Annotated in this window: 31 protein-coding genes; 16 read left to right on the forward strand and 15 right to left on the reverse strand. The window is 62.0% G+C overall.

Annotated elements, in window-relative coordinates; all coding sequences use genetic code 11:
* Positions 1–199: 199 nt before the first annotated feature.
* Together ACW9IB_RS20845 and tadA are read left to right on the forward strand one after the other, a co-directional pair.
* A complete protein-coding gene (locus ACW9IB_RS20845; protein WP_457365112.1) occupies positions 200–1,582 on the forward strand; it encodes a multicopper oxidase family protein in 1,383 nt (460 codons plus the stop codon).
* Complete coding sequence (gene tadA, locus ACW9IB_RS20850; RefSeq protein ID WP_457415319.1) at positions 1,582–2,082, forward strand: tRNA adenosine(34) deaminase TadA; 501 nt, start codon at positions 1,582–1,584, stop codon at positions 2,080–2,082. The genes ACW9IB_RS20845 and tadA overlap by 1 nt, the downstream gene beginning before the upstream one ends.
* Positions 2,083–2,154: 72 nt before the next feature.
* Here tadA and cmoB read toward each other — a convergent pair whose 3' ends face one another.
* The 5 genes from cmoB to lon form a co-directional block, all read right to left on the reverse strand.
* Positions 2,155–3,111: a tRNA 5-methoxyuridine(34)/uridine 5-oxyacetic acid(34) synthase CmoB gene (gene cmoB / locus ACW9IB_RS20855; RefSeq protein WP_457415321.1), complete on the reverse strand. Its 957-nt coding sequence runs from the start codon at positions 3,109–3,111 to the stop codon at positions 2,155–2,157.
* Positions 3,108–3,851, reverse strand: coding sequence for a carboxy-S-adenosyl-L-methionine synthase CmoA (gene cmoA / locus ACW9IB_RS20860; protein WP_457365109.1), 744 nt, complete (start codon positions 3,849–3,851; stop codon positions 3,108–3,110). The genes cmoB and cmoA overlap by 4 nt, the downstream gene beginning before the upstream one ends.
* Before the next feature lie 36 nt (positions 3,852–3,887).
* Positions 3,888–4,544: a lysoplasmalogenase gene (locus tag ACW9IB_RS20865; protein WP_457415322.1), complete on the reverse strand. Its 657-nt coding sequence runs from the start codon at positions 4,542–4,544 to the stop codon at positions 3,888–3,890.
* A gap of 1 nt (position 4,545) precedes the next feature.
* On the reverse strand, positions 4,546–4,935 hold the full coding sequence (locus ACW9IB_RS20870) for a protease inhibitor I42 family protein (protein WP_457365107.1): 390 nt from the start codon (positions 4,933–4,935) through the stop codon (positions 4,546–4,548).
* Positions 4,936–5,135: 200 nt separating this feature from the next.
* Positions 5,136–7,556, reverse strand: a complete 2,421-nt coding sequence (gene lon / locus ACW9IB_RS20875) for an endopeptidase La (protein ID WP_457415325.1) — start codon at positions 7,554–7,556, stop codon at positions 5,136–5,138.
* Between the two features lie 375 nt (positions 7,557–7,931).
* Here lon and ACW9IB_RS20880 point away from each other — a divergent pair, with 375 nt between their 5' ends.
* The gene (locus ACW9IB_RS20880) at positions 7,932–10,268 is read left to right on the forward strand and encodes a putative bifunctional diguanylate cyclase/phosphodiesterase (protein WP_457415327.1); all 2,337 of its coding nucleotides are present in this window, start codon (positions 7,932–7,934) and stop codon (positions 10,266–10,268) included.
* A gap of 546 nt (positions 10,269–10,814) precedes the next feature.
* Positions 10,815–12,035, forward strand: coding sequence for a hypothetical protein (locus ACW9IB_RS20885; protein ID WP_457415329.1), 1,221 nt, complete (start codon positions 10,815–10,817; stop codon positions 12,033–12,035).
* 68 nt (positions 12,036–12,103) lie between these two features.
* On the opposite strand, the gene ACW9IB_RS20890 is transcribed toward ACW9IB_RS20885, so the two are convergent.
* Positions 12,104–14,518: a glucose/quinate/shikimate family membrane-bound PQQ-dependent dehydrogenase gene (locus tag ACW9IB_RS20890; RefSeq protein ID WP_457365103.1), complete on the reverse strand. Its 2,415-nt coding sequence runs from the start codon at positions 14,516–14,518 to the stop codon at positions 12,104–12,106.
* Positions 14,519–15,072: 554 nt separating this feature from the next.
* On the reverse strand, positions 15,073–17,091 hold the full coding sequence (locus ACW9IB_RS20895; RefSeq protein ID WP_457365102.1) for a TonB-dependent receptor: 2,019 nt from the start codon (positions 17,089–17,091) through the stop codon (positions 15,073–15,075).
* Positions 17,092–17,305: 214 nt separating this feature from the next.
* Between ACW9IB_RS20895 and ACW9IB_RS20900 the strand changes: the two genes are divergently transcribed.
* Positions 17,306–17,539: a VF530 family protein gene (locus ACW9IB_RS20900; RefSeq protein WP_457365101.1), complete on the forward strand. Its 234-nt coding sequence runs from the start codon at positions 17,306–17,308 to the stop codon at positions 17,537–17,539.
* A 4-nt stretch (positions 17,540–17,543) separates the two neighbouring features.
* Positions 17,544–18,170 (forward strand): Pr6Pr family membrane protein, encoded by a 627-nt coding sequence (locus ACW9IB_RS20905; protein ID WP_457415332.1) that lies wholly within the window; start codon positions 17,544–17,546, stop codon positions 18,168–18,170.
* 140 nt (positions 18,171–18,310) lie between these two features.
* Here ACW9IB_RS20905 and ACW9IB_RS20910 read toward each other — a convergent pair whose 3' ends face one another.
* Positions 18,311–19,078 carry a siderophore-interacting protein gene (locus tag ACW9IB_RS20910; RefSeq protein ID WP_457415335.1) on the reverse strand — a complete coding sequence of 256 codons (768 nt, stop codon included), beginning with the start codon at positions 19,076–19,078 and terminating at the stop codon, positions 18,311–18,313.
* Positions 19,075–19,596: a PadR family transcriptional regulator gene (locus ACW9IB_RS20915; protein ID WP_457415337.1), complete on the reverse strand. Its 522-nt coding sequence runs from the start codon at positions 19,594–19,596 to the stop codon at positions 19,075–19,077. Before ACW9IB_RS20915 ends, ACW9IB_RS20910 begins: the two co-directional genes overlap by 4 nt.
* 251 nt (positions 19,597–19,847) lie before the next feature.
* Between ACW9IB_RS20915 and ACW9IB_RS20920 the strand changes: the two genes are divergently transcribed.
* Positions 19,848–21,512: a dermonecrotic toxin domain-containing protein gene (locus ACW9IB_RS20920; RefSeq protein WP_457415340.1), complete on the forward strand. Its 1,665-nt coding sequence runs from the start codon at positions 19,848–19,850 to the stop codon at positions 21,510–21,512.
* Between the two features lie 2,420 nt (positions 21,513–23,932).
* Here ACW9IB_RS20920 and ACW9IB_RS20925 read toward each other — a convergent pair.
* A complete protein-coding gene (locus ACW9IB_RS20925) occupies positions 23,933–27,052 on the reverse strand; it encodes a transglycosylase domain-containing protein (RefSeq protein ID WP_457415342.1) in 3,120 nt (1,039 codons plus the stop codon).
* A 378-nt stretch (positions 27,053–27,430) separates the two neighbouring features.
* Between ACW9IB_RS20925 and ACW9IB_RS20930 the strand changes: the two genes are divergently transcribed.
* On the forward strand, positions 27,431–28,849 hold the full coding sequence (locus ACW9IB_RS20930) for an amino acid permease (RefSeq protein ID WP_457415343.1): 1,419 nt from the start codon (positions 27,431–27,433) through the stop codon (positions 28,847–28,849).
* Positions 28,850–28,852: 3 nt separating this feature from the next.
* On the opposite strand, the gene ACW9IB_RS20935 is transcribed toward ACW9IB_RS20930, so the two are convergent.
* The 4 genes from ACW9IB_RS20935 to ACW9IB_RS20950 form a co-directional block, all read right to left on the reverse strand.
* Positions 28,853–35,344 carry an NEL-type E3 ubiquitin ligase domain-containing protein gene (locus tag ACW9IB_RS20935; RefSeq protein ID WP_457415346.1) on the reverse strand — a complete coding sequence of 2,164 codons (6,492 nt, stop codon included), beginning with the start codon at positions 35,342–35,344 and terminating at the stop codon, positions 28,853–28,855.
* Positions 35,345–35,454: 110 nt separating this feature from the next.
* Positions 35,455–36,594, reverse strand: a complete 1,140-nt coding sequence (locus ACW9IB_RS20940) for an OpgC family protein (RefSeq protein WP_457415347.1) — start codon at positions 36,592–36,594, stop codon at positions 35,455–35,457.
* Positions 36,595–36,759: 165 nt separating this feature from the next.
* Positions 36,760–38,379, reverse strand: coding sequence for an FMN-binding glutamate synthase family protein (locus ACW9IB_RS20945; RefSeq protein WP_457365092.1), 1,620 nt, complete (start codon positions 38,377–38,379; stop codon positions 36,760–36,762).
* 29 nt (positions 38,380–38,408) lie between these two features.
* Positions 38,409–39,173: a response regulator transcription factor gene (locus ACW9IB_RS20950; protein ID WP_457415350.1), complete on the reverse strand. Its 765-nt coding sequence runs from the start codon at positions 39,171–39,173 to the stop codon at positions 38,409–38,411.
* Between the two features lie 93 nt (positions 39,174–39,266).
* Between ACW9IB_RS20950 and ACW9IB_RS20955 the strand changes: the two genes are divergently transcribed.
* From ACW9IB_RS20955 to ACW9IB_RS20980, 6 genes are all read left to right on the forward strand, one after another.
* Positions 39,267–40,088, forward strand: a complete 822-nt coding sequence (locus ACW9IB_RS20955) for a carbon-nitrogen hydrolase family protein (RefSeq protein WP_457415352.1) — start codon at positions 39,267–39,269, stop codon at positions 40,086–40,088.
* A gap of 130 nt (positions 40,089–40,218) precedes the next feature.
* Positions 40,219–41,544 (forward strand): APC family permease, encoded by a 1,326-nt coding sequence (locus ACW9IB_RS20960; protein WP_457415355.1) that lies wholly within the window; start codon positions 40,219–40,221, stop codon positions 41,542–41,544.
* Positions 41,545–41,644: 100 nt separating this feature from the next.
* Complete coding sequence (locus tag ACW9IB_RS20965; protein ID WP_071488679.1) at positions 41,645–41,917, forward strand: type B 50S ribosomal protein L31; 273 nt, start codon at positions 41,645–41,647, stop codon at positions 41,915–41,917.
* 168 nt (positions 41,918–42,085) lie between these two features.
* Positions 42,086–43,426 (forward strand): HD domain-containing phosphohydrolase, encoded by a 1,341-nt coding sequence (locus ACW9IB_RS20970; RefSeq protein WP_457415357.1) that lies wholly within the window; start codon positions 42,086–42,088, stop codon positions 43,424–43,426.
* Between the two features lie 166 nt (positions 43,427–43,592).
* Positions 43,593–44,000: an NUDIX hydrolase gene (locus ACW9IB_RS20975; protein WP_457365088.1), complete on the forward strand. Its 408-nt coding sequence runs from the start codon at positions 43,593–43,595 to the stop codon at positions 43,998–44,000.
* Positions 43,997–44,503: an N-acetyltransferase family protein gene (locus ACW9IB_RS20980; RefSeq protein WP_457415359.1), complete on the forward strand. Its 507-nt coding sequence runs from the start codon at positions 43,997–43,999 to the stop codon at positions 44,501–44,503. The genes ACW9IB_RS20975 and ACW9IB_RS20980 overlap by 4 nt, the downstream gene beginning before the upstream one ends.
* 139 nt (positions 44,504–44,642) lie before the next feature.
* Here the strand turns inward: ACW9IB_RS20980 and metR are convergent, their stop codons facing one another.
* Positions 44,643–45,560: a transcriptional regulator MetR gene (metR, locus tag ACW9IB_RS20985; RefSeq protein WP_457365086.1), complete on the reverse strand. Its 918-nt coding sequence runs from the start codon at positions 45,558–45,560 to the stop codon at positions 44,643–44,645.
* Between the two features lie 194 nt (positions 45,561–45,754).
* On the opposite strand from metR, the gene ACW9IB_RS20990 reads away from it, so the two are divergent.
* Both ACW9IB_RS20990 and ACW9IB_RS20995 read left to right on the forward strand, forming a co-directional pair.
* Positions 45,755–46,774: an alpha/beta fold hydrolase gene (locus tag ACW9IB_RS20990; RefSeq protein ID WP_457415361.1), complete on the forward strand. Its 1,020-nt coding sequence runs from the start codon at positions 45,755–45,757 to the stop codon at positions 46,772–46,774.
* Between the two features lie 55 nt (positions 46,775–46,829).
* A complete protein-coding gene (locus tag ACW9IB_RS20995) occupies positions 46,830–47,483 on the forward strand; it encodes a DsbA family oxidoreductase (RefSeq protein WP_457415364.1) in 654 nt (217 codons plus the stop codon).
* The last annotated feature ends 58 nt before the right edge of the window (positions 47,484–47,541 follow it).

The raw sequence follows: 47,541 nt of genomic DNA on the forward strand, positions 1-47,541 counted from the left end.
CATCTATGACTGACCCACCGCATTCGCGGGCAAGCCCGCTCCCACAGTCGATCTTTGGTGTGTCCAGAGCTGTGGTCAGCCAGCGTAACCCTTTTGAATTCAACCTGTGGCAATGCGAACCCTTACTGTTTAGCCGATGCAGGTGTATCGTATCTGCCCTTTGCAGGCCCCGGGCCTGCGGCTGATACGTGAGGTTGTTGTGTCCCGATCCTTTTCCCGTCGACAAATCCTGGGTGGTCTTGCAGGCTTGGCCGTCGTAGGCGTTGGTGCTGGTGGCGCCTACCGCTACTGGCTGGGGAAAGTCGCCGAGGCCGAGGCAGGGCACGATTACGAACTGATCGCCGCGCCCCTGGACGTGGAACTGGTGCCAGGACACAAAACCGAGGCCTGGGCGTTCGGCCCTTCGGCGCCGGGCACCGAGTTGCGGGTGCGCCAGGGTGAATGGCTGCGGGTACGTTTTATCAACCACCTGCCGGTGGCCACCACCATTCATTGGCACGGCATCCGCCTGCCGCTGGAAATGGACGGCGTGCCCTACGTGTCCCAGTTGCCGGTGCTGCCTGGCGAATACTTCGACTACAAATTCCGCGTGCCCGATGCCGGCAGTTACTGGTACCACCCCCATGTGAACAGCAGCGAAGAGCTTGGCCGTGGTCTGGTCGGCCCGCTGATCATCGAGGAGCGCGAGCCCACTGGCTTCAAGCACGAACGCACCCTGAGCCTGAAAAGCTGGCACGTGGACGAGGAGGGTGCCTTCGTCGCCTTCAGTATTCCCCGCGAAGCGGCGCGTGGCGGCACGGCGGGCCGGCTGTCGACCATCAATGGCGTGTCCCAGGCCGTGATCGATCTGCCTGCCGGGCAGATTACCCGTGTGCGTCTGCTCAACCTCGACAACACGCTGACCTATCGCCTCAACATCCCGGATGCTGAAGCGCAGATCTACGCGCTGGACGGCAACCCGGTGGAGCCGCGCCCGTTGGGCGAGGAATACTGGCTGGGCCCGGGCATGCGCATTTGTCTGGCAATCAAAGCGCCGCCGGCGGGCGAGGAACTGTCCATCCGCAACGGCCCCGTGCGCCTGGGCACCTTCCGCTCGGTGGCCAATAGTGATGCGCCCACCGAATGGCCGCCGGCACTGCCGGCCAACCCGATTGCCGAGCCGGACCTGGCTAACGCCGAAAAACTCAACTTCAATTTCGAATGGGTCGGTTCGGTGTCGGTGAATGTCGACAACGGCAAGCCGCCGAGCCTTTGGCAGATCAACGGCAAGGCCTGGGACATCACCGACAAGACCTGTGCGGATCGCCCGATTGCCAGGCTGGAGAAGGGCAAGAGCTACATTTTCGAATTGAAGAACATGACCCAGTACCAACACCCGATCCACCTGCACGGCATGAGCTTCAAGGTGATCGCCTCGAACCGCCACAAGGTGATTCCGTACTTCACCGACACCTATCTGCTGGGCAAGAACGAACGTGCCCGCGTGGCGTTGGTGGCGGATAACCCCGGGGTGTGGATGTTCCACTGCCATGTGATCGACCACATGGAAACCGGCCTGATGGCCGCCATCGAGGTAGCCTGATGCGCCAGATTCGCCCCGCGGCCATCATCGACCGCAGCCGCGACCAGGACTTCATGCGCGAAGCCCTGGCCCTTGCCGCCCAAGGCGCCGCGCTCGGCGAAGTGCCGGTGGGCGCGGTGCTGGTGCAGGACGGTGAAATCATCGGTCGCGGCTTCAACTGCCCCATCAGCGGCAACGACCCCAGCGCCCATGCCGAAATGGTCGCCATCCGCGCCGCCGCGCAGGCGATCAGCAACTACCGTCTGGTGGGCAGCACCCTGTATGTGACGTTGGAGCCCTGCAGCATGTGCGCGGGCTTGATCGTGCATTCGCGTATCGCACGGGTGGTGTATGGCGCGCTGGAACCGAAGGCGGGGATCGTGCAGAGCCAGGGGCAGTTCTTTACCCAGGGTTTTCTCAACCATCGGGTGCTGTTTGAAGGTGGCGTGTTGGCCGAGGAGTGCGGGACCGTGCTGAGCGAGTTCTTCAAGGCCCGCCGCGTAAAACCACAAACCACCTGACACCTCATGCCCCTGTGGGAGCAGGCAAGCCAGCTCCCACAGTTGATCTCCATTTATTCAGATGGAGTGGGGTTATTTCTTGGCGATGATCACCGCCCGCATCGGCGCCGGCAGCCCTTCGATCGTCTTGCTGTGATCTTCCGGGTCCAGGAAGTCGCTCAGCGACTGATACTTCATCCACTCCGTGCCACGCTGTTCCTCGACGGTCGTGACGCTCACATCCACGCAGCGCACATCGCTGAAGCCGGCGCGGCGCAGCCATAGCATCAGTGCCGGCACCGACGGCAGGAACCACACGTTACGCATCTGCGCATAGCGGTCTTCCGGCACCAGCACCTGCTGCTGATCGCCTTCCACCACCAGGGTTTCCAGCACCAGCTCGCCGCCTTTGACCAGGGTGTCCTTCAGCGCCAGCAAGTGCTCGATGGGCGAGCGACGGTGGTAGAACACGCCCATGGAGAACACGGTGTCGAAGCCCTCCAGGTTGGCTGGCAAATCTTCGAATGGAAACGGCAGGTGCCAGGCCCTGGGTTCCGACAGGTAACGTTGCACCGCCTGGAACTGGCAGAAGAATAGCCAATTCGGGTCGACGCCAATCACGCTGTCGGCGCCGGCGCCGAGCATGCGCCACATGTAGTAACCGTTGCCGCAGCCCACATCGAGGATGCGCTTGCCCTTCAGGTTCAAGTGCGGGGCCACCCGCGACCACTTCCAGTCCGAACGCCATTCGGTGTCCACGTGCACGCCGAACAGGTGGAACGGCCCTTTGCGCCACGGGCTCAAGCCCATCAGTGCGGTGCGCATCTGCGCGCGGGTGGCGTCGTCGCAGTCGGTGTCCAGGGTCAGGCCGTTGAGCAGGTCGACTTCGCTGGGCATCACTTCGGGCAGTGCATCCAGCGCACTGCGCCAACGCTCCAGGTCGCCATGGCCTTTTTCCATCTTGCTATCGAGTTGCGCTTGCAGGCCCTGGGCCCACACGGCCAGGGGCGTGCCGACCAAGTGGCGGGCGAGGGGGGACAGATCAATCATGGCAAGGCAATCAACGAGGCAAAGTTAAGACACTGGAACCACGGCACCACTTTGGAGAACCCGGCGGCCAGCAGGCGTTCGCGGTGTTCTTCGAGGCTGTCGGGCTTCATGACGTTTTCGATGGCACTGCGCTTCTGGGCGATTTCCAGTTCGCTGTAGCCGTTGGCGCGTTTGAACGCGATATGCAGATCGGTGAGCAGTGCGTGTTCCTCGGCATCGTTGAAGCGCAGCTTCTCCGAGAGGATCAGTGCACCGCCCGGCAACAACGATTGGCGAATACGCGAAAGCAACGCCAGGCGCTCATCCGGGGCGATGAATTGCAGGGTAAAGTTCAGCGCCACCACCGAGGCCGGCTGGAACTGCAACGCGAGAATATCGCCTTCGATCACCTCCACCGGCAACAACTCCTGGAACATCGAGTCCTGACCGTTGAGGTATTCGCGGCAGCGCTCGACCATCGCCGCGGAGTTATCCACCGCAATCACCCGGCAACCGTCGGTGCGCACATGACGACGCAATGCCTGGGTGACGGCGCCCAGGGATGCGCCCAGGTCGTACAGCACGCTGTTGGGTTGGGCAAATTGCGCCGCGAGCACACCGAGGTTCTCGACGATGGTCGGGTAACCTGGCACCGAGCGCTTGATCATGTCCGGGAACACCCGCACCACGTCTTCGTTGAAGGCGAAGTCCGGCACCTGCGACAGGGGCTGGGCGAATAGACGATCGGGTTCTTTGCTCACGGTGGTTCCGGCGACGATAAAGGAAAGGCCGGCATTTTAGCCAAGTTGGCCTTCGTGCGCGCGGGTTGTCTGATGGAAAGCCGATGCAGTGATCCCCCACTGGCCCAGCCAATACGTGATGATCAGCAAATACGGCGCCGCCTCGAACGCCACGACGAAGCGATTGATACCAATCAGCGTGTCGGAAAACACAAACGATGCCGCGCCTGCCGCCGCCAGCAACGCGGAGCGTTTCGGCACCTCAGTGCCCAGCCGGGCCAGGGCACGCCAGAGCATCGCGCTGATCACCAGCGCATAAACCACCACGGGAATCAGCAGGTCGCCCAAGCCATGGGCAATCAGAATGCTCAACAGGATCGCACCCACGCCCAGCGCCAACACCAGCGGCAACAGCGCCAGGCGGCGACAGTCGCTGAAATAGGCCTTGAGGTACGCCAGGTGCGCGAACAGGAAGGCGCCGAGGCCGAAGATGAACAGGTCGCCCGGCCAGGCCAGCAGCACATCGCCGACCAGGGAAAAAATCAGCCCCAGGCTGATCCAGCGTCGATAGTCGGTAGGGGGCGCATCATGCAGCCAGCCCAGCAGGGCCAACACCGGCAGCGGTTTGACCAGCAGGCACAGTAACGTAGCGTGGGTGGTCAGGCCGTAGATGAAGGTGCCGGCACCCATCAACGCAAGAATCAGCCAAGGCATCTCAGTTCACCGTGATGGCGCAGTCGAAGGTGTCGACGGGTTCGGCTTCCGGTTCCCAGGGTTGCTGAGAGGTCAGGCGCAAACGGCCCTGGCCTGTGGTAAACGCCTGGAAGCGCCAGGTCGACTGGCCGCCGCCACCGATCACGCCGGATTCCGCGCTGCTGTAGACCTCAGGGCTCAGTGCGCGCAGTACGCCTCCGGCGGAATCCTGGATGGCCCAGCGATAGCCGGTGGTGGGATTGCTCGGCAGGGTGAGGATCAGGTTTTGGCCGCTTTTCAGCTGGAGCGGGCAGGCGCTCTGATTGTCCACCGTGACGTTGTGCTTCGGTGCACTGGCGCACGCGGCCAGCAGGGCAAGGCTCAAGGGGAGAAGCAGGCGGGCAGCGGTCATGGAGGCTCCGTTGTATGACGACGAAGACCGAGCATAACCGAAGATGAGACAAGGTGTGACAAGAGGGGGTTGTGTTGTGGCGACGAACGCAATCGCGGGCAAGCCCGCTCCCACATTTGACCGATTTGTCATCAACAACACCGATCCCTGTGGGAGCCGGGCTTGCCCGCGATGAGGCCAGGCCAGGCATTACATCACGATCAGAACAACACCTTCGCCACATCCGCAAAGCGCTTGGCAAAGTGCACGGTCATGCCTTCCTTCAGGTACTCCGGCAATTCCTCGAAGCTGCCGCGATTGGGTTCCGGCAGGATCAGCTCGTGAATCTTCTGACGCCGTGCCGCAATCACCTTCTCGCGCACACCGCCGATCGGCAGCACATGCCCGGTCAAGGTCAGCTCGCCGGTCATGGCCACGCCTTTTTTCGGCGGCTGGTTGCGCGCCAGTGACAGCAGCGCACTGGCCATGGTCACGCCGGCGCTCGGGCCATCCTTGGGCGTGGCGCCCTCCGGTACGTGCAAGTGCACGAAGGCTTCGTCGAAGAATTTCGGGTCGCCACCGAACGACTTCAGGTGCGAGGTGATGTAGCTGTAGGCGATCTCGGCGGACTCCTTCATCACTTCACCCAATTGCCCGGTGAGCTTGAAGCCACGGTTGAGCGTATGGATGCGCGTTGCTTCGATCGGCAAGGTGGCGCCACCCATGCTGGTCCAGGCCAGCCCAGTGATCACGCCGGTGCCGGACAGCACCTGCTCGTTGCGGAATACCGGCATGCCCAGGGAGCTTTCCAGGTCCTTGGGGCCGATCTTGATCACCGCGTCCGGTTCGTCCAGCAACCTGACCACCGCCTTGCGCACCAGCTTGCCCAGCTGTTTCTCCAGCTGGCGCACCCCGGCTTCACGCGCATAACCATCGATCAATGCGCGCAGGGCGCTGTCGCTGATGGTCAGGCTGTTTTTCGCCACGCCGGCTTTTTCCAGCTGTTTTGGCCACAGGTGGCGCTTGGCGATGGCGACCTTTTCTTCGGTGATATAGCCCGACAGACGAATCACTTCCATACGGTCCAGCAATGGGCCGGGAATGGAGTCCAGGGTGTTGGCGGTGCACACGAACAGCACTTTGGACAGGTCCAGGCGCAGGTCCAGGTAATGGTCGAGGAATTCGACGTTCTGTTCCGGGTCGAGGGTTTCGAGCAGGGCCGAGGCCGGATCGCCCTGGTAGCTCTGGCCCATCTTGTCGATCTCGTCGAGCATGATGACCGGGTTCATCACCTCCACATCCTTGAGCGCCTGCACCAGCTTGCCGGGCAAGGCACCGATGTAGGTGCGCCGATGGCCCTTGATCTCGGCCTCGTCGCGCATGCCTCCGACGCTGAAACGGTAGAACGGCCGACCCAGGGATTCGGCGATGGACTTGCCCACGCTCGTCTTGCCCACACCCGGCGGGCCCACCAGCAATACGATGGAGCCGGCGATTTCGCCTTTATAGGCGCCTACCGCAAGGAACTCGAGAATGCGGCTCTTGATGTCGTCCAGGCCCGCATGGTGTTTATCCAGCACCTTGCGCGCATGTTTCAGGTCGAGCTTGTCTTCACCGTACACGCCCCATGGCACCGAGGTCGCCCAGTCCAGGTAGTTGCGGGTCACCGCGTACTCGGGTGAGCCGGTTTCCAGGATCGACAGCTTGTTCAGTTCTTCATCGATGCGTTTCTGCGCCTGGGCTGGCAACACTTTGCCCTCCAGGCGCTGCTCGAACTGTTCGACATCCGCGCTGCGGTCATCCTTCGTCAGACCCAGCTCCTGCTGGATGACCTTGAGTTGTTCCTTGAGGAAGAACTCGCGCTGGTGCTCACCGATCTTGCGGTTCACTTCGGCGGAGATTTCCTTTTGCAGGCGTGCGACTTCCACTTCCTTGCGCAGCATCGGCAGCACTTTTTCCATGCGCTTGAGCATGGGCACGCAGTCGAGTACTTCCTGCAATTCATTACCGGTGGCCGAGGTGAGTGCGGCGGCGAAGTCAGTGAGCGGTGATGGATCGTTGGGGCTGAAGCGGTTGAGGTAGTTCTTCAGCTCCTCGCTGTACAGCGGGTTGAGCGGCAGCAATTCCTTGATCGCATTGATCAGCGCCATGCCGTAGGCCTTGACCTCGTCGGTCGGTTCGCTCGGTTGATGTGGGTACTCGACTTCCACCAGGTACGGCGGCCGATGGTGCTTGAGCCAGGTACGGATGCGCACGCGGGTCAGGCCCTGGGCCACGAACTGCAATTTGCCGTTCTCGCGGCTGGCGTGGTGCACCTTCACCAGGGTGCCGTACAGCGGCAGGCTGGAAGTGTCGAAATGGCGCGGGTCTTCCGGTGGCGTGTCCATGAAGAACAGGGCAAGGGAATGGTGGTCGGACTTGCTCACCAGCTCCAGGGTTTCGGCCCAGGGTTCCTCGTTGACGATCACCGGCAGCACTTGCGCCGGGAAGAAAGGCCGGTTGTGGATCGGGATGATGTAGACCTTGTCCGGCAGGTTTTGCCCGGGCAGCGCCAGGCCGGTGTTGGACGATGGAGCTTCAGCGTTTTCGGGGTCGGCGTAGTCGTTCAGGTCGTAATCGGGGAAGGCTTGCTGGTCGCTCATGGGGCACCTGCATCAGGAAGTATGGAGGTTAGATGGGGCGGTGCTGCGGTGGTTTCAATGGCTATGGACGCTTGGCAACAATTTGCATGAAATCAGAAGCTTCTTCCTACGCCGCGAATTGATTCGTCCTTCAAGGCCGGTGAGGCAGCGATGCGGGCTCCACACGCCACCGGTCAAGCGAGTGTCGCCAATAAAATGACAGCGGAATCCCTGATTTTATTGGGTGCACGAATCCAAGGTCCCAGCTAATCTGGTTTGAGCAGATACTCAATCTCAGTGGACGTTTTTTTGACGCCAAGTCAGCAGTTGCCAGGGAGGCCTATGACAAAGGGACGTAGTGGCAGGAACCGGCGAAGGCTGCCAGAGGGCACTGCAATGAGGTGGCGCCATACGTTCCAAACCCGCATTGCCGGGGTGCTGGCGCTATTGCTGCTGGTGGTCGTCGCCGCGACCTATTTTGCCGTCAAGACCGCCACCACCCGTGCCGTGGAAAACCAGGCGCAAGTCCAGCTCAAAACCGGCAGCCAGGTGTTCGAGCGCTTGTTGGACCTGCGCGGACGTCGCCTGCAATACGGTCTTGACTGGCTCACCGTCGACGGCCCGTTCAAGCAAGCGGTCGCCGAAGGCAAGACCGTGCCGATCCTTGCCGCCCTGCGCCGTCACGGTACCGGCATCCGCGCCAGTGAAGTGTTTGTACTGGGCCTCGATGGCAAGGTAATGGTCAGTACGTTGCCGTTGCTGACGCGCGGTCAATCGTTCCCCTATGAAGACGCGCTGCGTCACGCCCGGCGCAGCGGCCTGCAAATGCTGATTGTGGCCATGGACGGGCGCCCCTATCTGCTGGTGCAGGACGAAGTGCTCGACCCGTTGCCCATTGCTCGCGTGATCATGGGGTTCCCCATGGACAAGCTGTTCGCCGATGAGCTGCGATCCATGAGCAACCTGGAAGTGTCCTTCCTCAGTGTGCAGAACGGCCAGGTCGGCGAGTTGTTCAGTACCCAGCCCGACGCTTATCAGGCCGCGATCATCAGCACACTGCGTGACGCTCACCCCAACCCCGAGGCGCAGATCAACCTGTTTTACGGGCAGCGCGTGCTCAGCCAGGTGTTGCCGTTGGCCAATACCGGTGACGGTGATGAGGTCCGCGTGCTGCTGCAAAGCCCGCTGGACCATGCCCTGGAATCCTTTGCGCCGCTGGACCGGCAGTTTCTTGCGATTGCCATGGCGGTGCTGGTGGTGTCGCTGGGCGCTGCGTTGTTCCTGGCGCGACGGGTATCGCGTCCGCTCAATGCGCTGGTGGAAGCCGCCGAGCGCATCGGCGCCGGTGATTACCGCGCGCCGGTACGGGTGCGCAGCCACGATGAGTTCGGCCTGCTGGCCCGTGCGTTCAATGCCATGCAAAGCGGCATCGCCGTTCGCGAGCGACAACTGGCCCACAATGCCCTGCACGACCCGCTCACCGGCCTGCCCAATCGCGCCCTCGCCATGGAACGCCTGGGCAGTGCGATCAGCGCGGGGCGGCCGGTCGTGTTGTTGTACCTGGGCATCGAAAACTATCGGGTGATCAACGAAGGCTTCGGTCCCCAGGGCGTGGAGGAGATGCTGCGCGAGGCCAGCCGGTGTCTGTCCATGAGCCTGTTGGCCAGTGACACCGCTGCGCGGATCGCCGGCAGCGAGTTTCTGTTACTGCTGGAAAACACCGAGATCGACCGCGCCGTGGCCCGCGCCGACCGCTTGTATGCGCTGCTGACCGAGCCCCAGCGCATCGGCGATGACGAATTGCGTCATGAGGTGAGCATCGGTATCGCCGCCTACCCGGCCGATGGGCAGCAGGTGGAAGAACTGATCAGCCGTGCTGCGATTGCCCGGCACGATGCGGCCAGCCTGCCCGGGCACTTGCAGATCTATCAGCAGGACCGCGACCTCGCCCATCAACGCCAGATCACCTTGATCCGCGACCTGCGTCGGGCGGCGGTCGAGGGCGAGTTGTACCTGTGCTACCAGCCCAAACTCGACCTCACCCACGGCCATGTGCGCCAGGCCGAAGCGTTGCTGCGCTGGCAGCACGCGACCTTGGGCCTGGTGTCACCCGCCGAATTCATCCCCTTGGCCGAACGCACCGGCAGCATGAGCAGCCTGACCCTCTGGGTGATCGAAGAGGCCATCCGCCAGATCGCCGAATGGGCGCAGCGGGGTTTGCATATCCAGCTGTCGGTGAATATCTCGGTGGACGACCTGGCCGATGACGACCTGGCCATCCGCGTCACCACCTTATTGATGCAGCACGATGTAATGGCCCAGCAGCTGATTTTCGAGATCACCGAAAGCGCGATCATGCACAACCCTAAACAGGCCCTGAGCGTGCTGGAGCAACTGCGCGGCTGCGGGATCAGCCTCTCGGTGGATGACTTCGGCACCGGTTACTCCTCCCTGGCGCAATTGCAGCGTTTGCCGGTGCAGGAACTGAAGATCGACCAGTCCTTCGTGCGCAACCTCGACAGCACCAGCGGTGACGGCGTGATCGTGCGCTCGACCATCGAAATGAGCCACAACCTGGGCCTCAAGGTGGTGGCCGAGGGCGTGGAGTTCGAGCCCAGCCTGAAGCTGCTCAAGCAGTGGAAGTGCGACACCGCCCAGGGCTACCTCATCAGTCGGCCACTGAACGCCCAGGCGTTCGAACGGTGGATGCGGCGCGAGCGGGTGCCGATCTAGAGCGGCGACGGTAGAGGGATGCGATTCAAGACGCTCGATGTGCTCCATCGGGCGTTTTTTATGGGGGGCGATCCGTGGATGGGGGAGTAATTTTAAGTGTATGCACTAATATGTGTTACCGAGGGTGTCATTGCTCGTTGGCTCGTTGCCTAAAGGTGTTTTTATAATTGATTGATTTGTATGTGTTAATTATAAATTTATAAAATTCAATCTTCCATGGCTCACGATTTGCACGCGCCGATATGGCGTTAAAAAATCACAATAATAGTGTGTACGCCATATTAATTGCACCGGAAGAAGGCAGGACGCTCACAGGCGGTGCATCACCTTAAGCGGTTGAGTGGGGGTCAGCTATGCCATTGCGCACGTGCAAGTCGAGTCAGGTCCAGGATCACGCTATCAAGCAGGGCTTCAGGCCGGCCAGTCCCCCGGCTGGCTGAACGCCAGCGCTGACAAGGTCAGCGATTTACCCCTAACCCATCCCTATACAAGGTCTGCGCCTCGCAGCTGGACCTCACGGCACTCTATTGCTTGGAGAAAACCGCCATGTCCCGATTCAACCGGCCTTTGCGCCTGATGTTGTTGTGCTGCGCCTCTCTGCTGTGTACCCCCTTGCTGGCCGACGACAGCACGTCGCCCAAACCCTTCGGTCACCTGAGCTGGCGCAGTGACGATGGCGCCAGGTCGCTGGACTTTGGCGGTTCGGTACGCCTGAACCATCGGTACGAAGACTGGAAAACCAGCAGCAATGACCCGGCCCGTTTGCTGTTCGATATCGCTCGCTTCGAGGTCAAGGGCCAGTGGGACCGGTTTTACCTCGACGGCGGCTACACCTTCCAGGACCGTAACCGGCGTTCGATCGAGCATGCCCTGGTCGGCTATAAATTTCAGAGCGGCGATGACCTGCAACTGGGCATTGTCTACAAACCCTTCGGTATCTACCCCTATCCGGAAAATGGCTGGACCTTTCATATCCCGTATTTTCTGGGCTACGCCGATAGCGCCGCCCCAGGGCTCAAATACAGTCACCCGCTGGGGGATTGGAACCTGCAGGCCGCGTTCTTCCCGCGCATGATCCCCGCCGACCGGCGCTACACCCCGGAAGTCGGTACCTACAGTGACCTCAAGGACAATGCCCTGGCCAGCCTGCACGGTCAGGACAATGAGAAACGCAACCAACTCAGCCTGCGCCTGGCGCGTCCCTGGGGCAGTGATGGCTGGAATAATGAGGTGGGCCTGTCGCTCACCGGTTCCCAGGTGTACAACGGCACCACCGACCGCAACGGCAGCTATTGGGCGACCGCCGCACATGCCACGTTGAATAAAGGACCGTGGAGCACGCAACTGATGGGGATCCGCTATCAGTACAACCTGCGGAACCCCGACGGGGTCAGCGATGCCAGTGTGCTGATGGGCAGCAACGGCGTCAGCCCGGCGTATCTGGTGGCGGCCAAGGGTAACGTGGGCGTGTTCAACATCGGCTACACGCTGGATACGCCCCAACTGGGCAAGGTCAAAAGCGTCAAGTTCTACAACGACTACAGCGTGCTGCACAAAGACGAGAGCCATTGGAACAGCTCGCAGATGGACACCCTGGGCGTGAAGTTTCTGGCGGGGCCGATCGTGACCTGGGTGGACCTGACCTGGGGCAAGAATGCCAACCCTTACGGCGGCGTTGAAAATGGTACCGGCTGGACCTCGACCGGCTCATCGGGCAGCAACGACTGGTACTTCAGAACCAATGTGAATATCGGTTACTACTTCTAGCGCAGGCCCATGAAAAAAGGCGGCTACCCATCACTGGGCGGCCGCCTTTTCGTTGCCACCGGTAACGCTTAATCCGGCAGCTTGAACGCCATTACGTAGTCACCCTGTTTGGTACCCAGGGAACCGTGACCGCCGGCCACGACCAGCACGTATTGCTTGCCGTCCTTGCCGGTGTAGGTCATCGGCGTGGTTTGCGCGCCCGCCGGCAGGCGGCCTTCCCACAGTTGCTTGCCGTTTTTCACGTCATAGGCACGCAGGTACTGGTCCAGGGTGCCGCTGAGGAACGCCACGCCACCCGCAGTGGTGAACGTACCGCCCAGGCTTGGAACGCCCATGGTCAGCGGGATCGGCACCGGCGAGCTGTCACGCACGGTGCCGTTCTTGTGCATCCACAGGGTTTTGTGAGTGGTCAGGTCGACCGCTGCCACATAACCCCACGCCGGTGCCTGGCACGGCAGGCCCATCGGCGAGAGCAGGGCTTCGAGGATCACGCCGTACGGCGCGCCTTTGTTCGGCTGCACGCCTTCGGTTTCGCTGACGCGCGGGCCTTGCTTGGCGATATCGGCCGCCGGGATCAGCTTGGATTTGAACGCCATGTAGCTCGGGTTAACGAACGCGATCTGGCGAACCGGGTCGACGGAAATACCGCCCCAGTCGAACACACCGAAGTTGCCCGGGTACACGATCGAGCCCTGCAACGACGGCGGGGTGAACGGGCCGTCATAGCGCATCGACTTGAAGTCGATCCGGCAGATCAGTTGGTCGAACGGCGTCACGCCCCACATGTCACGTTCCTTGAGGGGCGGCGGCATGAAGTTCAGGTCGGACTTGGGTTGGGTTGGCGAGGTGTGATCACCGGCCACGGCGCCTTGCGGTACCGGGATCTCGTTGATCGGTACCACCGGCTGGCCATTGCTGCGGTCCAGCACGTAGATGCTGCCTTGCTTGGTCGACGCCATCACCGCTTGTTTCACGCCGTCGGCGGTCTTGATGTCGATCAGCGAAGGCTGGCCGCCCACGTCCATGTCCCACAGGTCATGGTGGGTGAACTGGAAGGTCCACTTCACATGGCCGGTGTCGATGTCCAGGGCGGTCAGGCCGGCGCTGTATTTTTCGGAGTCCGGGGTGCGGTCACCGCCGTACTGGTCGGGCATCTGGTTACCCATCGGCAGGTAGAGCATGCCGAGTTTTTCATCCACGGCGAACATGGACCACATGTTCGGCGAGTTGCGGGTATAGGTCTTGCCTTCGGCCAGCGGGGTGGTGTCGTCGGGGTTGCCGCTGTCCCAGTTCCACACCAGTTTGCCGGTGTGCACGTCGAACGCGCGGATCACGCCGCTGGGCTCGTCGGTGGACACGTTGTCGGTGACGTGACCGCCGATCACCACCAGGTTTTTGGTCACGGCCGGCGGCGAGGTGGAGTAGTAACCGCCCGGGGCGAAGCTGCCGATGTTGGCGCGCAGGTCGACCTGGCCTTTGTCACCGAAGTCTTCGCACATCTTGCCGGTGTCGGCGTTGAGGGCGATCAGACGGGTGTCGGCGGTGGGCACGAAGATGCGTTTCGGGCAGGCGTTCGGCGCCGCAGCCGGGCTGGCGCTGCCGGTGGGGCTCTGCTCGGAAGCGTAGGCGGCGTCATCGTGATACGACACGCCACGGCAGGTCATGTGCGCCCAGCCTTTGAAGTTTTCGGCGCCCTGGCTGCTGATCTTCGGATCGAAGCGCCAGATTTCCTTGCCGGTGTCCGGGTCAAGGGCGATGACCTGGCTGTGGGGTGTGCACACGTAGAGCATGCCGTTGACCTTCAGCGGTGTGTTTTCCGCCGTGGTCTCGCCCGGGTCGTTCGGGCCGGGGATGTCGCCGGTACGGTAGGTCCACGCCGGCACCAGCGTGTGGGCGTTGTCGGCGGTGATTTGTTTCAGCGGCGAGTAGCGATCACCAAAGGCCGAGCGGCCATAGGAGTTCCAGTCGCCATCGGCCTGGGTCGGCGCGGCGCTGGCCATGCCCGGCACGGCGTCGCGGTCCAGTTGGCCCTTGACCAGCTCACCGGGGTTGGTGAATTGGCTGGCCACGGCGGTAGCGCCCGCCAGTACCACGGCCACGCTCAACGCGGCAGTGCCCACTGGCGCGGCCTGGCCACGCAGCAACGGACGGCGAAACCACGGGAGCAGCATGACGATGCCGAGGGCGAACAGCAGCGCCAGGCGTGGCACCAGCTGCCACCAGTCCAGGCCGACTTCCCACAGCGCCCACACCGTACTGGCGAACAGCACCAGTGCGTACAGGCCCAGCGCCGCGCGGCGGGTGGCCAGCAACAGGATGCCGGTGAGGGCGATGCCGATACCGGCCAGCAGGTAATACAGCGACCCGCCGAGCATCGTCAGCTTGATACCCCCGGCCAGCAAGGCCAGGCCCATGATCAGCAGCAAGACGCCAAGCAACCTGGGCAGCAGGCGGCTGGGGCTCGAAGCACCATCAGTGCTCATAGTGTGTTTCTCCATGACGTTGGAATTGTGTTTCCCCGTGTGTCTTCACTGTAGATGACGATTTGGCACGGGCTTGGTTCAGCAGTATTTGGTTTTTGTGTGGATAACTTGGGTTATCCACAGGTGGGTGATGGATTTGCACGCACGTTCAAGGCAAAGACAGCGCTGTCTTTGTGGGGCGGATTTATCGGCAAAATAGGGGCGACCGCAAGATGAAACGTTTCAGTTTGTTGCCGGCAAGGATAAAGCGCCAGGGCGCCCAGAGAAAGCGCAAATCGCAAGATGCATCATTTCGGATTTGGTAACAGTGACCGAATGTCACTGCCAAAGAGCGGGGCAGGTGTAGGGAAGGCCCTTTCGGGTGAACAGGCCTGTTGTAGTGAGCGGGCTTGTCGAATCGTCGCACCGCCCGCGCCGGGCTGCGCAGCAGCCCCAACAAAGCCGCCGCGGATTGTGTGGGAGCTGGCTTGCCCGCGATTGCATCACCTCGGTGTCACTGAAGTGCCGAGGTGTCTGCATCGCGGGCAAGCCCGGCTCCTACAGGAATCGAGGCGTTAGAAAGTAGTACGCACCCCAAACTCCACACTCCGCCCCGGCGCCGGCGCAATGTCGCGCAGGATCGAGCTGGCATAGCGCACGGTCTGGTTGGTCAGGTTTTCGCCATTGACGAACGCCAGCCATTGGCTGCCACCGACATTGAAGCGATAACCCGCGCTCGCGCCCAGGGTGGTGTAGCCATCGGTGCCGCTTTCGTTTCTTGGCACACGTCCTTGGCCGGCGGCGTGTTCCACGTCGATGCGGGCTTGCCAGCGGTCCAGTTCCCACAGCAGGCCACTGTTCAGACGCAGGGGGGCAATACGCGGCAAGGCTTCACCGGTGTCAAGGTTGGTGGCGCGGGTGTAGTCGCCCGACAGTTCCAGCGCGAACTTGCCGTAGGCACCTTCGCCAAGCTTCCAGTGATCCTGGGCTTCGAAGCCGGCGAAACGGGCGCGTACGCCGGAATATTCGTACTCGGGAATCCCGGCGGCATCTTCTTCGCCTTCATCGTTCAATGTACGGCCCGTGCCCAGCAGCCCGATGTAGTTGGAGAAGTGGCTGTAGAACACGCCAAAACTGCCCTTGTGCGTGCCGTTGTCAAAGCGCAGTGCCAGGTCGCTGGACACGGCTTTTTCTTTCTTCAGGTTGGCGTTGCCCAGCTCATAGGTGCCGGTGGCGACGTGGGCGCCATTGGCATACAGCTCGTAGAAGGTCGGCGCGCGTTCGGTGTAGCCCAGGGTCGCGGCCAGGGACCAGATCGGTGTCAGGGTGTAGACCGCGCCTGAAGACAGGCTGCCCGCGGTGAAGTCATTGCTCTTGTCGGCACCGGCAAAGCGTGCATTGCCCTTGGCGTCCGGGTCGACGTTGGTGTGTTCCAGGCGTCCGCCGAGGCTGAGCTTCAGGCGCTCGGTGGCCTGCATTTCTTCGAGGATGAACAACGCGCCGGCGTTGGTATCGGTCTTCGGCACGAAGGCTTCTTCGCCGAGGGCCGAAAACTCGTTGCGCGTCACTTGCGCGCCCACCACACCATTGAATGGGCCGAGGGGTTGGTGACGGGCTTCGACGCGGGCCTCATAGCCTTTGTTTTTGAAGATGGTGCCGGTTTCGCCGCCTTCGATTTCGCGGTGCTCGTAGTCGGTGTAGCCGGCGTCGAGTTTCACCGAGGTGAACGGGCCTTGCAGGTTGCGGATCTCGGACGCGAAGGCGTAGTGATCCTGCTTCATGCGGATGCGCACGTCCTGCTCGGCGGGTGATCCGTAGTTGCTGTCGTAATTGCTGTAGGACAAGCCGGCGTAACCGTCGTCCCAGGTGTAGGAACCGCCCACCGCGCCGCCATCCTGGCGCCCATCGCTGTTGCCCAGGCGGCCGTTTTTGCCGGGGGCGTCTTCGGTGGCCGGGGCGTGGCGGCTGCGGGCCTGGCCAGGGATTTTCAGGTCGTTGAACTCCCGTGCATTGGCGTCCAGGTGCAAGGCGAAGGTGCCGTTGCCGGCTTCCAGTTTGCCCGCGCTGCTGCGGGTGGTGTCGGCGCCACCGTAGCGCAGTTCACCGGCACCGTGGATGCCTTCGATGGCTTCGGTGGGGATGCGGTTGTCGAAGGTGTTGACCACGCCGCCGATGGCGCTGCCGCCGTATAGCAAGGCCGCCGGGCCGCGTACGATTTCAATGCGGTCGACGTTGACCGGGTCCAGCGGCACGGCATGGTCATAGGACAGCGACGACGCATCCAGCGCGCCCACGCCGTTGCGCAACAGGCGAATGCGGTCGCCATCCTGGCCACGAATGATCGGGCGGCTGGCGCCCGGGCCGAAGTACGAAGACGACACGCCAGGCTGCTTGTTCAGGGTCTCACCCAGGCTGCCTTTTTGTTGCAGTGTCAGGTCGTCGCCCTCCAGCACCGTGGTGGGCGAAGCCAGTTGTTCACTGCCCAGCGGGTTGGCGGTGATGACTTGGGGTTGCAGTTCCAGGGCCTGGGCTTCGGAACAGATCAGCAGGGCGGCGGCGAGCGGGGTCAAGCGCCACAGAGAAGAGAGGGACATCGGACATTCCTTGGCAAAGCGGCAGAAAAGAGAAGGCTTAAAACGGTATCGAGCGGGTTGATTTTGATAACTATGGTTACAATATAACATCTCTTTTTTGGCTGAGAAGGGGAACTTTTCTTCAAGGGCTATATTCAATGGGATGCTTCCACCGGTACGCCCCGTCGGCTAAGGTGCGCGGCTGTGTTTCCTCTTTTTTGCAAAAAGGCCCGGCATGACCGCGACAAGCAACGACCCTCTCCACGGCGTGACCCTGCAGCACGTCCTCACCACCCTGGTGGAACACTACGAATGGGAAGGGCTGGCCGCGCGCATTGATATCCGTTGCTTCAAGAGTGACCCGAGCATCAAGTCGAGCCTCACGTTTCTGCGCAAGACGCCTTGGGCCCGGGAAAAAGTCGAAGGGTTGTACGTGAAGCTGATGCGCACCAAACGCCCCAGGGACTGAGCCCATGAAGCGGTTTGTGGCAGCGGCGGCGCTGGCCGGTTGGGTGGGGCTGGCGATCCAGCAATACCTGATCTTCTATTCGCGCTGGTCCAGCGGCGCGAGCCTGCTGGGCGGGCTGATCAACTTTTTCAGTTTCTTCACCGTGCTCACCAACACCCTGGTGGCCGTGGTGCTCAGCTATGCCTTGATGAATAGAGACTCAGCCGCGCGACGGTTCTTCCTGGCGCCTGCGATCAGCGGTGGCATCGCTGTGAGCATCGTGGTGGTGGGCCTGGCTTACAACCTGCTGTTGCGGCATTTGTGGCAGCCAGAGGGTTTTCAATTTATCGCCGATGAGTTGCTGCACGATGTGATGCCGGTGCTGTTTTGCATCTACTGGTGGCAGTGTGTGCCCAAAGGCAGCTTGCGCCTGAGGCATATCGGCGCGTGGGTGATCTACCCGCTGGTGTACTTCGCCTATGTGCTGCTGCGCGGGCATTTGCTCGGGCAGTATCAGTACCCGTTCATCGATGTCGACAGCCTGGGTTATCCACAAGTATTCGTGAATGCCGGGGGGATTCTGGCGGGGTTTGTGGTGATTGCAGTGGCGGTGGTGGGGTTGGACAGGTTGTTGAAAACACCTTCGAGCTGATGTGGGAGCTGGCTTGTCGGGTCGCCGCATCGCAGCGAAGGCGGTGGCATGGCCGACACAGGTGCCACCTGACCCACCGCTTTCGCAGCCTCGCCGGGGCTCGACAGCTCCCACATTGGGGTTCTAGCGTGTCGGCGATATCACTCTTCTTCACTGCCTTCGGCGCGCCAGTAACCCACGGCCTTGAGATAGTCCTCATTGACCTTGTGGGTGTCGAGCAGTACACGCCGCACCTGGCGCGACAGCCTGGTCTCGGTTGCCACGAAGCTGTACAGCGAGCCGCTCGGCAGGGTCAGCTTCTGCACGGTCTCCAGCAAATCATCCTGGCCGCGGATTACCCAGATCACCTCGACATCGGCAGCGCTGTTCAGCACCTGCCGTTCTGCAGCGTTGGCGATCTCGATCACCGTTAGCACCGTGCGGCCTGCCGGCAGTTCCTCCAGGCGTCGCGCGATGGCCGGCAGGGCGGTTTCATCGCCGATCAGCAGGTAGCTGTCGAAGATATCCGGCACGATCATCGAGCCCCGTGGCCCGCCGATGTACAGGTGCTGGCCGACCTGCACCTGTTCGGCCCAGGTGGAGGCGGGGCCATCGCCGTGCAGCACGAAGTCGATGTCCAGCTCGCCGATGCTCAGGTCGAAGCGCCGAGGCGTGTAGTCGCGCATGGCAGGTTGCGGGCCGTCGCCCTTGATGGTGAAGGTCGGGCTTTCCAGGGCCGCCTGTTCCTCGGCGTTCTGCGGGAACAGCAGCTTGATGTGATCGTCGCTGCCCAGGCTGACAAAGCCCGCCAGTTCAGGCCCGCCCAGGGTGATGCGACGCATGCGCGGGGTGATGTCGACAACGCGCAGCACGTCGAGGCGGCGCCGTTTGATTTCGTGGGTCACGCGGTGGATGACTTGCGTATTCATGAGTCTTTCCCGTCTGCGATGGATTGAGCGGTGCGATTGAGCAGCGCCGCGACACGAACGATTTCTTCCGGGCTCCAGCGCCCGTGGTGTGAGTGCAAGGCATGGCGCAGGTTGTGCACCGCCTCGTGAATTTCCGGCGGACGATCCTGGCCGCGCAATGAACGCTTACTCACATCGATGCGCATGCGCACGCCATCCAGGGCAACCGCTTGCTCACTCAAGAAGAGACGACCGGCGTCGGTGATTGTGTAGCGTTTTTTTCCGCCGTCGGCATCGCCGACGATCAAGTCGCTTTCTTCCAGAAAGGTCAGCGTGGGGTAGATCACGCCGGGGCTGGGGGTGTAGGCGCCGTCGAACAGGCCTTCGATCCGGCGAATCAGGTCGTAGCCATGGCAGGGCTGTTCGGCGATCAGTGCCGGCAGCAGCAGCTTCAGGTCGCCGGGTGCGAACACTCGGGGGCCGCGTCCGCGACCGGCGCGCGGGTCGAAACCGTCGCGGGCGTGAGAATGGTCTCTCATGGTCATAGGCTCCAGGTCATATTTAGATATAACTTAAGATATATCTTTGTTCGCCGGCAAGCACCTCTGACGAACGGTCAGCAGCTTGGACTTTCCCGGCAACGGGAATAAATAAAGGACATTTGTCATCCCGGGCAGGGGCGAGATATCGGCAGCCTCGACTACCGCGTGTGGGATCCGCACGTCTAATTGTTTAACGCAGCAGGGTGAGCCGCGCAGGGTAGCGTTGGGGTTTTCGAAAGAGCATCCCCATGACGATTGACGAGTCCTCCCGGGCTTCATTGCAGCCCTTGCACACCCAGCGCCTCGAAGCCCTGTTTCGTGGGTTGCCCACCCTGCGTGGTGTGGCTCAGATCAGCGCCCAGGCGTACCTGGACCGGCACTTTGCCGAGCGCCGATTGGCGGCCAGGTTGATCAGCATCCGCACACCGGATGAAGCATCGCGTCAACATCTGGCTGACTGGCTGCTGAAACGGCTGACGACGGCGGCGCCGGTGCAATTGGTGGACGGCTACCACAGCGCTGCGCAATGGGCGCGGGAGGTGTATCTGCCCGTCGCACTGAGCCTGGCGGAGCTGGAAGCGCTGATCAACCAGTGCGGTGCCCGCTTGCTGAAGGACTTCGCTGAGCACTTGCAAGCCTACTGGCGCGAAGTGGGCGTGGATAACGTCAGCCGCTGGGGCCATGTGTCCCGTGAGCTGCGGGCGCTGTTGCCCGCCGATCAGCCCAGCCAATGGTTGGCGGCACCCGTGCCTGGCGATCCGTTCGACGCCCTGTCCGCCAGCTTTCTGGCCGATCAATTGCGTGCCATTGCCGAGATCGATTGTCGGGTGCCTCGTACGGCCTCGGACTACCAGGCGATGCTGGATTACATCCTCGACCCCCGGCGCTGGTTTTCCAGCCCGCTATCGCCCGTGCAGGCGACCTTGCAGGCCGAGTTGCCCGTGTGGCTGGCCCATGCTGGCGTCGAGGACAGCCTTGCCTATGCACGCCTGCTTCAGGCCCTTGCCCGACAGGCGACGAACACTGGGCATTTCCTCGACGGCATCGGCTCGATCCGCGAGTTTGCCGAGGCGCGTTTAACGGCCTGCCTGAAGGATTACCCGTTCAAACCCAGTGAGGTCCAGTTGCATTTCGAACGGGTTATCGCCGCCGCTGTCCCGGTGCCGGGTGGTTTTATCGCGGGGCAGGTCGAGCCGATCACCGTCAACCTGATCGACCTGGCGCTGGAGAACCTCAGCGGGCTTCCGTTCGAGCCCAAGGCCATCTTGGTCAATGGACAACTGGCACCTGCCGGTGTCACCTACGCGCAGCTCAAGACCTGCGTCACCAACGCGGATGTAGGTCAGGCTTACCCGGCGCTGTTGAAAAGCAAGTTGCTGGACGATCCCGCCGAGGCCGCGCGGCGCGGGCGGTTGTTCAGCGAGCAACTGCGCATCCAGCTGCCGATGCTGGCGCTGGAAATGAAAATAAAAGGGCTCAACGGACTGACCGAGGTCGGTGTTCAACGGGTTCAGGCGATGACGCTGTGGCCCCTGGCATTCCAGGCAGCGCCAGCGGCCAAGGCCGATACCGTGGCGGCGATGTTTGTCCTCGGGCCTGTGGACAGCGATGCCGGCCCCCATCTGCTGTACCGCCCGTTGTTCAGCCCGACGCTGCAAGAGTTTCCCTCCCTCGACGCTTTGTTCGACGCCATCAAGACGCCGGGTGAGCTGCACGACAGGTGCTCGCCTGGCTCGCGCCGGCACGCCAGGCGGTCTATGCCAATGGCGGCTTCCAGAGCCCGCACATCCGGCGTTTTCTGCAGGGTGATGAGTTCACCCGCTATGAAGCGCCGGCGCCGGCGCGGCTCAGCAAGCAGCTCGCGACCGAGCCGCCGGAACATCAGGTGTTCATCGCTACCGCCAACGCGTTGATCACGCTGGCCGACCGGCAATCGGTGAGCAATGCCGAGCAGCGTTGGGCCACCTTGAAGCAGGGTGGCTGGCTGTTGCTGGGCATGCTCCTGCCTTATCTGCGCGGACCATTGCTGCTGGGTGGCTGGCTGGTGCAAGTGATGAGCAGCGCACAAACCGCCGTAGGTCAGGATGAGCCCGCTGCGTTCATGGATCTGCTGGTCAACCTGGCGACGGTGCTGGCACATCAGGCCAGCCCCCTGGAGCCAGCTCGCTTGGCGCGTGAGCCTGCGCTGCGGGACTTCACTCCCATTCGTTGGGCCAATGCCCGTGACCAACTGACCCCGGACCTGTTTGCGCGTATTCAGCGCCTGGTGCTGCCCACGCCCGTTGGCCCACTGCCGGTTGCCGAAAGCAGCGGTCGCTGGCAGGGCTTGTTCCATGCCGGCGACCGTTGGCTGGCGCAAGTGCGTGGCGAGTGGTTCCGTGTGCGCATCGAACATGACCGGGCCCGTGTGATCAGCGCCGATGGCGCCACCCCCGGGCCCTGGCTCAAACGCCAGGGGCAGGGTCGTTGGGACTTCGATCTGCAACTGCGCCTGGCAGGCGGCGGTGATACCGCGCCGGATCCCGCTCTACAAGTCGCACGTCGGCAAGCCCTTGAACAAGCCTATCGACAGGCCGGCCTCGACCGCGCCCGAGCGAGCGTGGCCATGGAAGTGGCGCGCAACCTGGCTCATCAACCGGCTGAGCGCATCAATGAACAGCAGCGCGCCCAGGTTCAGGCCCGGTATATAAAACAAGCGCAGGAAACGCTGGATTTTTCACTGCTGGAGTTGCAGGCGCTCAAGCAACTGCGTGAGCTGGGCCCGCGTCCGCGCTATGAGGAGGATCTGTGCCGGGCGCTGGAAAGTGTGATCCTGACCACGCGCCTGCTGGACAGCCATGCCCGCACGCAGACGCTGGCGATCAATCAACGCATCCGGCCCTTGTTCGACACATTGAGTGGCACGGAAGGTGGAGGTCCTCTTGACCTGCAGGCCCATGCCACGCTGGGGCAGGGCATGCGTGAACTGGCGGCCATCCATGAGCAGGCGATCCACTGGCGCATTCTGGAGCAACGCCACCTGAAGGCCTTGGAGCAGGTGCCCAAATACGGGCGCGACAAAGCGCGGGCACTGAATGCCGACCTGCCGGCCCGCCCCTCTATTTTCGACCTGCAAAGCCTGCAACTGAGCACCCTGTGGGGCATCGCCATCGATGTTCCAGGGCCGCCCCTGGACGATGATTTTTTCGCCAGCATGAACCTCACGGTCAATCGTGCACGTTGGGCCAGCCGCTCCCAGGCAGAACTGGAAAACCTGCCCGTCGAAGCGTCCGAACGCATGGAAGTGCTGGACAGTATTGACCATGTGTACGCGCAGACCGACGACCAGATCGAGTTCTGGCGCGCCATGGCGCCGGAAAAATTCGATCTGGCTTACCTCGACAAGCTGCAACATCTGCTGGCCGGTCTGCACCGGCAGGTGGAAAAGCAACTGACCGTCCTGTTGCAGCCGGAACACGAAGGGGCTGTAGAGGTGGCCGCACAGCCTTCGCGTCGTAAAAAAATCATTCGTACACGCCAGCGCGATTTATGGGTGGTTCAGTCGGCGCCGAGTGGTGAGCAAGGCGCTGAGCGAGCCAGTGTGCATGACGCCGACGGCCAATTGATAGGCACCTTTACGCAAGACGAAGACGGGGTGTGGGACCTGGAACACAGCTCGCCGTCGCCCGTGGCCGATGCCGAACTGGGCCGCTTGTTGAAAAAGGGCAAAGCGTTGCTGACCGGGGTCGATAAGGCCATCGCCAACGTCGAAGCCATGGTCGGCAAGGCCAACGACCCGGCCTCCTTGCAGGAATTGCTCGACGCTCAGGCTCGCAGTCGCCAGTGGGCCGCCGACAGCCTGGGCCGCAAGCTCGCCAGCATTGAGGTGGGTCGCCTGGCGAGCGTGCAACTGGCCAATGCCCGGGCCGTGCGCAGCCAATTGAATGCGGCCGTGGCCCGCTTGCAGGCAGCCGGTCTGGAGGCACGGGTGCGTGCGACGCTGGCGCGGGCGGTCAGTCAGGAGGATGTGGCTTTTCTGCACAGCCAGCACGCCGTCCGCATCATTCGCCAGGGAGCGCGGGTAGCCCTCAAAGGGCGACGCGATGACTTCCTGCAAGCGTATCGGGTGGAAGATGCACACACCGGCAAGGCTGTGTGTTTCGCGCATTTTCACTACGCGCGCAGCCAGGGTCCGGACGATCACTTCACCGCCGCCCACCTCAAGAGCCCCGAGCAAGAACGCCTGGGGCGCCAGGCTCAAGCGCAAGTGGAGGCCGCGGCGTTCGAGCGCATGCGCCAGGGCCAGACCGGACGGGTGCGGCAAACCCTGGAGATTCGCCGCTCGCAGATTCAGCTACCGCTGGCCCGACGCCTGTTTTTCAGCGCTGAGGAGTGACGGCGGCAGGCACTGGGTGTAGGCGCCGGGTTGCAGGTAGGGCATCAGGATCGGTGCCATGCCCTTGAGTACCTGCACCGGCAATGCCGAAGTAAAGGTGAAGTGCTCGGCGGACTGGCCGGGCACGAAGGCGGTCAGCGTGCCGAAGTGATGTTCACCCAGGTAAAACACAAAGGTCGCAGTGCGGTTGATCGACTTGGAACTGATGATCCGGCCGCCTGCGCCAATGGCCTCGATACGGTTGTCACCCGTGCCGGTCTTGCCGCCCATCGCCAGCGGTGTGCCGTCTTCCAGTTTGAAGCTGCCCGCCACGCGCTTGGCCGTCCCGGCGTCCACGACTTGGGACAGCGCGCCGCGCAAGGCCCTGGCCACTTCCACCGGAATCACCTGTTTACCGGGCGCCGGGTCGTTCACTACCTGGGTCTCATAGGGTGTGCCGGCGGCAAAGTGCAGGGTGTCGATGCGCAGCACTTTGGGGCGCACGCCATCGTTGAGGATGATTCCCATCAGTTCCGCGAGGGCGGCGGGGCGGTCGCCGGAACTGCCGATGGCGGTCGCCAGCGACGGCACCAGATGGTCGAAGGGATAGCCCACGGCTTTCCAGCGCTGGTGAATGTCCAGAAACGCCTCGATCTCCAGCATGGTGCGGATGCGACTGTCCCGCGCACGCTGATGTCGGCTCTTGAACAGCCAGCTGTAGACCTCCTGGCGTTCGAACTGGCTGGCCTTGACCACGTCGCTGAAGGTTGCGTCGGGATGGTTGAGCAGGTAACCCATCAGCCACAGGTCCAGGGGATGGACCTTGGCGATGTAGCCCTGGTCCGGCAGGTCGTAGGTACCGGGGCCGTAGTCCTTGTAGAGTTTGTCCAGGCGCTCGTCGGTGAGTTTGATCGGGCTTTTCACTCCGGTCATGTGGGAGCGCACGAACAGGTTGAAGCTCTCCTGGCTGGCGCTGGGCAGCAGGTAGCGGTGCACGGCCGCCAGGCGAATCGGCGTGGGCCGCAGGCTGTCGAGAAAGGTATCGAGCCTCGCCTGGGTGTCCTTCTTCTGGTATTTGCGCCAGAACTTGCGCAGGAACGTGGTGCCTTCGCGGTCGGCAAAACCGGCGAGGTATTCCTGGCGGCGCGGGTCGTTGTCATCCTTGAGCAACTCGGCGCTGTTGTTCTCGCCGGAGTAGGTCACGTAGCGCACCAGATCACGCATCAGGCGAATGAAGGGCAGGTTGATCGACTCGCGCAGGGCGTCCCGCAGGGTCGGGTTGCGCCCGTTGTCCTGGCTGCGGAAGTTGTGGAAGGTGTGCAGACCGCCGCCGGTGAAAAAGCGTTCGCCGGGGCTCGCCGAATAGGTGCGGTCGAGGGCGGCGTCGAGCATTTTTTCCAGGGATTTGTCCGGTGTCTGGATCAGATAATCGAGGGCCCAGCGGCTCAGGCGGTCCTGGTCATCCACACTGACTTTTTTCAGTTCAGCCGGGCTTTTTGCCGCGTATTTGTCGTGCAGCTCGCTGATGATTTGCAGGTAGGTAGTGAGTACCCGCAGTTTCGCGGTGGAGCCCAGTTCCAGCTTGCTGCCTTCGTTGATATCGAAGGGCTGGTCGGTGTTGTCGGTTTGCACACGTACCCGTGAGCCGTCGGGTGTCAGCTCGAACAGGGTGAAGCTGTAGCGCACTTGCGCGGTGCTGGCCGGGGTGAGCAGGCGTTCGCCGAGCAGGCCGATCTGGCGCGCGTACTCGGGGTCGGCAAGGTGCTTGAGGTAGGCACTGACCTGGCCCTGCAACTGGGCTTGCAACGTGCTGGTGGCGGACAGGTCGAGGCGATCCAGGTCGTAGAGGGGCCGGTCGAGCAGGGCAGCCAGGCGGCTGCGGGCCACGCTGATGCCTTTGTTGGTTTCGATCGGCTGAATCGTCGGCTGCTGCGCCCAGTCGCGGTAGGTGACGGTACTGGCCAGCGCAACCTTGAGCAGGGCCGGGTCGATCACGCCGTTCTGGGCCAGCAGGCGCAAGTGACTGTCGGTGAGTTGCGCCAGTTCTTCGCGGCCCTTGGCCAGGTAATGGGAAGGACGGCGCTGGGCGATGATCAGCGACAGCACCTGGCGCAACGCCAGGCCTTGTTCGGCATTCACCGGGCCGGCCAGCGCCTGGTTGACCTGGTTGAAATCGGCGCCGTACCACACGCGCAACCCCTCGGCCATGCCATGCACTTCGCCGTGCCCGGGCACCGCCGACAGCGGCACGCTGTTGAGGTAGTCACGCAGAATATTCTGCCGCGCCGCCAGGGTTTCGGGCCCGTCGTGGTAGGCGCGCACGGCGGCGGAAAACATCTGCCGCAGCTTTTCACTGCCGGAGAGCGTGAGGCCATCGGGCGAATGACGGTATTTTTCCAGCTGGGTCGCCAGGGTGCTCCCGCCGGCACTCTGGCCGGGCAGGTGCAGCAGCTTGGCGACTTGCGACCAGGCCGCCTTGGCGAAGCGCGGCCAGTCCACGGCGGGATTGGCCTGGGGTTGGGCGGGGTCGAGCAGGTCGCGGTTTTCGATGAACAGCAGACTGTTGACGACCAACGGCGGGATCGCGGCGAAGCTTGAGTACAACTGTTGCGGATAGTTGTACTGGTACAGCGGCACCGCCCGGCAATCGGTGATCGACAACCCGGCCTGGATCTTTTCCGCATAGGGCACGAACAGGCCTTTGGCGCTGTAGTCCATCAACGCGGGGGAAAAGCGCGACTGGGCTTCGATCACGTAGCCGCGCTTGAGCAGGCGTGGCAGGAACGTGTCGAGGTCGCTGTAGCCCAGGCGCCGGTCGAACGGGCCGGCGCCGGGATAAGCGATCGCGTCACTGGGGCCGGGTTCGACCCGGTAAGTGAGGTCGCGGGCCAGACGGCTCAGTTCCTGGGCTTGCAGGCGCGAGGTGCGCATCTCTTTGGCGGCGGCAAAACCCAGGGCAATCAGGGCCATCAGCACGATGAGCCAAAACAGCCGACGGCCATAACGGGGCCCGGGTTTATTTTGGGGTGACGGCGCTGGGTCCGAACTGCCTTGTACTTTCGCAGCCTTGGTCGAGTCGGTTTGCCACAGTGCGCCCATAGTCGATTGATCCCTACACGCAGATTGATCGGACTTGCTTGAAGCGTAGTCGCTGGGAACGCTCTGTGAGGGAAATGTATGGATGGCGTCAGAAACCCCGAACGGCAGGTAGTCCGTTGCCTGGCGTGACGTTTTGTCGCGCCAGGCAGGGCAAATGCTCCTGTAAGGTGCGATTTCTGCACGTTCTTTACCTGAATTGTCCTGTCTTTATAGTGAAAGAGCCTGCTCCGGGCTTTTTATACTGCTCGCCCGCTGATCTTGCCCGGCAAGAAGGCGCCGTCCATGAGGCGGCGCAGGTTTCGGCAAGGGCCCGGGCTTACCGGCCTGTTCCCTGGAAACTCGACGGACAATCCAATAACAAAATGAGGTTGTACCCCTATGCCAGTCGGCAACCCACTGCCCCATGGCGAGACCGCTCAAGGCGGCCCGCTCAAACGCGAACTCGGTGAACGGCACATTCGCCTCATGGCCCTCGGCGCCTGCATCGGTGTCGGCCTGTTCCTCGGCTCGGCCAAGGCCATTGAAATGGCCGGCCCGGCCATCATGCTCTCCTACATCATTGGCGGCCTGGCGATCCTGGTGATCATGCGCGCCCTCGGTGAGATGGCGGTGCACAACCCGGTGGCGGGGTCGTTCAGCCGTTACGCCCAGGATTACCTCGGCCCATTGGCGGGCTTTCTCACCGGTTGGAACTACTGGTTCCTGTGGCTGGTGACGTGCATCGCCGAGATCACCGCCGTGGCGGTTTACATGGGGGTGTGGTTCCCCGATACACCTCGCTGGATCTGGGCCCTGGCCGCGCTGGTCAGCATGGGCACCATCAACCTCATCGCGGTAAAAGCCTTTGGCGAATTCGAATTCTGGTTCGCCCTGATCAAGATCGTCACCATCATTGCGATGGTCATCGGCGGTGTCGGCATCATCGCGTTCGGCTTCGGCAATGACGGCGTGGCGCTGGGCATTTCCAACCTGTGGACCCACGGCGGCTTCATGCCCAATGGGGTGCAGGGGGTGTTGATGTCCCTGCAGATGGTGATGTTCGCGTACCTGGGTGTGGAAATGATCGGTCTGACTGCCGGTGAAGCGCGCAACCCGCACAAGACCATCCCGAGCGCAATCGGCTCGGTGTTCTGGCGCATCCTGCTGTTCTACGTCGGTGCGCTGTTCGTGATCCTGTCGATCTATCCGTGGAATGAAATCGGCACCCAGGGCAGCCCGTTCGTGATGACCTTCGAGCGACTGGGCATCAAGACCGCCGCCGGTATCATCAACTTCGTGGTGATCACGGCGGCGCTGTCGTCGTGCAACGGCGGCATCTTCAGCACCGGGCGCATGCTCTACAGCCTGGCGCAGAACGGCCAGGCACCGGCCACCTTCGGCACCACCTCGAACAACGGAGTGCCACGCAAGGCACTGTTGTTGTCGATCTTCGCCTTGCTGCTGGGCGTGTTGCTCAACTACCTGGTGCCGGACCAGGTGTTCGTCTGGGTAACGTCCATCGCCACCTTCGGTGCGATCTGGACCTGGCTGATGATCCTGCTGGCCCAGCTCAAATTCCGCAGAGGCTTGAGCCCGGCCGAACAGGCCGGTCTCAAGTACCGCATGTGGCTGTATCCGGTCAGCTCGTACCTGGCACTGGCATTCCTGGTGCTGGTGGTGGGGTTGATGGCGTACTTCCCGGACACCCGCGTAGCGCTCTACGTGGGGCCGGCATTTCTGGTGTTGCTGACGGTGCTCTTCTACGTCTTCAAGCTGCAACCCGCCAGCGCCGAGCGCGGCTCCCCGCAATCGGTCTGACCCTCAATTGGCCCGTTGCGCACCGCTGCGGGCCGCACGGGTCAGCTGATCGATCAGGCGGTTGCGTTCGGATTCCTGTTTTTCCTTGATCGACTGGCGCCGCTCCTGGTAATCCATGGAGCGGACGTCGGGAATCTCTTGCTTCAGTGCTTCAAGTTTGCTGCGGGTCACTTCCTCGATGGTGGTGAAGGGTTCCGGGATGCTGCGTGCCAGGTAGTTGATCCAGAAGCTTTCCATCAGGACAGCGTTCGCTGCGCCATTGGTCGATTTCACTGCTGCCATTGCAGTGGCAATGCGGGCCAGGTCCTGCTGAGTGAGGTCGTTGCCCGGTGCGTAAAGCCGCTCCTCATGCTGCAACGGCAGCCTGTAGTTCACTCGGAAATGCAGCCGCAGGTACAGTTTGACCTCGATATCATCGGGCTCTGGTCCTTCAGGTCCGCGCGCATTGCGCAAGGCCGTCAGATGGTCATCGGCCAAGTTGTCCAGTGTGCGTAGATAAAACAGACCTTCGGCCAATTCCAGCAGATCACGGTTGGCCTGGTTGGAACTGGGGCGTTCCATGGCCTGGTGCTGCCTGTGCAGGATTTCCATGTTGCTCAACGCCAGAATGGCGCCATCGCCGCACGTGCCGGCGAGGTACGTATTGAGAAAAATCTGTTCGCGCAACGCGTGGGATTCAGCCATGCCGTGCAGCACGCGCCAGACCCTGGACACCAGCGCCGGCCGTCGCGGCAGGCTTCTATAGTCGTGGGCCTGGGTCAGATCCCGCAGGACCCGGAAGACATCGTCCGGGCTCGCCCCCTCATGCCGTTGGAGTTGCTCCCAGACGACTCTGCGTTGCCCATGATCGGCAGGCGGCACACCGGCCAGCCACGGCGTGAAATCATCCACCGACGGCTGTACATGCAAGGTACCGGGCATCGCCCCGCCGAGCAGTATGCGGGTGCGCTGATGGTACTCGGTCAGTCGTTGCAGGGTCGGGGGATCCAGGGGGTTCTCATGCAGGATCGTGCCGCGATTCGTCCTTTGCATGGCCGCGTTGGTGAACAATACCTCCGGCACAGTGGTAATACGGTTTTCCTGCAACAGCAGGCTGTGCAGCTGGGTGAGATGTTCGGCACCGATGGGCCATTGGCTGATGCCCGTGTTTTGCAGATTCAGGTTGAGCAAGTAGTGCATGGCCGAAACGTCGGGCGTCAGTCCCAGCGGGTTGCCGTCAAGATTCAGAATTTCCAGGCGTGTCAGGCCGGCCAGGCGCTGGCGGGATTCATTTGTCAGCACAATCTGGTTGTCACTCAGATCCAGGTGTTCCAATTGCACCATGTCGGTGAGGCTGTTCGGCAGGTCGGTGAGCATGCAATCGAGCCGTAGCGACTTGAGACCGGCGAATTTGCTCAAGAAGGCGTTACCGGTAGGAGGAAAACCGTCGCTGGAAATCTTCAGGTAGTCGATGTGTTCGAAGCCCCTGGTGCCGAGGATGAAGTCGGGATCAGGCAGGGTATTGGCGTCCAGTTGCAATTCCAGCGTGTGAGCGTTGAACAGCCCCCCGGCGATCATTTGCTGCGTTTCCCTGCGCCAGGCACGAAGAATCTGCTGCCCTGCATACCTGCGTCGTGCGAGGTTCATGCCCAGTGGGTCATCGTCATCCAGGGGGGAATGGTCGGATGCCCATTTCTCCAGCCCGAATTCGAGGCTCGCGTACTCTGCCTTGCGTCGGTCCAGCTCCAGCACGACTTGCGCGTCGTTCATGCCCAACGAGTCGATAAAGTCATTGGCCGCGGCGCGGTTCATGCTTGGATAGAGTTCGCGCACCCTGGCTACGATGTCCGCCGGCTGGTTGCCGCCGAATGGCCATAGATTGCTCAGACTGAACGGGTAAGCGGTGAATGTGCTGTGTATCGGTACCGGTGGTTGCAGCCAATAAGGAATATGCGGCAAGCCCAGCAAGCCCTTGATGGCCACGCGCTGGTTGAAGGCCAGGTCGGCGATCGCGTTACGCAGCGGTGTGGTGTCGCCACTGTCGTCCAGGCCCAGGGCGTGGCGCTCGTTGTCGTCCAATCCATGCCAGAGGGCGGTGAGCAGATCGGTACTCTCGGCCACCGGCTTGCCCCCGGTGTCGTAGGCTTGGTAGCGCCCGTCTGTCTGCGCGAGGACCTTGCGCACAGTGCCGCTCAGGTGCCCGGCACTTTCCAGCAACGGGCCGCCGGCGTCGTCTCGATGAATATCGATGCGCAGCTGGTCGGGCCAGCCGGGGACATGCTTGAGCAGGTGCAGCATGATTTTTTCGCTGTCCGGGTTGTTCAGTGTGGTCAGATACAAACCTTCGAAGGCGCGGTTCAAGCGCAGGTCGTGGCTCGTCAGCCTGGCCTGTTCTTCAAGGCGCAACGGAATTGGCCCCCCCTCGTTCAGTTGCTTGAGTTCTTGGGTGGTCGCATGTTCGATCAGGGCCTTGATGGCGCTGCTGGGCATCTGTGGATAGTGATTGCGCAAGCGGCCTTCCACGCCATTCCCGTTGGGTTCGCTTTGGGCGTACAGCATTTCGAAGAGTTGTCCGCGTTCGCGGTGCGCATACTCGGCGATTTTCTTTGCCAGTTTGAACAAGCGCTGCTCCTGGCCTTCGGGCAATTCGCCGAGCAGGGCACGGGTCAGCATATCGTCGCTCACCAGGCGAAGCAGGGGTTCCAGGCTGCGGCTCTGCTCGCGTGACATGCGGATTTTCTGTGGTGCGTGGGCGTTGGCCGCAGGGTAATGGGTGATGGTTCGACCGGCCTCGTCATGCACTTCCAGAACATGGCTTTTTGGCCATTGGGGCAACGCGCACACCAGCAGTAATTGCAGCGATGGCCGTGCTCTGCCTGCTGCCGAGTAGTGGGTCATGGTTTTGATGAAGTGCAGGATCTCTCGCTCGATGGCAAAGCGTTTGCTGCTGTCCTTGAGCAACGGAGGCGGCGGCAGGCCGGCGCAGTGCACTTCGCGCAAGGCGCGGGCCGGTGTGTCAGTGACCTTGACAATGCGTTCGGCGGTCGATGGGTCAACATTGAAGTCGGAACCGCCCAAGCGTGAGAACAGGTGATGGTCGTCCCATGTCAACGGATTTTCGCTTTCCAGACGCCAGGCACCGTGGCGATTGTGTTCAAGAAGCGGTGTCTCGACGCCAACCTTGTTCGGATGCTTGAGCCGCCACTTGCGTACGTGCAGGTCATGGATCACGGGATAAAACGAACCGTAAAGCGGCATTAATTGGCCGCCTTGCCAGTCATACAAACCTTCGGAATTGGGCTGCAAATCAACGGGCAGTACCGGATTCTGCTGATATTGGCGCAACGAATTATCGAGCAGCTTGACCCGCCCGGCAGGGGTGCGGCGTTCACTCATCAGGTCCGCCAGGGTCTGGCGCAAGCCCCGGGTGTCGCGGGGCGAGGTCATGCCCAGCAACCTGCGCTCATGGGGTTGCAGCACCGAGTCGATGGCCAGGTAAAAACTGTCAGCGTCGGGCGATACCGGAATAGGCCCGCCATTGCGCATGTCGTAGGCTTCGTAGCGCCCGTTACCGTAATGCAACAGTTCGACGGTGGTGTCCTCGGGTCCGGTGTTGCGGTAGCGATTTTGCGCGTTGCCATCGACGAATTCGGTCACGACGAAGTGACGATCCAGGCGCTCCAGCAGCAGGCCGGTGGCGAGTTCCCGAGCCCACCGGTCGGCGGCGTGATTGAATGCGCGTGGGTAGTACAGCTCGTCGAGTATGGCGTCGATATGCAAGGCGGTGCGGTAGTGCTCCAAATGTTCACGTACGTCGACCTGCAACGGTTCTCCCTTGAGATAGGCGATTTGCTGTGCCGGGCTCAATGGTTTTTTTTCCAGCAACTGCTCAAGGCTGGCCAGGCTCAATGGCGGGAATTGCGCGTGCAGCTTGTTCAGCAACGGTGTCACACCCTCGGACGCCGCCTTGACGGGCACGAATACCCGTGCCGGATCGTCGGCGGGCACTTGGGCCCGGGCCTGGCCGGCGTAGCGGGTCAGAGCCTGGAACAACGCAATCCGCTCCTTGTTTGCCAGCCCGCTGATTTGCAGGCGCAGGCGTGCGATACGCTGGGCTTCGGTGAGACCGGGGCTGCCTTCCTTGCCCAGGGTCGACGTCGCGGGCTGCTGACGGAGGATCAGCTCGAACAGTGCGTCCTGGGTGGCCACCGTGGTGTCCGGCGCGTCGAGTGCGATGTAGGTGCCATCGTCCTTGCGTTTGAGGTTGATCGCTCGCGCGGCGTCGATGTTGGCCGCATGGCTTTCGATCAAATGACCTCTCTGGTCATGTACATGGATGATCGACTCGGCGGGCCAGCCGGGCAGTTGCGTGAGCAAGCTGAGCACAGCGCTGTCGGCATGGGCCGGCATCGTGCCGCTGCGGTGAAAACGGCTGCTCAGTTGCTCGATGACCCGGTCGACCTGCACGCGCCGGCTGGCTTCGATCAGGTTGACCGGTGGTGCCTCTCCCGCCCAGATACGATCCAGCGTTGTGCGGGACACGCCGGTGCTGCGCAGCAGGTTTCGCATGTGTTCTTCGGACACGGGCGCATCATCGTGGGGAAACATTTGAGCGAGCAGTTGGGCATCGGAAAGCTGGCCGGCGCTGTGCAGGTCCAGTCTCCAGGCTTGCAGCGCGGGATTGAACGCCACCGGCGCAGCAAAGCCGTTGCCATTTTTGCGTTTGAGCACGAAACCGGCGGAGGTTGGATTTGCCGTGACTTCGGCCACTACCTGTATGGCGTCTTGCTGCACACGCACGTACTGCCTGCCGTCGATCTGATACAAACCCTGGGCGTCAGGCTCCTTGCCCGCGAGCAGGTTCCGGTTGGCGATCGCATAATGGGCGAGCTGCGGCTTCCAGAGTTCGAACGTTCCGTCGCTGCGCGGCACCTTGCGGGGATCGCCGAGGCGTTGCAGCAGGTTTTCCATGCGCTGGCGGTGCACGCGCCCTGCGGTAGAAATCAACAGACCATTGATTGCCAGGTCCGCCACGTCAGACATGGCGGCTGCGAAATCACCGGCCCGGCCTTTGGTCGCCTCATTGACGCCGGTGATCAGGCTGTAGGCCAGATTGCCGAACACCACCCCCTGCATCAGCCGGTTCAAGCCGGTGACGCCACCGGGCATGGGGGTCATCAACAGCTCCATGACCTCACTGGCAATGGCCGCCGCACCGTCGATGAGCCCCTGCAAGTCACGCTCCGAGCGTTGGGTGGCGAGCATGCCCAGGTTGGCCTGATAGTGCTGGATATGACGAAGGCTGACCGCTTGCACCAGCGTCATTGCACGCGCCGGTTTGGGGTCATTGACGAAGCGGACATGTTCCAGGGTTTGCGCGGGGAACAAGGTATGAAACGAGTCGTAGAGAAAACCCGCAAAGCCGGTCAGGCCCGATGGTCGCGGCTCTTCGTGCAGCAAGTCTTTGAATTGATTGATCTCGGTGATGGGTAGCTGTCGCGAGAACCACTCCAGATCACCTTGTTGATGGCTGCTCTTGAGGTCGGCATGGAATTGCGCGCCGGCGCTTCGGGCGTCGGGGTGATAGCGCAAGGCTCCCCCCGGGCGAAACGGGAAATAGGCAATCACGCCAAGGCTGCCCACACGAATCAACAGCAAGGGCACCGGGATGCGGGTACCGGAGGGGGTAAACGGCACGGCCGGCAGCAGCGTGAGATCCAGATTCATGCTCAGCATGTCGAAAGGCAGCGGCGCCCCCGTGTCTTCGATCGTGGTCACCAGCGCTTCATACAGGGCTTGCGTGACGCCACTGCTATTACGGTTGCGGTAGGCCTCCAGTGCTTCATACCGCAGGTGAGCACGGGTGCTGGTCTCGATCAAACCGTGCAGCTTGCCGCCAGCGCCCAAGGTTGCGGCCAAATCGACCTGCAGTTTTCCACCCAGGTCCAGTTCGCGACAGATGCTGATGAATTGGCTGACACTCAGTTGCTTTTCGTCCACACCAGTGAGGTAGGAGGCGTCGACGTAGCTGTGGCCGGAGCGTTGGGGATTACCGGTGCCGAAATCGAAGTTCAGGCAAGCGGCCTCCCACAGCGAAAACCTGGAAATATGACTGCGGTATTGGGACTCGTCCAGGGCACGCTCGGGGCGCGGCGACTGCGGTGTCTCGTCGACGGCTCTGTTGCGCCGCTCCCAGGGCAGTGGTACGTCGATTTTTTCCAGGTAGCGGGTGTTGATAAAGATGGCTTCCGGGTCGAGGCCGCCCAGTTTGCTGCGCAACAGTGCCAGGCCGTTGTGCTTGAACGCCTGGATCAGGCGTGCATTTTCCGTTTCGAGTGCCTTGAGTGCGGCAGTCGCTTCCCGTTGCAGGCGCACGTAGTCGCGCTGCTGGACGAGGGTCAGACTATTCAGTGACTGCGCCAGCGTTTGACGCAGCAGTTCCAGGGCCTGTTGCCGGCCCCAGGGTTCGCTGGACTGCAATTGGCCGGACGGGCTATTGAGAGGGTGATCGGGCATGAGCCATTTCCTTACACAGTGAGACGTGGAAGGAAATGGAAGCATCCGCCCGCCTGTGGCAAGGGCTACCTATATAACGTGCGTCGATTCGTGGCGCCGTTCGAATGCGCTCAGACGGCGCTGACCCGTTTGGGTGCCGGCTTGAGCGACTGGTCCAGCTGCTTGTTGAATTCCAGCCACAGCGCCAGTGCGGCCATTAACAGGGCGCCTACCAGCGCGGTCAGAATCTGCATGGCGAACGCATCGTCGGCCAGGGCGTTGATCATGTCCGCCAGCGGCGCAAGCACCACGCCCAGGCAAAATACCTCCAGCGAATAGCGCCCCATGCGACAGAGATGCTGGGCCAATCGTCCCTCTGTCCAGATTCGGCCCGGCAGCAGTTTGGCCGTCACGTAGGCCAGGGCGAGGAAGTGCAGCAGGCGCACCGGCGATAGATCGGTCTTGCTGATGGGGTAGATCAGGTCGCTGAGCCACGCCGGCATTACCGCGTCATGAATTTCGGGCCAGCGCCACGACAGGGTGATCACCCCGGTGACCAGCACATAGGCCAATGCCCCGACGAATATCGGCTGATGCTTCAGTGGTCTGTTCTCGACAGACCGTGGCTGGCGGCTGTGGATCGCCGCCGCGCCACCGAGCACGAACAGCAGTTGCCAGGTGACCGGGTTGAAGTACCACACGCCATCGGCAATGGCCCGCAGATTCCAGCCCATCCACGGTGCCAACAGGTAGATGGTGGTGGACACCGCCACCACCGCCCAGGTCTTGCGCAGCATCAGCGGCAACACCAGCGGCAGGCCGGCCAGCAGCACGATGTACAGCGGCAGCGGGTCCATCAGGTTGGGCTTGAAGCGCAGCAGCAGTTCATCGGTAAGCGCTTGTTGCGGGTGGGTGACGAAGTGCGTCAGGCCCATCTCTTCGACGAGGTCGCGGGTTTCCACATGGCTGTTGGCGAAGAACACGATGCCCATCAGCATCGCCAGCAGGAAGATATGCACCACATACAACACCCAGGCACGGCGCAGGATTTTCAGCGAGGCAATCCAGTAGCCGTCGCGTTGCAGGATCTTGCCGTAGGCCAGCACGGCGGCATAACCGGCGAGGAACACGAAGACTTCCGCCGCATCGCTGAAGCCGACGTTGCGCAGGGTGATCTGGCCGAGGGGGTTGTGGGGGACGTGATCCCAGAAAATGAAGATCAACGCCAGGCCCCGAAAAAAATCGATGCGCGGGTCGCGTCCGTTCAGCATGGCAGCGGGCTCTTGAACAAAAGGTTTAGTAAAGACAGGCGAATGCGCGTGTTGTCGTACGCCGCACGTCGGGCCGGCGCAGGTTGGCGGTATTTGTAAGCAATTGCAAAGGCGGGATATTACTGAATGTAAAGCCTGCCCGGTGCCGGGCAGGCCAGGGGAACATCACGCGGCGCTGGCTTCGTGGGGTTCGAAGCTGTCCGCCCGCGCCATCTGCCACATGCGCGAATAGAACTCGCCATTCACTTCGCCGGTGAGCAATTCGCCGGGTTTGAGGAACACATGCAACTGCGAGAACAGCTTGATCTCGGTCGCCGACATGCGTCGCACCAGGTGTTTGGCCGACAGTTGCGACGGATGATCCAACCCTGCCGCCGCAAGCATTTCCGCCAGCGCCTTGAGGGTGTTGCGGTGGAAGTTGAACACGCGCTGGGCCTTGTCCGGCACCACCAGCGCGCGTTGGCGCAGCGGGTCCTGGGTGGCCACGCCGGTCGGGCATTTATTGGTGTGGCAGCTTTGCGATTGAATGCAGCCAATGGCGAACATGAAGCCGCGCGCCGAGTTGGCCCAGTCGGCGCCGATGGCCAGCACGCTGGCGATGTCGAACGCGCTGACGATCTTGCCGCTGGCGCCGAGCTTGATCTTGTCGCGCAGGTTCAGACCCACCAGGGTGTTGTGCACGAACAGCAAACCTTCACGCAGCGGCACACCAATGTGGTCAGTGAACTCCACCGGCGCGGCGCCGGTGCCGCCTTCCTTGCCGTCGACCACGATGAAGTCCGGCAGGATACCGGTTTCGAGCATGGCCTTGGCGATGCCCATGAACTCCCACGGATGGCCCAGGCAGAATTTGAAACCCACCGGTTTGCCGCCGGACAGTTCGCGCAGTTGGGCGATGAACTGCATCATTTCCAGCGGCGTGGAAAATGCGCTGTGGCGAGAGGGTGAAATGCAGTCCTCGCCCATCAGGATGCCGCGTGTGTCGGCGATTTCCTGGGTGACCTTGTGCTTGGGCAGGATGCCGCCGTGGCCGGGCTTGGCACCCTGGCTCATCTTGATTTCGATCATCCGCACTTGCGGGTTCTGCGCCTGCACGGCAAAGCGTTCCGGATCGAAGCGCCCGTCGCTGGTACGGCAACCGAAGTAGCCGCTGCCCAGCTCCCAAGTCAGGTCGCCGCCGTGTTCGCGGTGGTACGGGCTGATACTGCCTTCGCCGGTGTCATGGGCGAAGTTGCCCAGTTTGGCGCCCTGGTTGAGCGCGCGGATGGCGTTGGCGCTCAGCGAGCCGAAACTCATCGCCGAGATATTGAACACCGAGGCCGAGTACGGTTGCTTGCATTGCGGGCCGCCGACCATCACGCGAAACGCGCTGGGGTCGCTCAGTGGCGCCGGGCGCATGGAGTGGCCGATGAATTCGAAGCCCGACTGGTACACATCGATCAGGGTGCCGAAGGGCTTGTCGGCGCTTTCGTTCTTGGCGCGCGAATACACCAGCGACCGCTGGGCCCGGGAGAAGGGCAGGGCGTCGCTGTCGGACTCCAGCAGGTACTGGCGGATTTCCGGGCGGATGGCTTCCACCAGGTAACGGATATTGCCCAGGATCGGGTAGTTGCGGCGCACCGCGTGGGGACTTTGCAGCAGGTCGAACAGGCCGATCAGGCTCAGCACGCCGGTGACCACCGTGATGGGCCACAGCCATTCATGTTCGATAAAGGGGAGGCTGGCGAGGGTGAAAATGACGCACACGGCAAAGAAGGCGTAACGGCTTAGTAACGACAGGCTCATACGGTTTTCCTTGGGTTCGGACTCATCGGCTAGGCGTTTTGCGCCTGTAGAAAGATCGAAAACAGCTCCGACTGGGATTTGATCCCCAGCTTGCTGTAGATGTGTTTCTTATGGACTTTCACGGTTTCCACGGAGATTTCCAGCTTACGGGCGATTTCCTTGCTGGAGCAACCGCTGAGCATCAAGCGGCCCACGTCCAGCTCGCGGGCGGTGAGTTGCGCGCCCCAGTCGTCATTCTGGAGCGGTGGCTGCGGCACGCTGACTTGGCTGAGTTCATGGGGCAGGCGCTGGCGCAGCAGGCTCAGCACCCAGGGCTGGATCAGTGACAGCAGGGCGATTTGCTGCGGATCGAAGCGTTGGTTCGAGCCCAGGGACAGGCACAGGGTGCGACCGTCCGGCAGGTGGCAATTGAACTGGATTTCATCGGCCACCACGTTGAGGCGGAAGTAGCGCTGGTAGTACTCGGTGAGTTCGAAATGCTCCGGCGCGACGTCGGCCAGGCGAACAAGCCCGGTGTGGGCACGCTCGCGGCTGGCGATGTAGAAGGGGTCGAGCAGGTACAGGCCGTTGAGGTAGTCCTGGAACAATTGGTCCGGCGTGCCGTCGGCGCCTGGGCATTCGGCGAACACCAGGGGGCGGTGCGCGCTGCTGAACAGCAGCGCCACCCAGCTGTCGGAGGGCACGTATTGGTCCAGCAATCGGACAAGCTGGGTCCAGAAGTTGGGCTGGTCCAGCGCGTCTATCATTTGCCCCACCGCACGGTGCCAGGCGATGTCTTGCAGCGACATGGTCATTGATCTACCCCTATCGGGTTACCCCCGCCGCGTGATTCCCTGGTGGGTTGAGGCTGCGCATACTGCGGCACAGCTAAAGAACAAGGAATACCCATGAAGGTCGAATTTGCCCAGTTGGCCGGTCGTGATAACGATACAGCTTACAACCTTGAGCGCGCCTTGACGGCCATTGCTGCCTGCGCCGACGATACGCAACTGATCGTATTCCCGGAAACCCACCTGACCGGTTTCCCCTCGGCTGAAACCGTCGCCGCTGTTGCCGAGCCGCTGGACGGTCCCACCGTGCAAGCCATTATCCAGGCTGCCCGTGCACGCGATGTCGCCGTGGTGATCGGCATGATCGAGAACGACGGCGGCCAATTCTATAACACCACCCTGCTGATCACGCCCGAAGGCATCGCCTTGCGTTATCGCAAGACCCATCTGTGGCCTTTGGAGCGCGGCGTGGTCAGCCCCGGTGATCGTTATGCCACCTGCCTGTGGAAGGGGATACGCGTCGGCCTGTTGATCTGCTACGACATCGAATTTCCGGAATCCGCCCGCGCTTTGGGGCAGTTGGGTGCTCAATTGCTGCTGGTCACCAACGGCAACATGGACCCGTATGGCCCCACACACCGCACCGCGATCATGGCCCGTGCCCAGGAAAACCAGGCGTTTGCGCTGATGGTCAACCGTGTGGAAGACGGCGATGGCGAATTGGTGTTTGCCGGCGGCAGTGCGCTGGTGGACCCGTTCGGCACCTTGCTGTTTGAAGCCGGACGTGAAGAAGGGCAATTCACCGTCGAGCTGGACCTCGACCAACTGGCGGCGGCGCGCAAGGACTACCGCTACCTGGACGACCAGCGCTTGAAATTGCCAGGTGAGGTGATCGAGCGCAGCGACGGGACGCGCGAACTGCTGATCCCCAAAGCCTGACACCACCCCCCTTGTAGGAGTCCGGCAAGCCGGGCTCCTACAAGGGGGCGTTGCACCCATAAGAATCAATGCACTCGCTTCACCGACTTCAGTTCTGCCATAAATCTAATAATTGCGCGGAGAATCACCCATGGCTCGTTTGCAACGCACCCTGTCGTTAGGGGCGGTGGTGCTGTTTGGCATCGCCTATATGACACCGATCATTGTGCTCGGTACCTTCGGCATCCTGGCGCAATCCACCGCCGGCATGGTTCCCGCCGCTTACCTTGCGGCGCTGGTGGCGATGTTTTTCACCGCCATGAGTTACGGGCGCATGGCTTCGGCGTTTCCGGTGGCCGGTTCCGCCTACAGCTATGTGCGCAAGGCCATCAGCCCCAAACTGGGCTTTATCGCGGGTTGGGCGGTGTTGCTCGACTACCTGTTCCTGCCCATGGCCATCTGGCTGATCGGCGCGGCGTACCTGAATTCGGCGTTCCCTGCGGTGCCGCAGTGGGTCTGGGTACTGGCGTTCATCGGCATCACCAGCGTTATCAATATCGTCGGCCTCAAACTGGCCAACGGCATCAATGTCTTGCTGATGCTGGTGCAGTTTTTGGTGCTGATCGCATTTGTCGCGCTGTGCATTCACTACATCGGCGGCGACGCAAGCAAGCCGTTGTGGAGCATCGCGCCGTTCTTCAATGGCCAGATGCACATGCCATTGATCATGAGTGGTGCGGCCATCGCCTGCTATTCGTTCCTGGGCTTTGATGCGGTCAGCACCCTCACCGAAGAAACCCGCGACCCACGCCGCACCATCCCACGGGCGATCATGCTGATCACCCTGATTGGCGGGCTGATCTTTGTGGCGGTGTCCTACTTCGTGCAGATTGCCCATCCGTCCTTCGAGTTCGCCAACGTGGATTCGGCGGCGTATGAAATTGCACGCAACATCGGCGGCGATCTGTTTGTGTCGATCTTCCTGATCGGCTTGATCGTCGGCCAGTTCGCCTCGGGGCTGTCGGCCCAGGCCAGTGGTTCGCGGTTGCTGTTCGCCATGGGGCGTGACGGCGTGCTGCCCAAATCGTTCTTCGGCACTTTGCATGCGCGCTTCGGCACGCCGGTCAACAGCATCCTCCTGTGCGCAGTGGTGGCGTTGCTGGCGTTGAAGCTGGACGTGACCACTTCCACGTCGTTCATCAACTTCGGTGCATTCCTGGCGTTCAGCCTGGTGAACCTGTCGGTGATCTTCCACTACTGGATCGGCGCCAAGGCGCGTGGCCTGCGTGAACTCGTGCTGTTCCTGGTGTTCCCGGCCATCGGCCTGGCGGCGGACGTATGGCTGATGGTGAGCCTCGATCACCTGGCGATTTACCTGGGGCTGGTGTGGTTGGCGATCGGTCTGGTTTACCTGGGGGTACTCACCCGTGGTTTCTCGCAACAGCCACCGGAAATGGACTTTCAGGAAACCGCTTAGAAGCACCGGGCCTATTCTTATTGCAATAGGTTCTCGTTTGGGTGCATGATTTGTGTTACTGTATAACACATATTTTGTACCCCGACGCCCCGGAGGCCTTATGAAAGCTGGTATCCATCCCGACTACCGCACCGTGCTGTTCCATGACACCGCCGCCGATGTGTTCTTCCTGATCGGCTCCACTGCCGACAGTGATCGCACCCATAAACACAGCGACGGCAACACTTACCCTTACATCCCGCTGGACGTGTCCAGCGCTTCGCACCCGATCTATACCGGTCAACAGCGCAAGACCCAGGCCGAAGGCCGGATTGCCGGGTTCAACAAGCGTTTCGCCTCGTTCGGTTCGAGCCCGAAAAAAGCCGAGGCGTGAGGGTTTCACGTTTCACCTCGAAGGCCGCTCCGGTATCTGGAGCGGCTTTTTTTATGCGCTGATATCGTAAGGCCATCATTCTGCCAGAAACCGACTAGACTACTCAGTATCCGCCAGGGAGGCAGGCCCATACCGTAAGGAGCGCACACCGACGATCCGAGGTGTTTCATGGGAGAGTCCGTAGCCTTCACCGATGCCGACCGCGCCGTGGTGCTGTTGATCGATGCCCAACCGGACGTGCTGCACAGCCTCACGCAACTGTTGCGGCTGGAACCTTTCGACCTGCACAGCGCAACTTGCGCGGCTGACGCCCTGGCGATCCTCGCCGGCCAACCCGTCGACCTGGTGATGAGCGCCGCACGCCTGCCGGACATGGACGGCGCCTCGCTGCTGGCCCATATCCACCAGCATTACCCCCATACCGTGCGCATCCTGCTCACTGGCGAGACCGACCTGACCCTGATCATCAAGGCGATCAACGAGGGCGAAATCTACCGCTACCTGAGCAAACCCTGGAACGATGAAGAATTGCTCATGGCCCTGCGCCAATCCCTGGCCCATCAGCATTCCGAGCGCGAACGCCTGCGCCTCGAACAACTGATCCTGCAACAGAACGAAGCCCTCAAGCAGCTCAATGCCACCCTGGAAAAACGCGTGGCCTCGCGCACCAGCGAACTGCAGCAAACCGCCGACATGCTCGACCTGGCCTATGAAGAGCTCAAGCACAGCTATGCCACCGGCACCGAAGTGTTCTCGTTGCTGGCCAACCTGCGCCTGCCGCGTGCCAAGCAGACCAACCGGCAGATTATCGAGTTGGTGCGTACCTGGTGCGTCACCCAGGGCGTCGACGAAGCCAGCACCCGCGACCTGACCATGGCCGCCGCGCTCTACAACATCGGCAAGCTGAGCTGGAGCGACAGCATGATGGCCTCGCCCTCGGACCTGCTGCACGGCAGCGACCGTGAGCGCTATCGCGCCTACGCCGCCCAGAGTGAATCCCTGCTGATGACCCTGGAACCGATGAAGGATGCCGCGCGGCTGATCCGCCACCATCAGGAGCGCTGGGACGGCAGTGGCGCGCCGGATCACCTCAAGGGCGAAGCAATTCCGCCAGGTTCGCGGCTGTTGAAGCTGGCGGTGGATTTCATCGAGCTGCAAAAAGGCCTGATCCTCGAGCGCCAGATGAACAGCGACGAAGCGCTGCTGTACATCCGCAAATACGCTGGCCGGTTTTACGACCCGCAGATGGTCGAGGTATTTGTGCGGGTCTGCGCCACCTACCTCAACGACGTAACCCTGGGCGATCCCACCATCAAGGTGCTCGGCACCCGCGAGTTGCTGGAGGGGATGGTGCTGGCGCGCAACCTCAATGCGGACAACGGCATGCTGCTGCTCAATGCCGGCAAGGTGCTGAACCTGCCGTTGGTGGATAAGTTGATCGCCTTCGAAACCATGGAGGGCGCGCGTTACAGCGTGTTTATCAAGGACACCGCTGTAACCACAGGCTGAACACACGCTGAAACTGCAGGAGCCGGCTTGCCGGCGATAGCGGTCCATCAGCAAACACTGTTTCTACTGACACACCGCCATCGCAGGCAAGCCAGCTCCCACATTGATTGCGGCACTCTCAACGATCATGTGATCCTTGCGCCTTTGTGTTCAAGGTAACCTTTTCATGACTTCTACCATCCGCATCGCCGCCGCGCTCCTGATCGGGCAAGACGGCCAGACTCTGCTGGTGCGCAAGCGCGGCACCCAGGCGTTCATGCAGCCGGGCGGCAAGATCGACGCCGGCGAACAGCCCGCTGAAGCGCTGGCCCGTGAGTTGTACGAAGAACTGAATCTGCGCATCGACCCGAATGCAGCGGTGTACCTGGGGCATTTCTCCGCCCCGGCTGCCAACGAGCCCGGCTTCACTGTGCAGGCGGAGTTGTTTCAGGTACAAATCGACGTACCGGTGACTCCAGCTGCGGAGATCGAGGAAATACGCTGGATCGACCCGGCCGGTGACGGCGGCCTGCACCTGGCGCCGCTGACGCGGGATTTGATCCTGCCGTTTTATCGCGCTTCGTTGCCAGCATGATCATTCGCACCCTGGAGGTCGATGATGCCGTCGCGTATCGGGCGTTGATGCTCGAGGCGTACGGTGCCTATCCCCAGGCATTCACCTCCAGCGTGGCGGAGCGTGCGGCGATGCCACTGACTTGGTGGGAAAAGCGCTTGAACAACCCGCTCGACCGTTTGCTCGGTGCGGTTGAAGGGGATGAACTGGTCGGCATCGTCGGCCTGGCGTTCGAGCCCCGGGAGAAGGCCCGGCACAAGGTGACGCTGTTCGGCCTGTATGTGAACGCCGCCCATCAGCACAGGGGCCTGGGCCGTCGGTTGGTCGAAGCGGCTCTGGAGGAGGCCTGCAAACAGCCGCGGCTGAAGGTGATCCAACTGACCGTTACCGCCGGCAATGACGCCGCCTTCGCCTTGTACCAACGCTGCGGCTTCATTCAGTACGGCCTGGAACCGCTGGCGGTGCGGGTGGGTGTCGATTACTTCGACAAGATCTACATGTGGCGCGAGCTCAAGCCCGACTGATATTCCAGGGTGAGAACCCATTCCAATGTGGGAGCGGGCTTGCCCGCGAATGCGGTGGGTCAGTGATGAGTCTATCGACTGACACTGCGTCTTCGCGAGCAAGCCCGCTCCCACAGTTTGATCCTCACTGTCTCTGACATCAGCGCACGGCGCTGACCCCATCCAGGGTGGAAAACGACGTGTCCTTGGCCGTCAGCAAGAAATCGCGCATATACGGCGCGTCGAGCATGTCGGCGCGGATCCCGGCATACAGCGTGGCAAACAAGCCTTTTTCGCCCAGGCGCTTGGCTTTCACGTAGCCTCGCGAGCTGTATTCATGCAGCGCCCAATGGGGCATGCCACACACGCCGCGACCGCTGGCCACCAGTTGCATCATCATCACCGTCAGCTCCGAGGTGCGCACCTGGGCCGGTTCCACGTCGGCGGGTTCCAGGAACCGGGTGAAGATATCCAGGCGGTCGCGTTCCACCGGGTAGGTGATCAGGGTTTCGGTCAGCAGGTCTTCCGGCACGATGTACGACTTGCTCGCCAGGGCATGCTGGTTGGCCACGGCCAGCATGGCTTCATAGGTGAACAGCGGCACATAAGTGATGCCCGGCAGGTCCAGCGGGTCGGAGGTCACCACCAGGTCCAGGTCGCCACGGGCCAGGGCGGGCAACGGGGCGAAGGCAAAGCCCGAGGCCAGGTCCAGCTCGACTTCCGGCCAGACATCGCGGAACTGGTCGATGGTCGGCATCAGCCACTGGAAGCAGCTGTGGCACTCGATCGCCATGTGCAGACGCCCGGCGGTGCCACCGGCCAACCGAGCGATATCCCGTTCGGCACCGCGCAGCAGCGGCAGGGTGGCGTCAGCCAGTTGCAGCAGACGCAGGCCCGCGCTGGTGAAGCGCAGCGGCTTGGTCTTGCGCACGAACAACGGCATGCCCAGGCGTTCTTCCAGCTCCTTGAATTGGTGGGACAACGCCGATTGCGTCAGGTGCAGGCGCTCGGCGGCTTCCACCAGGCTGTCGGCCTCGCGCAGGGCGTGCAGGGTCTTGAGGTGACGGATCTCGAGCACGGGATCTCCATGAAAGCAATTTGTGATGAATTCGAATTGCGTGAGTTTGTCTCATGTTGCCGAATCTGTCGACACGCAGCTTGAAGGTGACCGCTCGGCACTCTTCATCAAACTGTCACGCAACTGTGGCAGCGCGCTTTAACAAACATCATCAGACTCGCGCTCCACTGGGGTTCTGCGTTTTGGTGTTTTTCATGCGTGTGGTGTTTTTGCTGGCCGCTCTCTTGTTCGGCCTGCCGTCTTTTGCGGCTTCTCGATGTGACGTCAATGTCCCGACCCAAACGGTCGATCTGGCTCAGGTAAGCATTGCCTACCAGAGCATTGGTCGTGCGTCCGATCCGGCCTTGCTGCTGGTGATGGGCCTGGGCGGCCAGTTGATCCACTGGCCGGATGAAGTGGTGATTGCCCTGTGCCAGCAAGGTTTTCGGGTGATTCGCTACGACAATCGTGATGTCGGCCTGTCCAGTTGGCGCCAGGCGCCGGCCAGTGCCAACCTGACGTTTGAAGTGCTGCGCTACAAGCTTGGCCTGCCCGTGGCGGCGCCTTATACGCTGACCGATATGGCGGACGATGCCCTGGGCCTGATGGACGCGTTACAGGTCCGGCAATTCCATGTGCTGGGCGCGAGCATGGGCGGCATGATCGCCCAGCACTTGGCGGCCATGGCTCCGGATCGGGTGGAAAGCCTCACCCTGGTGATGACCACCTCCGGCGCCGAAGGCCTGCCGGCGCCCAGCGCGGCGCTGGTGCAACTGCTGTCACGGCGCAGCGCGCCCAACCGCGAAGTCGCACTGGAGCAACAGGCCGATTTGCTCGCCGCCCTGGGCAGCCCGGTGGTGAAGGATGATCGCGAAGCCCTGTTGCATCAGGCGGCGGTCGCTTATGACCGCGCGTTCAACCCCGACGGCGTTAAACGCCAGATCATGGCGATATTGGCCGAACCGAGCCGCGTGCCGTTGCTCAACCAACTCCGCGTACCGACCCTGGTGGTGCACGGTACCGCCGACCCGTTGTTGCCGGTGATGCATGGCGTACACCTGGCGGCGCATATCCAGGGCAGCCAGTTGAAGCTGATTCCGGGCATGGCCCATCGATTCCAGGAAGCGTTCAAGGCGCCCCTGCTGACGGCGGTGCTGCCGTACCTGCAAGCCCATCGCGAGGATGCGGCGCACTGGGCGCAGATTGACCTGGGCGAGCCTTCGAAGGTGCTGTGACATTGGTGTATGGTGCAACTTTTGCGGCGCAAGAATGCCAGCGAGGTTGCCCACCATGAGTACTGCCCTGAAAATCGATTTTGTCAGCGACGTGTCCTGCCCCTGGTGCATCATCGGCCTGCGCGGGCTGACCGATGCCCTCGACCAGCTTGGCAGCGAAGTCCAGGCCGAGATCCATTTCCAGCCGTTCGAACTGAACCCGAACATGCCTGCCGAGGGGCAGAACATCGTCGAGCACATCACCGAAAAGTATGGCTCGACGCCCGAGCAATCCCAGGCCAACCGCGAACGCATCCGCGACACCGGCGCCGCGCTGGGTTTTGCCTTTCGCACCGACGGCCAGAGTCGCATCTACAACACCTTCGATGCCCATCGCCTGTTGCACTGGGCCGGCCTTGAAGGGTTGCAGTACAACCTCAAGGAGGCGCTGTTCAAGGCGTACTTCACCGAGCAGAAGGACCCGTCCGACCACGCGACCCTGGCGATCATCGCCGAAAGCGTCGGCCTGGACCTCACCCGTGCCGCCGAGATTCTCGCGTCCGATGAATACGCCGCCGAGGTGCGCGAGCAGGAGCAACTGTGGATTTCCCGCGGCGTGACCTCGGTGCCGACCATCGTGTTCAACGACCAGTATGCCGTCAGCGGCGGCCAGCCGGCGGAGGCGTTTGTGGGCGCGATTCGGCAGATCATCAGCGACGCTAAAAACTAAAGCGGTTCAAAATGTGGGAGCGGGCTTGCTCGCGAATACAGTGTGTCAGCCAAGTATT

This window comes from Pseudomonas sp. SDO524_S393 (assembly GCF_054071875.1).

Coding starts and splice junctions, on each gene's coding strand:
- tadA (WP_457415319.1), top strand. CDS start 1,582: ATGCGCCAGATTCGCCCCGCGGCCATCATCGACCGCAGCCGCGACCAG.
- cmoB (WP_457415321.1), bottom strand. CDS start 3,111: ATGATTGATCTGTCCCCCCTCGCCCGCCACTTGGTCGGCACGCCCCTG.
- ACW9IB_RS20865 (WP_457415322.1), bottom strand. CDS start 4,544: ATGCCTTGGCTGATTCTTGCGTTGATGGGTGCCGGCACCTTCATCTAC.
- ACW9IB_RS20870 (WP_457365107.1), bottom strand. CDS start 4,935: ATGACCGCTGCCCGCCTGCTTCTCCCCTTGAGCCTTGCCCTGCTGGCC.
- lon (WP_457415325.1), bottom strand. CDS start 7,556: ATGAGCGACCAGCAAGCCTTCCCCGATTACGACCTGAACGACTACGCC.
- ACW9IB_RS20880 (WP_457415327.1), top strand. CDS start 7,932: ATGAGGTGGCGCCATACGTTCCAAACCCGCATTGCCGGGGTGCTGGCG.
- ACW9IB_RS20885 (WP_457415329.1), top strand. CDS start 10,815: ATGTCCCGATTCAACCGGCCTTTGCGCCTGATGTTGTTGTGCTGCGCC.
- ACW9IB_RS20890 (WP_457365103.1), bottom strand. CDS start 14,518: ATGAGCACTGATGGTGCTTCGAGCCCCAGCCGCCTGCTGCCCAGGTTG.
- ACW9IB_RS20895 (WP_457365102.1), bottom strand. CDS start 17,091: ATGTCCCTCTCTTCTCTGTGGCGCTTGACCCCGCTCGCCGCCGCCCTG.
- ACW9IB_RS20900 (WP_457365101.1), top strand. CDS start 17,306: ATGACCGCGACAAGCAACGACCCTCTCCACGGCGTGACCCTGCAGCAC.
- ACW9IB_RS20905 (WP_457415332.1), top strand. CDS start 17,544: ATGAAGCGGTTTGTGGCAGCGGCGGCGCTGGCCGGTTGGGTGGGGCTG.
- ACW9IB_RS20910 (WP_457415335.1), bottom strand. CDS start 19,078: ATGAATACGCAAGTCATCCACCGCGTGACCCACGAAATCAAACGGCGC.
- ACW9IB_RS20915 (WP_457415337.1), bottom strand. CDS start 19,596: ATGAGAGACCATTCTCACGCCCGCGACGGTTTCGACCCGCGCGCCGGT.
- ACW9IB_RS20920 (WP_457415340.1), top strand. CDS start 19,848: ATGACGATTGACGAGTCCTCCCGGGCTTCATTGCAGCCCTTGCACACC.
- ACW9IB_RS20925 (WP_457415342.1), bottom strand. CDS start 27,052: ATGGGCGCACTGTGGCAAACCGACTCGACCAAGGCTGCGAAAGTACAA.
- ACW9IB_RS20930 (WP_457415343.1), top strand. CDS start 27,431: ATGCCAGTCGGCAACCCACTGCCCCATGGCGAGACCGCTCAAGGCGGC.
- ACW9IB_RS20935 (WP_457415346.1), bottom strand. CDS start 35,344: ATGCCCGATCACCCTCTCAATAGCCCGTCCGGCCAATTGCAGTCCAGC.
- ACW9IB_RS20940 (WP_457415347.1), bottom strand. CDS start 36,594: ATGCTGAACGGACGCGACCCGCGCATCGATTTTTTTCGGGGCCTGGCG.
- ACW9IB_RS20945 (WP_457365092.1), bottom strand. CDS start 38,379: ATGAGCCTGTCGTTACTAAGCCGTTACGCCTTCTTTGCCGTGTGCGTC.
- ACW9IB_RS20950 (WP_457415350.1), bottom strand. CDS start 39,173: ATGACCATGTCGCTGCAAGACATCGCCTGGCACCGTGCGGTGGGGCAA.
- ACW9IB_RS20955 (WP_457415352.1), top strand. CDS start 39,267: ATGAAGGTCGAATTTGCCCAGTTGGCCGGTCGTGATAACGATACAGCT.
- ACW9IB_RS20960 (WP_457415355.1), top strand. CDS start 40,219: ATGGCTCGTTTGCAACGCACCCTGTCGTTAGGGGCGGTGGTGCTGTTT.
- ACW9IB_RS20965 (WP_071488679.1), top strand. CDS start 41,645: ATGAAAGCTGGTATCCATCCCGACTACCGCACCGTGCTGTTCCATGAC.
- ACW9IB_RS20970 (WP_457415357.1), top strand. CDS start 42,086: ATGGGAGAGTCCGTAGCCTTCACCGATGCCGACCGCGCCGTGGTGCTG.
- ACW9IB_RS20975 (WP_457365088.1), top strand. CDS start 43,593: ATGACTTCTACCATCCGCATCGCCGCCGCGCTCCTGATCGGGCAAGAC.
- ACW9IB_RS20980 (WP_457415359.1), top strand. CDS start 43,997: ATGATCATTCGCACCCTGGAGGTCGATGATGCCGTCGCGTATCGGGCG.
- ACW9IB_RS20990 (WP_457415361.1), top strand. CDS start 45,755: ATGCGTGTGGTGTTTTTGCTGGCCGCTCTCTTGTTCGGCCTGCCGTCT.
- ACW9IB_RS20995 (WP_457415364.1), top strand. CDS start 46,830: ATGAGTACTGCCCTGAAAATCGATTTTGTCAGCGACGTGTCCTGCCCC.